This window comes from Niallia sp. FSL W8-1348, from assembly GCF_038006745.1.
GTDB classification, from domain to species: Bacteria; Bacillota; Bacilli; order Bacillales; family Cytobacillaceae; genus Niallia; species Niallia alba.
Genome location: NZ_JBBOVV010000003.1, coordinates 346,030 through 403,700, shown reverse-complemented (window position 1 = coordinate 403,700; position 57,671 = coordinate 346,030). Strand labels below are relative to the sequence as shown.

The following is a 57,671-nucleotide window of genomic DNA, read 5'->3' as shown; positions in this document are numbered from 1 at the left end:
TTTAGCTAATTCATCCGAAGTTTTAACCATACGCAAAGTATTAATTTTTTCTTCAGCAGAAACATATCCTTTGATGTTAGGGAAAGAATTCTGCAATGCCTGATATCTTGTAACGTTCATGTGATCCATTTCAAGGGCAACTTTTACCGTACGGCTTGTACGACTTTGAACCATGCTTTGAATAGTGTCCCATGGGTTGTCTGTATCGCTATAGCCGATAATTTCATAGCTCCAGCCAGCGTTTTTCGCATCATTTTTTTCCATGGCAGGACAAACTAATATTGGATCATTTTCTGGAAATACAATCAATGCTAATAGTCTTTCGTGTGGATCACTGTAAAATCCACTGAAATAGAAGATATTATCTGTTGATGTTAAAAATGTGAAATCAATTTCTTCTTGTTTCATCCAGTTTGCTAGAGAATCTAATTTTTTTTCCATGTTACCAACCTCCAAGTCTTTCTTACCAAGTAATACTTCTTTACTCTTACGCTGTTTCGTAGGACTAGTTGAATATATTTCTTATCCTATAAGATTAACAACATAAGTCGTGCATGTAAATATTTAGCTTTCCTAAATTTTTTGTCATTGTGGATATAATGGCTAACATCTTAATTTAGCAAATTTTCCATACTTTTTTCAGTCTTGTCCGCATAGTATGGAAACAGGGAGGTTTTAATGATTATGAATAAGAATAGATATTTATTATGCATCTTATTATGTGGAGTGCTTTTATATTATGGAGTGCCAAGACTTTCTCCATTTAGTGAAGGGGCTGAAGGAATCTTTTCGATTACTTGGCTTGCCTTTGCTTTAATAGTGGTAGCAGGGAATTTAACGGCGTTACTATATACTCCTAAGAAACCAAGAGCAGTCAAAAGATCCTATAGTAAAGTACAGAAAAAGAAAAAAATATATTATTACCAATAAGATTAAAATAGCTAGTTTGGATGAGTCCATACTAGCTTTCGTTTGTAGAAAAGAATGAGAAGAGATAGGCGAATGGAATTTATGTATTTAGGGAAAGAGAGAAAATGATGGTTCTTCCATTTGTTTATAGTCGAATGTTTTATGACGATTAACAGAGAATTCATTGAATACCCTAGTAGTTCACTCTATAATAAAGATATGTCAGCTTATTTGAAATAAGAAAAAATATTTCTCGGTAAGCTATGAGTAGATAAATGATGAATTTTAGATAAATAGAGAGAAAATACGTATTTAAATGTTTAGTGCAGGCAGTTTTCGCTTTAAGCAAGCTTAAGGAATCAAAACAACATGTTTTTCTAAGTTTGTTTGCGATTTAGCAATGTGCTTTTCTTAAAAGAGGGTGGTAATTTGGCTACAAAACATGAGCAAATATTAAATTATATTGATGAATTACAAGTAGGAGAAAAAATTTCTGTTCGACAAATTGCAAAAGCGTTAAATGTGAGTGAAGGAACAGCCTATAGAGCAATTAAAGAAGCAGAAAATAAAGGATATGTAAGTACGATTGAAAGAGTCGGTACGATTAGAATCGAACGAAAAAAGAAAGAGAATATTGAGAAATTAACATATGCTGAAGTAGTTAATATTGTGGATGGACAAGTTTTAGGAGGAAGAGCCGGGTTACATAAAACATTAAATCGTTTTGTGATTGGTGCGATGAAATTAGATGCAATGATGCGTTATACAGGTGCTGGTAATCTTTTGATAATTGGAAATCGAGTACGAGCCCATGAACATGTCTTAAAAGCTGGAGCAGCCGTTTTAATAACAGGAGGATTTGATACAGAAGAGCATGTGAAACGTTTAGCAGACGAATTGCAGCTTCCTATCATTTCAACAAGTTATGATACATTTACCGTTGCAACGATGATAAACCGGGCGATCTATGATCAACTGATAAAAAAAGAAATTGTCTTAGTAGAAGATATATTAACTCCACTTAAAGACACAATTTATTTAAAAACAACAGATAATGTCGCTTTATGGCATAAATATAATAAAGAAACATTGCATGGTCGCTTTCCCGTAGTAGATCAAAGTTTAAAAGTACAAGGTATGATTACATCCAAGGATGTTATCGGAAAATCGATGGATATGACTATTGAAAAAGTTATGACGAAACAACCGATGACTGTAAGTGGAAAAACAAGTGTTGCTTCTTGTTCTCATATGATGGTATGGGAAGGAATTGAAGTTTTGCCAGTAGTAGATGAGGCAAATAAATTAGAAGGAATTATTAGTAGACAAGATGTATTAAAAGCGCTCCAAATGAACCAAAGGCAACCTCAAATTGGCGAAACTATTGATGATATTGTAACTAAACATCTATTGTTGACAAAAGGGAAAAACAAAGGAGAAACTACTTTTTCCTGTGAAGTAACGCCGCAAATGACCAATCATATAGGTACCATATCTTATGGTGTGTTTACTACGATAGTATCAGAAGCTGCCAACAGAGTATTAAGAGGCTTTAAAAAAGGTGATTTAGTTGTAGAAAATATGACCATATATTTTATAAAGCCAGTGCAAATGGATAGTGTCATTGAAATTGCACCTAAAATTTTAGAGGTAGGACGGAAATTTGGGAAGGTAGACGTTGAAGTATTTAATCAAGGTGTACTCGTAGGAAAAGCAATGATGATGTGTCAATTAATTGATCGTCATTAAAGAAGGGAGAAATAAATGAAACAGCAAATACTAGATGCAATTAAAGCGTTTAATACTATCATCATTCATAGACATGTTCGCCCAGATCCTGATGCATATGGATCGCAAGGAGGACTAGCAGAAATTATTAAGGCTTCTTTTCCAGATAAAAAAGTGTTTACAGTAGGCGAAGAAGAAATATCCTTAAACTTTTTACGCAAACTAGATACCATTGATGACGGTATCTATAAGGATGCTTTGGTTATCGTATGTGATACAGCTAATCAAGAGAGGGTTTGTGATCAACGTTATCAAACAGGTAAAAGGCTAATTAAGATTGATCATCATCCAAATGATGATGCATATGGAGATATAGTTTGGGTGGAAACTACTGCTAGTTCAACTAGTGAATTAATTTATGAATTTTATTTGTTTGGAAGAGATCAAGGATTGAAGATGAGTGATGAAGCAGCAAGGCTGTTATATGCTGGGATTGTTGGAGATACAGGGAGATTTCTTTATCCAAGTACCTCAGAAAAAACATTTCATTATGCAGGAGAATTAATCAAATATTCATTTTCCCGAACAGAAATGTATGACCAAATGTATGAGTTAGATCCTCATATTGTAAAGCTAAGTGGCTATGTCCTTCAGAACTTTGAAGTTCATGCAAATGGTGTTGCAAGCATGAAACTAGATAAGGAAATTCTTGATCAATTTCAGGCAACTCCTGCACAGGCATCTTTACTTGTTAGCAGTTTAGGGACTGTGAAAGGTTTAAAAGCATGGGTCTTTTTTATAGAGGAAGCGGATCAAATTCGTGTGCGTTTACGTTCTAAAGGTCCAGTTATTAATGGAATTGCGAAAAGTTATAATGGTGGAGGACATCCATTTGCTTCTGGTGCAACGATTTATCAATGGGAGGATGCAAGTAAAGTAATTAGGGATTTAGAAGCGGTTTGTAGATAGAGGAGAAAAGGTGTTACTCATTTATCCCACTCTCTTCTCACATTAAGCTGTAGAAAATCAAGGCTAGGTGGGGATAATTTGATAAGTTCAACTAACGATTAGTGGAGCATGAGGAAAACACCAGCTGATCGTTAGTTTTCTTTATCTAATCCCCAAAGGTTACACTTAATTCGACATGAACAGTTGTATAGATAATTAACTCTGTCACCTTAAATTTGTAACGTTTTTTATCGGAGACAACAACCTTGTTTTCGATTGATTTTTTTAGTAGTGCACGACTTTTATATACCATATCAAGGTCTTTAGCAATAATGGTGGATAAGTCTTCTTTAATTGCATCTTCCATTTCGAGTGCATTAAAGGGTTTGATATCGTATTTTTCTTTATCTGTATTGTTTATTTTTACAACGATATTTTCAACTGTCAGCTTTTCTTCTGTTGTTTTATTTTGAGCAGCAAATTCTTCCTGCCAAATCTTCTTCTCTCTTTCTAAATCTTCAATGGTAGCTTTCTGTGTTTTAATTTCTGAACTATATCTTTCCTGCCATACGCCAAAAATAAAGACAAAAATACACCAACTGATTACCCCGCCGATGACCATCCCGGCAAAAAAGCGTTGTACTGCCCGATTTTTATAATATGGTGGAATTCTCATTTAAATGTACTCCTGTGTGATCCATTTAATAATGGTTATTCCAGTATGTGCTCCCCCAAAAGCTGATACAATTAATAAAATCTGTTTGAATAAGTCTTTAGTTCCAGCATCATAGATTCCTTTTTCAATCGTATCAATCGCATCAAAAGTACCACCAATTGCAGTGACAATTGCCCAAATTTTTATGATACCGGAAATACGAATGATTTCTGTGAGGAGGGGTTTTCCTGTTAGGAAAGCAGCGAGCCCTCCTAAAAGTGCACCTCCTAATATAACCCCTAATGCGATAAAGTAGCTTTCGATGAAGGTAGGGAAGAATGGTTGTTGATTCATACGTTAACCTCTCTAACTTTTTTGGTTTGGTTTTTATCCCACTCTTAACGGACTCTAGTAAACTTTCTATTCTTATTACTATGGACAATCTATAGCTTTTATGAATGATTTTAAAGACGATTCTTCATAAGTTTTGAAAAAAGATAATATCTTCTTTCGTAACTAACGACTAATAAAGAGAACATATTTTCTTTTTTTGCGCTGAACATCTATAATGAAAGGAAAAAGGTTTTTTTTAGAAAGGTCAAGGAGAACGGAAAGAATTATTGCTTTCTAAAAAGTAAGTTACCTTTATAGTGGTAACTAAGCTTTATGTAAGAAAGATTGATGAGGATGGGACGAAGCAAAATATATAATAGGTAAAGACGAACAATTTCTCATTTAGTAGCGATAACAATAAGTTTCCTAACTCTTTTCAAAAGAAACTATAATTAGGATGAAAGACGGAGCAGACTGAATACACGTAGATGGGAGTTGCGAGAAAGTCCGAGACCCCGCAGGAATGAGGCTTGACGCTCGCCCCGTGGAAAGCGAAGTGTATTCAGTCTTCGGGTAATAACCACAAATCTTCTTTCTTAAAATTAATAAAAAAACCCAAACCATTATACGGAAGTTTTATCCCACTCTTAACGGACAGTAAGACTCAACCGTAAGCTTATGAGAATACGAGGAAGAGAGGTGGGAGATCAACTGTCCGTAAAGGTCCGATTGGTTCAACTAACCATCAGTGGGGGATGAAGGAAAACCCCACTGATGGAAGTTTTACTTTATCAGCATCTACGTATAATGGTTCGGATTTATATTTAGTTGGAATACTTATGTCCAGCCTCTTTTTACATACTCTCCTGTACATAGGAGAAAATTAAAAAATTTTCATGAAAAGTGGTGAATTTATGTCTTTTGTACATCTTCAGGTTTCTAGTGCATATAGCCTTTTATCTAGTACTCTTTCCATTAAAGAGCTAGTCAGCAATGCCAAAAAGCAGGGCTATCGTTCTATTGCTTTAACGGATCGTAATGTAATGTATGGGGCAGCCTCTTTTTATAAAGAATCGTTGCGGCAAGGAATAAAACCGATTATTGGACTAACAGTAGATGTAATAAGTGAATGGGAAGGGGAAAAAGCCTATCCATTAGTTCTATTAGCTAGAAATACCCTTGGATTTAAAAATTTATTGAAAATAACAAGTGCTATTCAAACGAAAAATCCACAAGGAATTCCCGTAAAATGGTTAAAGCACTATGCAAAAGGCTTGATAGCTATCTCACCTGGATGGGAAGGTGAGATAGAACAATATCTTTTGAATGGTAACAAGGAATCAGCCCAAGATACTTTATTATTATGGAAGTCCATATTTGAACAAGGACACTTCTTCTTATCTATGCAAAGACACGGCCTTTCTTTGGAAGATAGTTTAAATGAACAATTAAGACAATTGGCTATCCAAGAAGAAGTCAAGATGGTAGCAACCAATAATGTTATGTACCTTGAGCAAGAGGATCATTTTGCATATGAATGCTTAATCGCAATAAAAAACGGTGAGAAGCTATCAGATATTGAGCAAAATGAATGGCATTCTGATCAGCATTATTTAAAAAATAGAGAAGAAATGCTCGCGTTATTTAATGATCTGCCAGATATTTTGGAGAATACGTGGCAAGTGGGAGAAGTATGTCAAATCGAAATGGAGGGCATGCTTGCAACATTGCCTAAATATACTGTTCCTGCGGACAAAAATGCACAAAGTTATTTGAAAGAATTATGTATTGCTGGGTTATATGAGAGATATCCTGTCCCTTCTAATGAACATAAAGCGCGTTTAGAATACGAGCTTGAAATCATTGGGAAAATGAATTACAGTGACTATTTCTTAATTGTTTGGGATTTTATGAAGTTCGCACGGGAAAATGGTGTTTTAACTGGTCCTGGAAGAGGATCTGCTGCTGGGTCAATTGTTGCCTATGTTTTACATATTACAGACGTAGACCCTATTAAGTATCAATTGCTTTTTGAAAGATTTTTAAATCCAGAGAGAATTTCAATGCCAGATATCGATATTGATTTTCCGGATAATAAGAGAGACAAAGTTATTTCATATGTGAAAAATAAATATGGGGAGCTTCACGTTGCACAAATTATTACATTTGGTACGCTGGCTGCTAAAGCTGCCTTGCGAGATGTCGGCCGAGCGTTTGGCTTATCTGTAAAAGAGCTAGATGAACTTTCAAGGATGATTCCATCCAAACTAGGAATCAATCTTAAACAAAGCTATCAAGAATCAATACGTTTGCAACAATTTGTTACATCATCTCCTCGTAATAAAAAACTATTTGATACCGCTTGTAAAATTGAAGGCCTTCCAAGGCATACATCAACACATGCTGCTGGCGTAGTTCTAAGTCAACAGCCACTTGTTGACATTATTCCGATTCAAGGTGGTCATGACGACATTTACTTAACACAATATAGTATGGAATACTTAGAGGAACTTGGTTTATTAAAAATGGATTTTCTTGGTTTAAGAAATCTTTCTTTCATTGAATCAATTCTTGATATGCTATACAAAGCGACAAAGAAAAGGATAGATATAAGAAAAATACCGATCGATGATCCAGCTGTATTCAAGCTTTTGAGTAGGGGAGAGACAACAGGGATTTTTCAATTAGAGTCGGAAGGGATGCGCAATGTATTAAAAAGGTTACAGCCTACTGATTTTGAAGATATTGTAGCCGTTAATGCGCTTTACCGTCCAGGACCTATGGAGAATATTCCTCATTACATTAATAGAAAACATGGTAAAGAGTTGATTAACTATTATCATCCTGATTTAGAAGAAATATTAAGCAACACATATGGAGTTATCGTTTATCAAGAGCAAATTATGCAAATTGCTTCGAAAATGGCTGGTTTTTCACTAGGAGAGGCAGATCTTTTGAGAAGAGCTGTGAGCAAGAAACAAAAAGATATTCTAGAAAAAGAAAAAGTTCATTTCGTAAAAGGTGCCAAAAGAAAAGGATATCACGAAAAAACAGCGAATGAAATATATGAGTTAATTGTGCGATTTGCCAACTATGGTTTTAATAGAAGCCATGCAGTGGCATATAGCATGATTGCTTATCAGCTTGCTTATTTAAAGGCAAACTATCCATTGTATTTTATGGCTGCATTATTGACATCGTCCCTTGGAAACACAGGAAAAATACTTCAGTATATTCAAGAATTAAAACAGATGAATATTGAATTGTCTCCGCCTTCTATTAATCAGAGTAATTACTTTTTCCGCGTGGAAAAAAATAAAATTCGTTATAGCTTAGCGGGTATTAAAGGTATTGGCGGAAATGTAATGAGAGAAATTCTAAAGGTAAGAAGTCAGAAAAAATTTGACGATTTATTTGATTTTTGTATTCGTGTTTCTCCAAGAACAATTAACAGAAGAGTAATGGAAATGCTTGTTTATTCAGGAAGTTTTGATGAATTTGGTGTGGATCGTGCTACTTTGCTGGCGTCCATTGATGTAGCAATACAACATGCACAATTAGTCCATCCAGAGGATGAGGAGCAAAATGATTTATTTAGTGAGGATGATTTCTTTTTTAAACCAAAATATGTGGAAGTAGAACCACTCAAAATAGAAGATAAGTTAGCTTTAGAAAAAGAAGCATTGGGATTTTATTTGTCAGATCACCCAGTGTCTATCTATAAGCAGTATCAGACTACTTTACAAACAACTCCAATCATTGAAATGGAGCTAGGGAAGAAACATAAAAGTATTGTGTATATAACAGAATTAAATGTTATTCGGACAAAAAAAGGGGAGCCTATGGCTTTTATCCAGTTAAGTGACCAAAGCGGAGACATTCAAGGGGTTATTTTTCCAACGGTTTTTAAGAAATATCAAAGCTTGCTTATCTCAGGAGAAATGATTTATTTGGAAGGAAAATGTGAAGAAAGAAATGCAAATAAACAATTTGTTATTCAAATAGCTGAATCGATGGAGACAATTGTCCAATCACTTCCTAATAAAGAGCATAAGTTGTTTATTAAAGTTATGAATGAGAAACATATGGTTAATCAGAAAATGGAACTCCTCTCGGTTATGAGAAAATTCCCGGGAACTACTCCGGTTATTATTCATTATGAAGAAACAGGAAAAAGCATCGTTTTAAACGAAGAATATAAAATTTCTCCAAGTAAGGAATGTATGGCTGAATTATCGGCTTTACTAGGTGCTGATCAAGTTATCCTTACTGGATAAAACTTTACAACTTTAAAAAGTTGTTATATTGTTTAATAAGCTAACTGGTCAGACCACTTAGCAGAATGATTGGATTGGATTATTTTGTACTTATACTTTATTTATTTTATCGGCTGTTTTCTAAAAGAATGTTGTTTTTTGAATAGGGAAACTTAATGTATTGAAACACTTAGCAGCCTGAATTCAGGCTGCGGGTTACTAACAACAAACTTTAAGAAGACAACCATTTTTAAAAAACGTTGTCTAAAAAAGGCAAGAAAGAAGTGAGTGAGACATAAGATGAATGAATCATCTTCAAAGGAATCCAAGTTATATGTGGATATCGTGAATCATTTACGAGAAATGATTGATCAAAATGGCCTAAAGCCAGGGGACAAGCTTCCATCTGAACGGGTATTAAGCGAAACCCTTCGAGCAGGAAGATCTTCAATTAGAGAAGCTTTAAGGGCATTAGAGCTTTTAGGGCTTATTGAAACGAGAAAAGGAGAAGGTACCTTTCTTCGCGATTTTCAAGGTCATAAATTAGTAGAATTGATCAGTACGTTTATATTGCAGAATGATAAAGCAAAGCAAGACGTTTTGGAGACGAAGAATTATATTCAATTAAATGCTCTTTATATTGCAATGGAAAAAATAACACAAGATGAAATCGAACATTTAAAACATTGGGTGAAAGAACAAGCAATATCAGAGAGCGAATTTTTTTTTCAACTAATTAAAATCGCTGATAATTTCTTGGTTCATCGTTTATGGACGATTTTGAATGACTATTATCACTCGTTAACAATTCCTGCGAAAGAATGGAAGCGAGAGGATTACCTCCTTCTTTTAGATTCATTAGATCGGAAGGATCAAATGCAATTATGGAGTGTGTTTAGTCATTACAATAACTTTAAATGAATATTGGTGCATGGAAATGACAGGAATCCGATTCAAATTTAAATTGTTACTTATGGGGAGGTTTCCATATTGATTAAGGGAATATTTTCGAAATCAAAAAAGCTTAAATATGCAACACTGCCTTCAGAATTATCAAAAAATGAAGTGCCAGAAGGTATTATGACAAAGTGTTCTAATTGTAAGAAAATAATGTATACACGTGAATTACAGAAGAATCATAAGGTTTGTCTAAACTGTGGTTATCATCTGCCAATGAAAGCTTATGAAAGAATGAATAGTATCCTAGACGAAGCAACCTTTGTTGAGTTAAATGCGGATATGAAAACAGGTAATCCTTTACAATTTCCTGGTTATGAAGATAAAATCGCAGGAGATATTCAGAAAACAAATATGAACGAAGCAGTAGTTACTGGTACGGGCGAAATAAATGGAATGAAAGTAGTAATAGCTGTAATGGATTCTTCTTTCCGAATGGGAAGTATGGGATCAGTGGTTGGGGAAAAAATAACCCTTGCTATAGAAAAAGCAGATGAGCTTTCCGTACCATTTATTATTTTTACGGCTTCTGGTGGAGCAAGAATGCAGGAAGGCGTTCTAAGTCTTATGCAAATGGCTAAAACAAGTACTGCATTAAAACGATTTAGTGATAATGGCGGATTATATATTACGATTATGACCCATCCTACAACAGGGGGAGTCTCTGCAAGCTTCGCTTCACTTGGGGATTACAATTTTGCTGAACCAGGCGCATTAATTGGTTTTGCTGGACGTCGGATTATTGAACAAACAATTGGTGAAGAGCTTCCTAAAGACTTCCAAACGGCAGAGTTTTTGCTAAAACATGGTCAACTAGATGCAGTAATACCTAGGTTAGAATTAAAAGATAAACTTAGCTTAGTCCTTGAAATGCATCAAACTGGTGGTGAATTAGAGTGGTAGGATTAGATTTTGATAAGCCGATTAATGAATTAAAAGATAAAATCCAAGAATTAAAAAACTTCTCTGAAAATGCAAATGTTGATTTGAGTACAGAGATTGAAAAATTGGAAATTCGCTTAAAAAAGCTTGAAAAAGATGTCTATGATAATATGAAACCTTGGGATAGGGTTCAAATTGCTAGACACCCAAATAGACCAACGACACTTGATTACATTTCTCATTTATTCACCGATTTTATCGAATTGCATGGAGATAGAGGTTTTGGAGATGATGAGGCAATCGTAGGTGGTATTGCAAAATATAAAGGTTTGCCAGTAACAATTGTTGGTCACCAAAGAGGGAAAGATACAAAGGAGAATATTCGCAGGAATTTTGGAATGCCACATCCAGAAGGATATCGCAAAGCCCTTCGCTTAATGAAGCAAGCAGACAAGTTTAACCGTCCAATCATATGCTTCATTGATACAAAAGGTGCATACCCTGGTAAAGCTGCAGAAGAAAGAGGACAAAGTGAAGCTATTGCCAAAAATTTATTTGAAATGGCATCTATGCAAGTCCCAATTGTCTGTATCGTAATTGGGGAAGGTGGTAGTGGCGGAGCTTTAGCTCTTGGTGTAGGTAACCATATCCATATGCTTGAGAATTCCACCTATTCAGTAATCACTCCAGAAGGAGCGGCATCTATCTTATGGAAAGATGCTGGTCAGGCGAAACAGGCTGCTGAAAAAATGAAGATTACGGCTCCAGACTTAAGGAAATTGGGTATTATTGATTCGATTATTAGAGAAGTGAAAGGTGGAGCCCACCATGATATAAAAGAACAAGCGGAGCAAATTGACGAAGTTTTATATTCATCCTTAAAAGAATTGACAGGGATGACTAAGGAAGAACTTGTGAATCATCGCTATGCTAAGTTTAAAAATATGGGATCTTATTTAAATCATTAATAATATCTAGCTTAATAAAAGATTTTAAACTGTAGACAATCTCACTTGTCTACAGTTTTTTGAGTGAAATAGGAAAAAATATTTTTTATCTTTGTATATAGACGAGTATAAAAAGCTCTAAGAAGGTAAAAATGTATTTTTGCAGAGGATTTATGGAAATTTACATAAAAAATAGTGTATGGAACATATTATAAAAAGCTTAACTTTCTTCTGTTAAGTATTTCAATTTAATGTTTAAAGTTTTAAATATCGGGAAATAGCTACAAAACGAGAGATTATAAAACGTTTGCAATTTGCTGATTATTCCGTCTTTTATTTTTTTGTCATATTAAGTTGAGATACGCGATTCTTCATGATATGGTAGAATTGTTTAATGGATAATTGGATAAATAGAATTCGAATTAATAGAGAAAAAGCAATTTCTTGATTAATTTACAAAAGTTAGCATTACATAGATTATATATATGTAAATTTTGTGAAATATGTTGCAGACAGCTATTTTGTTATATAATAGTATATGTATGTTGTGCTACATAATTTATTTGTTAATGAAATTATGAGGTGAGGAAATTGACAGTTAAAAGAATTGGTGTATTAACAAGTGGCGGTGACGCACCAGGAATGAATGCGGCCGTTCGAGCGGTAGTACGTAAAGCCATATTTCATGGCGTAGAAGTATATGGTGTTATTGGCGGTTATGCTGGGCTAATTAGTGGTAACTTCAGAAAATTAGAAGTTGGCTCTGTTGGTGATATTATTCATCGTGGCGGAACATTCCTTTTTTCTGCGCGCTGTGAAGAATTTAAAACAAAAGAAGGTCAACAAAAAGGAATTGAGCAATTAAAGAAACATAATATCGATGGTCTTGTTGTCATTGGTGGAGATGGGTCTTATATGGGTGCGAAGGCGCTTACAGAACAAGGCTTTCCTTGTGTTGGCGTTCCAGGTACAATTGACAATGATATTCCAGGAACGGAATTTACTATTGGCTTCGATACGGCACTAAACACAGTTATTGATGCTATTGATAAAATTCGTGATACAGCAACTTCTCATGAAAGAACATTTATTATTGAAGTGATGGGAAGAAATGCAGGAGATATCGCATTATGGGCTGGATTAGCTGGTGGTGCGGAAACAATCCTTATTCCTGAAGAAGGTTTCCATTTAGAAGAGATTGTAAAGAGATTGAAAAAAGGTCAGGAGCGCGGCAAAAAACATAGTATCATCGTCGTAGCTGAAGGAGTAGCAAGTGGTGTTGAAATCGGCAAATTAATTGAAGAAAACACAGACTTTGATACACGTGTATCTGTTTTAGGACATATGCAACGTGGTGGATCACCTACAGCACAAGACCGTGTATTAGCTAGCCGTCTAGGAGCTTATGCAGTTGAGCTACTTGTTGAAGGTAAAGGTGGAAGAGCTGTTGGTATCGAGAAAAATCAATTAGTAGATTATGATATCATTGAAGCGTTAGCACGTAAACATACGATTGACAATAATTTATATCACTTATCAAAAGAATTATCAATTTAATAAAACAGTAGGAATTTATGATTATCTAGTACATGTTATGACAGAGATAACGCATAAATTCCTAAAATGCTGTTAAGTAATTATTTTTTTACTAATATTATCGGAGGTTATTTTGAATGCGTAAAACGAAGATTGTATGTACTATTGGACCTGCAAGTGAAAGTGTAGAAAAATTAACGCAATTAATGGAAGCTGGAATGAATGTTGCTCGCCTTAACTTTTCTCATGGCGATTTCGAAGAGCATGGTGCTAGAATAAAAAATATTCGTGAAGCAGCAGAAATTACTGGTAACAATATTGCGATTCTTTTAGATACAAAAGGTCCTGAAATCAGAACAAACAATATGAAAGATGGTGCTATCGAACTAGTTTCTGGTAATGATATCATCGTTTCTATGACAGAAGTAGAAGGTACAACAGAAAAATTCTCTGTTACTTATGAAGGCTTAATTGATGATGTGGAAGCTGGTAGTAAAATTCTACTTGATGATGGCTTAATTGGTCTTGAAGTAACAAAAGTAGATAAAGCAGCTGGGGAAATACATACAAAAATTTTAAATTCAGGAACATTAAAAAATAAAAAAGGGGTAAACGTTCCTGGAGTAGCTGTAAAGCTTCCTGGTATGACAGAAAAAGATGCAAATGATATCCGTTTTGGTATTGAACAAGGAATTGATTTTATTGCTGCATCTTTCGTACGACGTGCATCTGATGTTTTAGAAATTAAGCAATTATTAGAAGATAATAATGCATCTCATATCCATATTATTCCTAAGATTGAAAACCAAGAAGGTGTGGATAATATTGATGAAATTCTTGAAGTTTCTGATGGATTAATGGTTGCCCGTGGTGATTTAGGGGTTGAAATTCCTGCTGAAGAAGTACCATTAGTACAAAAATTATTAATTAAAAAATGTAATACTTTAGGTAAACCAGTTATTACTGCAACACAAATGCTAGATTCTATGCAACGTAACCCACGTCCTACTCGTGCAGAGGCAAGTGACGTAGCAAATGCGATCTTTGATGGAACGGATGCAATTATGCTTTCAGGAGAAACAGCAGCAGGATCTTATCCAGTAGAAGCTGTACAAACAATGAACAATATTGCTTCAAGAGCAGAAGAAGCTTTAAATTACAAAGAAATTTTATCTAAACGCAGCAGAGATTCTGAGCATTCTATTACTGATTCAATCGGACAATCTGTTGCTCATACAGCATTGAATTTAGAAGTAAAAGCGGTAATTACACCAACTGGTAGTGGCCATACTGCAAGAATGATTTCTAAATATCGTCCAGAAGCTCCAATTGTTGCTGTAACTTATGATGCAAGAATTCAAAGACAATTAGCACTAGTTTGGGGAGTATACCCACGTCTAAGCCAAAAATCAGAATCAACAGATGAAATGCTTGATGTAGCTGTTCAAGAAGGTGTTAACAGCTCTATCGTAACTCATGGAGATTTAGTAGTGATTACAGCTGGCCTTCCTGTTGGTGAAACTGGTACAACAAACATCATGAAAATTCATGTAATTGGAGATGTTCTTGCTAAAGGACAAGGAATTGGCCGTAAAACTGCATTCGGTAAAGCTGTAATTGCGACAAGTGCAAAAGAAGCTTTAGATAAAGTTAATTCTGGTTCAATTCTTGTAACAAATGCAACGGATCGTGATATGGTGCCTGCATTAGAAAAATGTAGTGCATTAATTGTTGAAGAGGGTGGCTTAACAAGCCATGCGGCTGTTGTAGGTTTAAATATTGGAATTCCTGTTATCGTAGGAGTAGAAAATGCAACAAACATCTTAAAAGATGGATTAGATATTACAGTTGATTCTCGTAGCGGCTATGTTTATAGCGGACATGCTAGCGTACTTTAATCTGTGAATCATTAAATAATCCAAAGGAAGAATAGCCTTACCTAAATTAATAGGTAAGGCTATTCTTCTTTTTTTGTAGGCGGCTACTACACTGGGATTGGAATCCATACTAGCAATTGTAGCTATCTAATCAGAATAACAGAATTTTACAATGACATAAAAAGAGAAACGGATGCTGTCTACTATCAGCAAGGAACAAAAAAAGGTATAATAAAAAGAAAGGGAAATTAAATGAGGATGGTGACAACTTGAGAAATTTTATTATCAGCTTGCTGCTATTGCCACTAATCGAGCTTATAATCTTTCTTCTAGCTGGAAATATAATTGGAATAACAGAAACCTTAATTATAGTAATTGGAACAGGAATTTTAGGTGGGGTTTTACTAAAGAAACAAGGATTAAAGGCAATTCGCAATGTCCAAGTTCAGTTAAATCAAGGTATAATGCCAGGAGATGCTATTTTAGATAGCTTTTGTGTGCTTGTAGGCGGACTGTTATTGCTGTTTCCAGGATTTCTAACGGATATTGTAGGTGTTATTATTCTATTCCCTCCTACAAGGAGAATAGGAAAGAACTTATTAATGAGAAGCATACAAAGAAAGCTGCAAAAGAAAAATCGAGTAACCATTATTCATTAGTAGATAAACCTGTTTTTTAAAGATTGTTGTCTTTAATATGAAAAGGAGGTACTGAGCAGACTGAATACACGTAGACCCTAGTATAGCGGGAGAGATGAGATATCGTAAGGCTTGCCGAGCTGAAGTGTATTCAGGCTCTGAGCTAAAGCAATAAACTTTATGAAAACAGCTAAATAAAAAGGGAGTCTGAATTTATTACAAAAGTAATTGGTCAGGCTCTTTTTTGTATTACATATATATCTGAAATTTTCTTTGAATTCAAATTAAATATTATGTTTATTTGTATAATGAATAAACAAAGTGTGCGGAATTTTTGGTATAATAATGTTGCAAATAAAGAGAAAGGCGATAAAATCGATGTTTAATTTATTAAGGAAATGGAATACATTACGGAATCAGATCTTATTTGTATTTTTATCAGTTATGGTAGTCGTTCTTTTATTTGTAAGTACATTGATTTTTAATCAAGTATCGTCATTATTAAAAAATAATGCAGAAAAACAAATTCAACAAGTCGCAGTGGAAGCAAACGGAAGAATCGAGACTTTGTATGAGCAGTTAAATATGGCGTCTAAATTAGCAGCAACTAATGATAAGTTACAAAAGCTTTTAACGAAGGAATATGAACAAAAGAATGTAACTTTTTATGAAAAACAAGAATTGATGGGAACTGTTAATACAATCACGGCCAATTCTGATGGCATCTTTTCTTTTCAGTTATTTACAAGTAATCAAAAACGAATTTTGCCACTTGATGATGCGAATATAATGACTGGTTTGGATGCGAGTTGGGTAGAAAAGGCTGATCAAGCAAAGGGAAGTCTTGTATGGATTGGAGAGGATCCTAATGACAGCAATTATTTTCTCGCAATCAGGAGAGTCAATCTAATTAATCGCAGTTTTACTAATGGTGGATATCTGCTTTTTAGTATTTATGATAATTATTTTCAGTTTGCTAATCAAGCGCTTACCGATGAAACAAATCAATATTTTATCCTTTTAGATCAATTAAATCAACCAATAATCACTAATTTTGAACAGTCAAGTGAGCCAATCGTACAGAGTAATAAAAAAACAATTCAAATAAATGAAAAGGATTACATGATCACGAAAAACTTTTCCTATATGACAGGTTGGACTGTCCTGATTTTGACACCGTACAATACATTAACAGAAGGCATTACGGTGTTACGAACGAGTATCCTTCTTGCTGGTATAATTGGACTGCTAATTTTCTTTGTCTGTTCTTTTTTTCTTTCGAATATTATCACTCGGCCCATTATCCGCTTAACAAATACGATGAGATTCGCTAGTGAAGGTTCATTACCGCTGACACCCAGCATCTCCTCAGTCAATGAAATAAATGAACTAAATAGTACATATAATCAACTCGTAAAAGAAACAAACCATTTGATAACGATGGTTTATCAAAAGGAAATTTTTCGAAGTAGAAGTGAATTAAGAGCTTTGCAGGCACAAATCAATCCTCACTTTTTATTTAATACACTAGATGCCCTTCATTGGTCGCTAGAAGAAAAAGACGAGGAAGAGTTAGCAGAGCTTGTAGTTACTATGTCTAATTTATTTCGATACACTATTTCTCGATCTACAGAAGATGAGTGGGTTCGTATAAAAGACGAGATAGCACATATAGAAGATTATATGGAAATAATGAAAATGCGATTTGGAGAAGAGTTGAAATGGCATATACATCTCCCAAAAGCATTTGAAGAGGTTAAAATTCCAAAATTTTTAATACAGCCATTAGTAGAAAATGCTGTATTACACGGTGCAGAGAATAAGGTAGGACAATGTACTGTTGATGTAGTGGTGAAACAAGCAGAAATAGATAACCACATAAAGGTGATTGTTAGAGATGATGGAATTGGTATAAGTGAGACTAAATTATCAAGAATTAAGGAATCGATGGAAAGAGGAGGCATTACTTCTGCTACAGGCAAAGGAATGGCTATTTCCAATGTATATAAAAGGCTTACACTCTATTATCAGGAAAGGCAGCAAAAGGGACTAATAATTGAAAGTACTGAAAATAAAGGAACATTAATTTCTTTTGAAATTCCAAAAGATGGAGGGATGTAAGATGTATGCGAAAACCATTTTGATTGTTGATGATGAGCCAAGATCAAGGGAAGGCATCAAAAAAACGTTGGAGAGCTGGTCTAACGGGCAATTTCAAATTTTGACGGCAGAAAATGCAGAAACTGCCATTGACATCATGCAAAATCAAAAAGTAAACATCCTCATAACAGATATACGCATGCCAAAAATTACGGGTATAACCATGCTTAAAACAATGAAAGATCAAAAATATTTGCCTGTGGTTATTGTAATCTCCGCCTATTCGGAATTTGAATATGCTCAAGAGGCTCTTCGATTAGGCGTTATTAATTATTTATTAAAGCCAATTAGTAAAAAGAAATTAATTGAAGCTGTTGAAGATGCCATTAAAATTGATAAAGATAAAGAAAGAGCCGATATTATTTCAAGGGTTGTCGATAATAAGTTAATAGATGCAACAGTAACAAATGAATCGGTAAGAGAGCCGATTCAGAAAGCTTTGCTTTATATTGACAAGCATTTAAAAGAAGAATTAACTCAACGTGATGTAGCCGATCATGTTTATTTAAATCCGAGCTATTTTAGTGTGCTATTTAAAGAGGAGATTCGTTTAACGTTTAGTGAATATATCATGAGAAGAAGAATTCAGCATGCCAAAAATCTGCTTATCTCTACAAAGCTCTCCATTACTGATATTGCAGAAGAATCAGGATATAAAACAGCTAAATACTTTATTAAAATCTTTAAAGAGCTAGAAGGAAAGACACCGAGCGCTTACCGAAAAACAAATAATGAAAGGGCTTTCTAAAAATAGTTGAACTTTTTCTAATCATTGTTACCTTTTTTAGAAAATCTAATAATGATAGACTTTATTTGTAAGAAAAAAGTAAATAAATAGGATGGTATAGGGGGTAGTTTTAATGTTTCATAGAAAAGCAATGTCAGCACTATTATCTATTGCTTTATTAATGGTTTTAGTTTTAGCAGGATGTTCTTCATCCACTTCTTCGAACGATGAAAGCGCTTCAAAAGATGGGGATAAAACAGTAATTAAATTTATGCATCTATGGCCAGAGGGGAGCTCGAAAGCACAGTTCACAATTGTAAACGATATCATTAAGCAATATGAAAAAGACCACCCAGATGTAAAAGTTCAAACAGAGATTCTTGGAAACGAGCAATATAAAGATAAAATTAAAGTACTATCAGCGTCTAATGAACTTCCAGATGTTGGGGTAACATGGGCAGCAGGATATATGCAGCCATTTGTTAAAGGTGAAATGTTTGCTCCATTGGATGATGTAATAGATAGCAACTTTAAAGATCAATTTGTTGCAGGTACGACAGAAGCATTTGCCATAGACGGTAAAACATACGGTCTTCCACTCGAATTAAATATAACACCTGTGTATTACAATAAAGAAATCTTTGAAAAATATAATCTAGAAGTTCCTGAAACATATGATGAATTTTTAACTGTTGTTAAAACACTAACTGATAATGGTGTTACACCAATCACATTAGGTAATAAAGATCGCTGGACTGGTTCTATGTGGTATATGTACCTTGCAGATAGAATTGGAGGACCAGAAGTACTAACAAATGCAATTAATCGAAGCGGTAGTTTCGAAGATCCAGCACTTGTTCAAGCAGCTGAAGAAATCAAAAAATTAGTGGACATGGGCGGGTTCGTAAAAGGTTTTAACGGTTTATCCAATGATGAGGCAAAAGGATACTTTATGAATGAGCAAGCAGCTATGTATTTAATGGCTACTTGGGAATTGCCAAACTATACAACTAGCCCAGATGTTACACAAGAATTTAAAGATAAAGTAGGATACTTTAAGTTTCCAACTTACGAAGGCGGTAAAGGTGATATTAACAGTTATGTAGGTGGACCTGGAGTTGGATTGTTTGTTTCTGAGAAATCTAAAGTAAAAGAAGAAGCAAAAGATTTTGTTGCTTATTTAGTACAAGAATGGGGCAAAAACTCTGTTAAAGATGCGGGGGTAATTCCAGCAACTGTTGTTGACACTTCAAACATTGAGCTAGATCAAATGTATATCGATATTTTAAATGATCTTGGTGAGGCATCAAACTTAACATTATATGCAGATGTTCAAATGAGCTCTAGTGTAGCACAAGTACATTTAGATATGATTCAATCACTATTTGGCGGTCAGGCAACACCAAAAGAATTCACAGCAAAACAAGAACAAGCATTAGCTGAAGAAGAATAACAAAAGAACAGGTGGAATCTATCAGAAAAAGCAGGTGGATTCCACTATTTAAAAGATTATCACTTTGAATAAATAGTTATGATAATCACATTATTGATTTTAAGAGAAGGCTCTGTTAAACGATAATATTGGTCTAATGTATGTAACATTACTTCATTAGAATATCCAAACTTATCCTTTAACAAAGCCTTCCTAATCAATAAGGAGGGAGAGCAGAAAATGAAAAACGTGATGTCGAATAAATGGATTATTACCCTTTATGTGCTCCCTGCACTGTTACTCATTTTAATTTTAATCTATATTCCTATTATATTAACAGGATATTATGGCTTAATGGATTGGGACGGTATAGGAGCTAAGACCTTTATAGGGCTAGATAATTATATACAGCTTATGAAAGATAAAATGTTTTGGACGAGTACTTATCATTCGGTTTTATTAGCTGTTTTTTCTGCAATTAGTTTAATTGCCTATTTAGTAATTTCATTAATTTTAGCAAGTAAGATAAAAGGGGCAGGATTACTTCGTAAAATTTACTTAATTCCTATGTTATTGTCTTCTGTAGCGATTGCCCAGTTATGGTTGAAAATTTTTGATCCAACAAATGGAATGCTAAACAAACTATTAGAAATGTTTGGGGTCGTAAATACACCGATATGGCTGGCTGATCCTAATTTAGTACTATACTCCATTTTCATTCCAATTGTATGGCAATATGCTGGATTTTATATCATTATTTATTATGCAGCATTAAAAGGAGTGCCAGACGAAATTATTGAGGCAGCAAAAATTGATGGAGCAACACCATTTCAAATAGCTTATAAGATTAAGCTTCCATTGATTGCTCCCGTAATAAAAGTAACAATCGTATTAGCAATTGTAGGGTCATTAAAATACTTTGATTTAATCTATGTAATGACTGGTGGAGGACCAAACGGAGCTAGTGAAGTAATGGCATCTTATATGTATAAGGAAGCATTCAAAACATATAATTTCGGCTACGGTAGTGCAATTGGGTTTGCGTTACTAGTGATCTGTCTTGTCATGACATGGGTAATACAAAAATTAACAGCATCAAAAGAAGATGCTCAGTACTAAAGGAGAGAGATAATCATGAGTGAAGTAGTGGTTCAAAAAAATAATAAAACTGATTTATCCACATCTCCTAAAATAAAAGGATCTATTGGAAGTAAAATAGGATACGGCTTTTTGTATTTAGTGCTTGGAATAATTGCCATTTTTCAAATATATCCACTCATTTGGTTGTTCTTCTTTTCTTTAAAAACAAATCAAGAAGTGTTTGGCTTATCTCCATTTGCTCTTCCTAAGGATCCGCAATGGGGGAACTATGTAAAAGTATGGACACAAGGGAATATTAGCCAATATTTCTTTAACAGTGTTTGGATTACCGTTATTGCAGTAGTTTTAACAGTCATTTTGGCAAGTTTTGTTACCTTTGCAATTACAAGAATGCATTGGAAACTAAGTAAACTGGTTCTTGGTTTATTTATGGTAGGAATCATGATTCCCTTGCATTCCACATTGATTCCTTTATTTAGTTTCTTTAATCAATTACAACTAATCGATAATCCGCTATCGATTATCTTATCGTATACAGCGTTTAATCTGCCATTAACTATAATGATTTTATTAGGATTCTATCAAGCATTACCGCGTGAATTAGAAGAAGCAGCTGTAATGGATGGTTGTTCGATTCATCGCATATTCTTTCAAATCACGCTACCAATGACAACTCCCGTTATGGCAACCGTTGTTATTATCAATATGATTTATAACTGGAATGAATTTGTGTTCGTTAATACATTCATTAGCTCAGATAAATGGAAAACATTAACCGTTGGTGTGAATAACTTTGTCGGTCAATATTTAACAGATTGGGGAGCTATTGGCGCAACTTTAATGATTAGTATTATTCCAATTTTAATTGCCTTCATCGTATTAAGTAATAAAATTGTAGAAGGATTAGCTGCTGGATCTGTAAAAGGATAAGGAAAGGGAGGAATTAATAACGATGCCAAAAAATTCATTTTTTAATGCTCATCATTCTCCAATAGGAGCGTTTTCCAGCTTCACACTAGGTTTTCCAGGTGCAGGTGGCGGATTAGATTTAGAGCTAGGTCGTTCTCCTAAACAAAATATTTATATTGGTGCTGAAGTCTTAGACAAAAAAGGGACATATCAAGCATTTCCATTCTTTGCGTATCAAGATGATGATGAAAGTAAAAGGTATGATATTGAAAATATGGATCCAGATCCTGATAAGCCTAATATAATTTTTCCTATCTCTAAAGATAAAATAAAACGTAATTTTCAACTTGGAACAGATACATGGGAATCTGAGGATCTATCTTTTACTATTTACTCCCAAGTGGAAGGTGTTCCAGATCCAAAAGCTGCAAATGAAGAAGAATTGAAACGTACTATTTTGCCAGCTGTACTTGCTGAATTGACAGTAGATAATACAAACGGAACAAGAAATAGACGGGCTTTTTTCGGCTATCAGGGGAGTGATCCTTATTCATCGATGCGAAGAGTCGATGATACAATGGATGGCTTTGCAGGTATTGGTCAAGGCAGATTGACTGCTATTGTATCCAATAATCCTGATGTAAAATCAGCAATGCACTTTAGTTTGGAAAATATTCTAACAACTCCTGAAGAAGAGAATTGGACATTTGGATTAGGACCTTTAGGAGCACTTGTTATGGATGTTCCAGCAGGAGAAAAAAGAACATACCAATTTGCCATCTGTTTTTATAGAGGTGGGATTGTAACTGCAGGAATGGATACTTCTTATTACTATACAAACTTCTTTAATAATATCGAGTCTGTTGCTGAATATGCGCTTAAAAACTTTGATCCACTTGCAGACAGAGCGAAAAATGCGAATAAAAAAATAGATAGTACAAATCATTTATCGGAAGATCAAAAATTTATGTTGATTCACTCGATTCGCAGCTATTATGGATCTACACAATTGTTAGATTATAATGGTGAACCCTTCTGGGTGGTAAACGAAGGGGAATATCGAATGATGAATACCTTCGATTTAACAGTGGATCAGATTTTCTATGAACTAAGGATGAATCCATGGACAGTGAAAAATGAATTAGATATGTTTGTACAACGATTTAGTTATGAAGATACCGTTCGGTTTCCAAATGATGATACAGAATATCCAGGCGGCATAAGTTTTACCCATGATATGGGCGTAGCGAATACTATATCTCGTCCTCATTATTCATCCTATGAATTATATGGCTTAGACGGATGCTTCTCACACATGACACATGAACAGCTAGTAAACTGGGTATTATGTGCTGCTCTTTATGTTAGCCATACAGAGGATAAAGAGTGGCTGGATGCGAATTTAGAAATAGTGGAACGATGTTTTGATAGTATGTTAAATCGAGATCATCCAGAACCAGATAAACGTAACGGCTTAATGGGATTAGATTCTTCGAGAGTAATGGGTGGTGCAGAAATTACCACCTATGACAGCCTTGATGTGTCTTTAGGGCAGGCAAGAAACAATATTTATCTCGCAGGAAAAATATGGGCTTCCTATATTGCGCTTGAAAGAATATTTGCAGAGAATGAGCGAACAGAGTTAGCCAAAATTGCTGGAGAACAAGCAGAAAAATGTGCGGCAACGATTGTGGAGCATGTAACGGAAGCTGGTTATATTCCAGCTGTCATCGGTGAAGGCAATGACTCGAAAATTATTCCAGCAATTGAAGGATTAATATTCCCATACTTTACAAACTGTAAGGATGCATTAGATGTGAATGGTCGTTTCGGGGCATACATTCAAGCATTAAAAACACATTTTGAAACAGTTTTAACAGAAGGAATTTGTTTATTTGAAGATGGTGGCTGGAAAATTTCATCGACAAGTAATAATTCTTGGCTAAGTAAAATTTATTTATGCCAATTTATCGCTCGAGAAATTCTGGGCTGGAACTGGGATGAAAAAGGAGCAAAGGCTGATGCTACACATGTAGAATGGCTAACACATCCCGAACTGTCCATTTGGAGTTGGAGTGATCAAATAATAGCAGGAGAAATTGCGGGAAGCAAATACTACCCACGCGGAGTAACAAGCATCTTGTGGTTAGAAGAAAAGCAGTAGAAGCCCCTTTTCAGATAGTGTATTTCCGCTCTTAACGGGTAGTGAAAACCTTCAGATTAAGCTGCGGAAAATGGAGGAAGCCTTTGTGATGAAACTCTCTCTTAAAAGTCTGATAAGTACAACTAACCATCAGTGGGGGATGAGAAAAGATCCCTACTGATGGAAGTTTTCTTTATAGTAATTTAAAAATAAGTCAGAAAATAGGCTAGAAGGAAAGAAGAAAGTAGAGGGGATAAGCATGTCAACAAAACCAATGGGGAAGTTATATACCATTTGTGAATGGATTATGAAGCTAGCTTATATTAATTTACTGTGGATAATGTTCACAGTCAGTGGTCTTATCCTATTGGGCTTTATGCCAGCAACAGCAGCACTATTTACTGTTGTCCGAAAATGGTTTATGAAAGAAACGGAAGTTCCCATCTGGAAAACATTCTTCTCCGTCTATAAAAGTGAATTTATCAAGAGCAATAGTTTTGGTTTAGTATTTGTAATGGCTGGAATAATGTTGTATGTAGATTACTATCTTATTTTAAATTTAGATGGGATAATCCGTATTGTTGCAACAAGTATATTGCTATTGATTTCTTGTTTATACCTTATTACCGTTTTATTCTTCTTTCCTGTTTACGTACATTACGAGCTAAAGTTTTTTGACTACTTTAAATACTCCTTTTTTCTAGGAGTTTTAAATATCCACATATTAATGCTAGCGATCCTTGGATTAGCAGCAGATATGTTTCTATTATTCTATATACCTGGTCTTCTTCCATTTTTTAGTGGCGTTTCTATAGCTTTCATACTAATGTCAAGTAGTATTCTCATTTTTCAGCGTGTGCAGAAACTAAAAACAAATAAAGTGATCACAGAATAAGAGTAGAATCGATAATTAGAAAAAATAATAGTAAAAGTTGTAAAAAAAAATAGTTTGTATATTGAATAAACAAACTTTGGCATGGTATAATTTGATTAACTTGAGGGGGAGATAAAATGACGAGTGTTCAAAGAGTAGTAGAAAAACTAATCGAGCCCGCAAGAAAGTTTGAATCAACAACAGATGTACTAATAAAAGGATCTCCTCATATTGATGTGACAGGAATTGTAATCGCATTCATGCTAACGCAAGAAGTATTAGAAAAGGCAATTTCACTTAAAGCTAATTTGATCATTACCCATGAAGGTCCTTTTTACAGTCATGCAAATTGGAAAGACAAATATGCGAACGATCCTATATGCATGGCAAAGCTCCGATTAATAGAAGAGTCGAATGTCACTATTTTTCGCTTTCATGATTATTTTCATCGCTATGACCCAGACGGAATAATGCTAGGTTTAATCCATAAGCTTGAATGGAGAGAATATATCGAAAAGCATCAACCAACAGCAACAACTTTAACGATACCGCAAAAAACGGTTGGGGAAATAGCAACGTATGTAAAAGCGAAGCTTGGTGCGCCTTTTGTAAGAATTGTAGGCGATTTGTCCATGCAATGTCAAAAGATAGGATTACTTGCAGGCTATCGTGGTGGAGGAGAATTGGTAATTCCTTTATTCCAACAGCACCATTTAGATCTAATTATAGCAGGCGAAGGTCCAGAATGGGAGTCACCTGAGTATGTAAGAGATGCTATTTACCAAGGGAAAAAGAGGGCAATAATTTTGATTGGTCATGCTGTTAGTGAAGAACCAGGCATGGAATATCTAACATCTATAGTGAAAGCTGAATTTCCACATATTCCTGTACATTACTTGAAAGAGGATCCACTGTTTCAGATTCTTTAAACAAGAAAAGTTTTTGTCGATAATCTACCATACTAGTATGGTTAAACTGAATGAACAAAAAATCCGCATTTCACAACCTGATTAACATTTATTCTTTTCATTACCATCACTCCAATTTAAATCGACTTTGCAATCAATCATAAACTTATTTATATTATCTTTTTTTAATTTTGTAATAGAGCTTCTTAGTTTTGTTGGGTAAGCGCTTTAAAGTAGTGTATTTCGCTTCATTCATTTAAGTGAAGCTTTGCTTTATAACAGTCTGCTAGCTGCTATTCAATGAATCAGCAAACGACTGGTGTGTCACTATTAAACAGAAACGGGGGGTTCTCATGGAAACAGAAGTCGTTCAATCACAAGTAAATAAGACAATAAAGACAAAAAGAAGTAGATTTAAAACAACGTTAACTGCTATACGGAAAGATTGGCAGCTATATTCCTTGTTGGTTTTACCACTCATCTATTTATTAATTTTTAAATATGGTCCAATGCTTGGAAATGTTATCGCTTTCAGAAGGTATATGCCAGGCGGAAAAATGTATGGCGAACAATGGGTAGGCTTATATTATTTTGAGATGTTTATTAACGACCCGGTATTTTGGAATGTATTTAAAAACACCCTCATTCTAGGCGGAATAACTTTACTGTTTTGTTTTCCGATGCCAATTATTTTTGCTCTTCTTTTAAATGAAATAAAGTCGAAAAAATTCAAGAAATTTGTACAAACAGCTTCCTATTTACCGCATTTTTTATCTATTGTTATCATAGCTGGAATGATTTTACAATTGACTGCATTAAACGGTTCCATTAATGCGATAGTAGAGTTTTTTACAGGAGAAAAAATAAGCTTTATTCAAAGTCCAGACTGGTTTAGGACAATTTATGTTACATCGGAAGTATGGCAAGGAATGGGATGGGGAGCGATTCTTTACTTGGCTGCCCTAACGACTATTGATGATTCTTTATATGAAGCAGCAAAGATAGATGGTGCTAACCGCTGGAAACAAACCTGGCATATTACCATTCCAGGTATATTGCCGACAATTGTTACACTCCTAATTTTGAATATTGGTAGTTTCCTAGCGATTGGCTTTGAAAAGATCTTATTGATTTACAATCCTTTAACCTATGAAACTTCAGATGTTATTTCAACATATCTATACCGTGTTGGTTTAGAATCAAATAATTTTAGTTATGCGGCTGCTATTGGGTTATTTGAATCCATAATAGGCTTAGTGCTTGTGTTAACAGCGAATAGCATATCGAGAAAACTAACTGAAAGAAGTTTATGGTAGGGGGGAGATTAGATGAAAGAATCGAAGCAATACAAAATCTTTAAAGTCTTTAATGTATGTATTCTATTAATTATTATATTTTGTACGTTATATCCATTTATAAATGTAGTTGCACAGTCTTTTAGTAGTGAGTCTTATATCAATTCAGGACAGGTAAATTTGTTTCCAAAGGGATTTAATGTAGAAACCTATCAGAAGGTTCTTTCTGATACGATGTTTTGGATTAATTATAAAAACACAGTTGTGTATACAGTGGTAGGTACAATCATTTCCATGTTTTTGACGACAATATTTGCCTATGCACTTTCAAAAAGAAGATTAGTAGGACGCAGGTTTTTAACAGTATTTGCTGTATTTACGATGTTCTTTAACGGAGGCTTAATTCCAAACTATGTTTTAATCAACGCATTAGGATTCGCTAATACTATGTGGGCAATTGTTATCCCAGGTGCTATTAGTATTTATAATATGCTGATTATGAAATCTTTTTTTGAAAATATGCCTGAGGAACTTGAAGAGGCAGCAGCTATTGATGGTTTAAACACGTATGGCATTCTATTAAAAATTGTATTGCCATTAAGTAAAGCTGTAATTGCCACGATGGTGTTATTTTATGCAGTGGCATATTGGAATTCTTGGTTCAGTGCTTTCATTTATTTAGATAAAAAAGAATTATTTCCAGTTACTATCTATCTACGAAATATGATTGCGGGAACAACTAGTGGCATGTCAGCTGGTGCAACATCAGCCGACAACTTAACACAAATCTCTGCAAATATTAAGTCGGTAACAATGGTATTAACGATTTTGCCAATATTAACGGTGTATCCATTTGTACAAAAGTACTTTGTTTCTGGCGTAATGTTAGGTTCTATTAAGTAATAAAATAGGACCTTAATAGTAACAGGAGTTCAGCGTAGTTGTTTTTCCTAAGGATTCCTTCTATACGCCTGCTTTTAGTGAAAAACGACTTTACGCTTTTCCTATATATATAAGGGGAGGAAATACTATGAAAGAAAGTTGTAAAAAGGTTGGGCTATTTCTAGGTTTGATGATGTTAGTACTTATTGCTGTAGCTTGTTCGAATGAAGAATCAACAAGTAAAGAGGCAGAAGTATCGACAAAAGGGGCAATGGAATCTTATAATGCAGGGGACACATTTAAAGCAACTGAGCCATTTGATTTATCTATTTTATATATGGATCAGCCAACATATCCATATAAAGAAGATTGGCTATTATGGGATAAGATTAAAGAAATCACAGGTGTTACATTAAAGCCAACTATTGTTCCAATGAGTGATTACACACAAAAAAGAAGTTTGTTAATTAGTTCAGGGGATGCACCAATTGTTATTCCAAAAACATACCCAGGAGAAGAATCTGCTTTTGTAGCATCTGGTGCGGCACTTCCGGTAAGCGATTACATTGATAAAATGCCTCATTTCAAAGAAAAAGTAGAAAAATGGAATATGGATTCTGAATTAGATACTTTACGTCAAAATGATGGGAAATTCTATGTACTTCCAGGTTTACATGAAGAGGTTTGGCCAGATTATACGTTAATTGTAAGAACAGATATCTTTGAAGAAAATAACATTGCTATTCCAACAACATGGGATGAGCTGTATACATCAATGAAGAAATTGAAAGAAGTATATCCAGATTCATTTCCTTTCTCTGACCGCTTTACGTTTAATAGTACACTGAATATTGCAGCAACAGGTTTTGGAACGAAAGCTGGATGGGGATTCGGAAACGGCTTGTCTTATGATCAAGATGCAGATGAATTCGTTTATGCAGCAACAACAGATGGCTATAAAGAAATGCTTACTTACTTTCACAAGTTAGTGGAAGAAGGCTTGTTAGACGAAGAAAGTTTCACACAAAGCGATGATCAAGCTGTACAGAAATTTGTAACTGGTAAATCATTCATTATAAATGGAAACTCTCAGACAATTAACTTACATCGTGTGGATATGGATAAAACATTAGGTAAAGGAAACTACGCTATTTCAAAAATTACTGTTCCTGGTGGTCCTGCTGGCCAATTAATGTCAGGATCTAGGTTAGAAAACGGCGTGATGATTACTTCGAAAATTAAAGAAAGCGAAAACTTCGAAGCAATTCTTCAGTTTATTGACTGGTTATATTACAGTGATGAAGGGCAAGAATTTACTAAATGGGGAGTAGAAGGAACAACGTTCACGAAGGAAGATGGAGAAAGAAAATTAACAGATGATATCAATTACAATGGTTTAAATCCGAATGGAACACAGGATTTACGTGTTGACTATGGTTTCTCTGGCGGGGTTTTTGCTTATGGTGGAACAACAGACTTGCTTCATTCCATGATGAGTGAAGAAGAGATTAAGTTCCAAAATGATATGAAAGCAGTCAAAACACCAATTCCAACAGACCCATTAATTCCTTATTCTATTGAAGATAGAGAAAAAGCAACATTACAAAGTACACCATTAAAAGATTATACAAACCAAAACACATTAAAGTTTATTTTAGGTACTCGTGATTTAAGTGAATTTGATGCTTTTGTAAAAGAGCTACAAAGTCAAGGCTTAGATCAATATGTAGATACAGCAAACAAAACGTATCAAGAATACAAGAAAAATAACTAAGTAATAATGATGGATGAGATATCTTCTAACAATCGGCTCTTGCTAAAAAGCTGGTTTCAAAAGATTATTGTGCTGCAAATAGAAAAATTTTAAAAAGTAATACGGAGCAGCCTGGATACACGTAGACGCCACGGAATTAGCGAGCAGTATGAGTGAAATCCTGAAGACTCTCCGCTCTCCTCACGGGAAGTGATGTGTATTCAGGCTGCAGGTTAATAGAAACAAACTTTAAGAAAAGAACCTTTCTAAAAAGCAGAATGTCTCATCCTCCATTTATATTTTGAAAGAAGGTGAAAAGCATGGAACAAAAAAAAGAGTTTGGCCAAGGGATATTATTTACATTTAGTAATTATGTGTATTGGATTTTATTAACAAATATCTATTTTGTCGCGACCAATGCAGTATTCATTTTTTTCTTCATGACATTAACACCATCATTTTCTAATATTGCACTATATGCTCTTGCCTTAATACCGTCAGGACCAGCTATATCAGGACTGCTTTATTCGATGGAGAAATTAGTGAGAACGAAGGAATTGTCGCCAACTGCTGACTTTTTCTATGGCTATCGATCGAATTTAAAAGGTACGTTTTATATCTGGACCATAATCCTAGCGGTATTCTTTGTCTTACTCATCGACTTACAATACCTCCGTATGACAGTAACTCCAGTCAATCAAATCATTTTTATCGTTGTGCTTATACTTACTCTTATCTGGACAATGCTTAGTATAAATATACTAATAATCAATGCCAAATACACTTTTCGATTAAGAGATTTAGTAAAGTTGTCTGCGTATTATTTGTTCATTAAGTTCAAAGAAACAATAGGCAATATATTAATCTTATTTTTAGTTGGGGTTGCAACGGTAATGACGACTGATTTCCTAGTAATTTTTATTGCCAGTTTAATTGCAATGATCATGTCATTTAATTCAAGAGCGATGTTGAATCATATAGAAAGTAATTTCCTAAAAAAAGCTACATCAAATAGTATGGATGAAACGTATGATGCTCCGCATGTACATGGATCATAAGAGGAATTTAATAATTCCTTTTAGCATAAATTATAATTTTTTTAAAATGATATATGAATACTATAAGGCCCCGGTTGGTCGGAACTAAACTTATTTTCATACAAAAAATTATTTTAAGATTAATGGAGGCATATAGTGTAAAGAGATGAATTGATAGGAGGTTTTGTTAGTGAAGGCAACATTTAGGTGGTTTGGCAGGGAGGATGACAGCGTTTCCTTAGAGCATATTAGACAAATACCTGGAATCGATGGTATTGTGGGTGCTTTATTTGATATTCCTGTAGGAGAAGTGTGGCCTGAAAGTAGGATCATGGAGCTGAAGGAAGAGATTAATAGAAACGGCATGAGCCTAGAAGTGATTGAAAGTGTAAATATTCATGAAGATATAAAGCTTGGTCTTCCATCTCGAGAAAAATACATTGAAAATTATAAAGAAACGATTCGAAATCTGGCAAAAGCTGGTGTCAAGGTAATCTGCTATAATTTTATGCCGATTTTTGATTGGACACGTTCCGATCTAGCAAAGGAGCTTCCTGATGGATCGACTGTTCTTGCATACGAAAAAGCAAAAATAGAGTCGATTGAACCGTTAGAGTTAATCGAACAAATGAAGAATTTATCGAATGGATATTCTCTTCCTGGCTGGGAACCAGAAAGGCTAAATGCGATAAAGCAGTTATTTGAATTATATCAAGATGTAACAGAAGAAGATTTATTTGATCATCTTCAGTATTTCTTAGAGCAAGTAATTCCAGTAGCAGAAGAATGTGATATTAAAATGGCAATCCATCCAGATGATCCACCATGGTCCGTATTTGGTCTACCACGAATTGTTCGATCGAAGGAGAATTTAGAGCGAATTGTAAAGCTTGTGAATAGTCCATCTAATGGTTTAACGATATGCTCAGGTTCTTTAGGGGCAAATCCGAATCATGATATTCCGGATATCTTATGTCATTTTTTAAAAATGAATCGGGTACCCTTTGTTCATATACGAAATATTAAAATAGCGGATAACGGGAATTTTCAGGAAACCTCTCATAGAAGCACGGAAGAAGGTTCTCTTGATTTATATAAAATAGTAAAGGTTCTCCACGATCATGGTTTTAAAGGCTATTTCCGTCCAGATCACGGCAGAATGATTTGGGGAGAAAAAGCAAGACCTGGTTATGGACTTTACGATCGAGCTTTAGGAATTATGTATATTTTAGGAATTTGGGATAGTTTGGAGCAAAACAATAAAGCGGTTAAGAAAGGGGAAATTAACAATGTTACCATTAATTGAAAATCTATCTGGGAAAGTAGCGGTTATTACTGGTGGTGGAGGAGTGCTTTGTAGTTGTATGGCAAAGGAGCTAGGCAGACAAGGGGTAAAAGTAGCTCTTCTTAATCGTACATATGAAAAAGCACAAAAGGTAGCGGAGGAAATAAATAAGGAAGGTGGAACTGCCATTGCTATTGCGTGTGATGTCGTAGATGTGAACAGTGTTAAGGAAGCGGAAAAAATAGTTTCTGATACATTTGGAAGCTGTGACATTCTTATAAATGGGGCAGGAGGAAATCATCCAAAGGGAATTACATCAGAAGAAATCCTACGGATAGAGGATTTGGACAAAGCAGGGCTTACTAGTTTTTTCGATTTAACGATTGAGGGCTTCTCCTTTGTATTTAATCTAAATATAATTGGAACATTGATTCCTACCCAGGTATTTTCTAAGCAAATGCTTGGGAAAAGTGGAACCATCATAAATATATCCTCAATGAGTGCGCCAAGTCCGATGACGAAAGTACCTGCCTACAGTGCAGCTAAAGCAGGTATAGAGAATTTCACAAAATGGTTAGCTGTACATATGGCGGAAACAGGTATAAGAGTAAATGCCATTGCTCCAGGATTTTTCTTAACAAAACAGAACGAAGCTTTGCTTAAAAATTCAGATGGCTCCTATACAGACCGGACGAAGAAAATATTGGCACATACGCCAGTAAAAAGATTAGGAAAACCAGAAGATCTATTAGGAACTCTATTATGGCTAGTTAATGAGGAGGCAAGCGGATTTGTTACGGGAATCAGCGTTCCGGTTGACGGAGGATTTATGGCATATTCAGGAGTTTAAAATTAGCATTTTTCGAAAGGATTGTTTTTTTTTTCAATAGAAAAAATTAATTATTTCGAAAAGGGGAGCAGCCTTAATGCATGTGGCTGTTCAAGAATTAGCAACAAACGTTACGAAAACAGCTTTAAGAAAAAAGAGTAAAGTAGTTAAGTTCTTTTAAAGATAAAAGATTTTACGAGAAAAGGAGTGAAGAGACAATGACATTAGTAGAAACCTTGCAAAAAACGGATGAATATAAATGCTGGCTAAGATATGAGAGAAAGAAAGATTTAGCAAATATAGAAGCATTAAAAAAAATTGTTGTATTAGAAAAAACGGAAATAATTAAGTCAGCTGTAGAAGAATTAAAAAGAGGAATATTATCGATAACAGGAATAGAACCTGAAGTTATAGCAGACATGGAAGGGAACAATTCGGCAATTGTTTTAGCAACAGTAGATAGTTCGAATATGACTACTTTGAATAGATCATTGAATAATGATGGTTATATGTTACAGTCTTTCACTAAACCAAAGGAACGAATTTATTTAACAGGAAAGACCGATAAAGGTGTCTTGTATGCAGCTTTTCATTTTTTACGAATATTACAGACAAATAGAGATTATCAACAGCTAGATATTATAGAAAATCCTAAGACTCAATTAAGAATGATTAATCACTGGGACAATATGGATGGTTCTATTGAACGGGGCTATGCTGGACACTCAATCTTTTTTGAGAATAATCAATTTACACTGGATTATGGACGAATCAAAGATTATGCAAGGTTGATGGCTTCGATTGGAATTAATGGGATCTCTATCAATAATGTTAATGTTCATAAAGCTGAAACTAATCTGATTACAAAGGAATTACTTCCTGACGTGGCAAAAGTGGCAAATATATTCAGACAATATGGTATTAGACTTTTTTTATCTATTAATTATGCTAGTACGATTGAAATTGGCGGTCTTTCTACAGCTGATCCACTAGATCCACAGGTGAGAGAATGGTGGACAAAGAAAACTGCAGAAATTTATCAATATATAGAAGACTTCGGTGGCTTTGTTGTGAAAGCGGATTCTGAACATCGACCTGGACCGTTCACTTATAATCGAAATCATGCAGATGGAGCGAATATGTTAGGGGAGGCTTTGCTACCTTTTGATGGAATCGTCATTTGGCGTTGCTTTGTATATGATTGTCTTCAAGATTGGAGAGATCGAACGACAGATCGAGCGAGAGCAGCGTACGATCATTTTAAACCACTAGATGGTCAATTTTTAGAGAATGTTATTCTGCAAATCAAAAATGGACCAATGGATTTTCAAGTAAGAGAGCCTGTTTCACCACTATTTGGGGCTATGCCAGAGACAAATCAAGTACTAGAATTTCAAATCACACAAGAATATACGGGACAACAGAAACATTTATGTTATTTAATTCCCCAATGGAAAAAAGTACTGGATTTTGATACATATGCAAAAGGGGAAGGTTCTACGGTAAAAAAGGTGGTTGATGGAACTCTATTTCATTATAAATATAGTGGAATTTCAGCTGTTACAAATATTGGGAATGAGTCGAGTTGGACTGGTCACATTCTTGCACAAGCTAATCTATATGGGTATGGGAGATTAATTTGGAATCCAGACTTACCAGAAGCAACGATTACAGATGAATGGGTAACACAAACATTTGGAAAACATCCCAAAATACTAAACACTGTAAAAGAGATGCTTGCAGATTCATGGAGTATTTATGAAAAATATACCGCTCCTTTAGGAGTTGGCTGGATGGTGAATCCTAATCACCATTATGGTCCAAATGTAGACGGTTATGAATATTCCCCTTGGGGTACTTATCATTTCGCAGATTGGAAAGGGATTGGGGTAAATCGAACAAAGAAAGACGGAACTGGATATACGGAACAATATTTCCCGGAAAATTTCGACATGTATGAATCAGTGGAGACTTGTCCAGATGAATTAGTCCTATTTTTTCACCATGTTCCATATACACATGTTTTAAAGTCGGGAACCACAGTAATTCAGCATATTTATAACACTCACTTTGAAGGGGTAGAAGACGTAGAAAATCTACTTGAAAGTTGGATTAGTTTAAATGGTTTTGTAGATGAAAAAAGATATAACGACATTCTACAAAGGTTAACTATCCAATTGGAACATTCTAAGGAATGGAGAGATATAATTAATACTTATTTCTACCGAAAGTCAGGGATAAATGATGAACTGAACCGTGTTATTTATTAAATATTTCTATTATAGCTATTAGTCAATTCATGTGGGCAGTATTCTCGATTTCGTCAACGAGTTAGGGAATCCACTGCCCAATGTTCTTTAGCTTATATAGGCTGTGGGTTACTAACAACAAACTTTACGAAACAATCTTTAACTAACAATATTTTGCTAGATGATTACAGAAATACATTTAAATGGAGAATAGGAGAGGTCGGTAATGGAATCAATTATTATAGCATCAAAAGGAGAGGGGAAGCTGAAGGAAAACTGGAAATATTGCATTGGAACTGGGAGACTTGGTCTGGCACTACAGAAAGAATATCTTGATCATCTCAAAATTATTCAAGAGAAAATTGGATTTAAATATATTAGAGGACATGGTTTACTTTCAGATGACGTCGGTATTTATCGGGAAATGAAGATAGGAGAGGAAGTAAAGCCATTTTATAACTTTACTTACATTGACCGCATCTTTGACTCTTTTCTTGAGCTGAACTTACGACCCTTTATTGAATTTGGTTTTATGCCAGAATTACTTTCTTCTGGTGACCAAACGATTTTTTATTGGAAAGGAAATGTAACTCCACCAAGTGATTATCAAAAATGGAGTAATTTAATTACAGCAGTAGTAAACCATTTTATTGAACGCTATGGAATAGAAGAAGTTAAACAATGGCCATTTGAAGTTTGGAATGAGCCTAACTTAGTAAACTTTTGGAAGGATGCCGATAAAGAAGAATACTTTAGGCTATATAAAGTTACAGCGCTAGCAATTAAAGCGGTAAACCAAGATCTTCAGGTTGGTGGTCCGGCAATTTGTGGTGGTGCTGACGAGTGGATTGTTGATTTCTTGAATTTCTGTCATAGGGAGAATGTGCCTGTAGATTTCGTCAGTCGACATGCCTACACATCGCTAAGCCCTAAAAAAGTTACTCCTGATTATTATTATCAAGATCTAGTAGATAATACAGATATGCTTAAACAGTTTGAGGTAGTTCGTGGTCTAATTAAGGAATCACCTTTTTCTGATTTGCCCTTCCATATTACCGAATATAATACTTCTTATAGTCCGATCAATCCCGTTCATGATACACCGTTAAATGCAACCTATCTTGCACGGATATTAAGTGAGGGTGGAGACTTTGTCGATTCTTTTTCGTATTGGACTTTTAGTGATGTTTTTGAAGAGGCTGATGTGCCAAAGGCTTTATTCCATGGCGGGTTTGGTTTAATGGCGCTTCATTCCATCCCAAAGCCAACTTTTCATTTATTTTCCTTTTTCAATAGACTTGGTGAGGAAGTTCTGTATCGTGATACACAAATGATTATTACGCGAAAAGAAAATGGATCGATTACACTTGTAGCTTGGAATGAGGTAATGGCTAAAGGAGAAGGCTTTGAGAAGGAATTAGTGATTAAAATACCTGTTAGTAGTGGGGAGTACTTTATGAAGAGGCAGAGTGTAGATGAGAATCATGCGAATCCTTGGAAAGTATGGAAAGAATTAGGTAGACCTCGTTTCCCAGACAAGGAATCAGTGGAAACATTAAAAGAAGCAGCTATACCAAAGTTATCTACAGCAAAACAAAAGAAAGAAGCAGATGGCTATTTAAAGCTTTCTATTACCCTAACAAAAAATGAAGTGACACTTATAGAATTAAGGGCAATAGTATATGAAACCCAAACTTATGAAGGATTAGATGATAGTCTTATAACTTCTTATTCTTCTTAATAGAAAGGAGGAGTGTTTAGGTGAAAGGTGCATTTTATACAGGTAATTATCGAAATATTTTTAAAGAGATGGGATACTCGGATACAGCTATTCAATCAAAAATAGAGGATGCATGGGCACAAATTTTTTATGGCGATGATGATACGAGAATTTATTTTCCTTCTATGGATGGAGGATATTTATTAGATACAGGGAATCTTGATGTTAGAACAGAAGGTATGTCCTATGGAATGATGATTGCTGTCCAATTAGATAAGAAAGAGGAATTTGATCGCATATGGAATTGGACAAAGAAACATATGTATATGAATACTGGAGAAAATGCTGGTTACTTTGCCTGGTCTTGTAATCCAGATGGCTCAAAGCAGTCAGATGGACCTGCACCAGATGGTGAAGAATTTTTTGCACTAGCCTTATTTTTTGCAGCCCATCGATGGGGAGATGGAGAACAACCTTTCAACTATAGTCAACAAGCAAGAGATTTATTGCAAACCTGTTTGCATAAGGAGGAAGAGGGAAAAGGACACTCCATGTGGAATCTGGACAACAAGTTAATAAAATTTGTTCCAAACTGTGAATTTACAGATCCCTCTTATCATTTGCCACATTTTTACGAGTTATTTGCTTGCTGGGCAAATCCAGAAGACCAAGCGTTTTGGAAAGAAGCAGCAGAGGCAAGCCGAGAATATTTGAAAACAGCATGTCACTCAGAAACAGGACTTGCTCCCGAATATGCTTATTATGATGGTACTCCAAATAATGATAAGGGCTATGGTCATTTTTATAGCGACTCTTATCGAGTTGCTGCAAATATAGGTCTTGATTATGAATGGTTTGGAGGAAGTGAATCAGAAAGAGAAACGGCTAATAAAATCCAGAATTTTTTTGCTGAAAAAGATCCTGAAGATTATCGGAGATACACGATTGAAGGAGTTCCTTTTACGGAAAAATCACTTCATCCAATTGGATTAATTGCAACGAATGCAATGGCTTCTTTAGCGGCCGACGGACCGAATGCTAAAAGAATGGTTGAATTATTTTGGAATACGCCAATTAGAAAAGGCGAAAGGCGGTATTATGATAATTGCTTATACTTTTTTAGTTTACTTGCTTTAAGCGGTAATTATCGAATTTGGATGCCAAAATAAATGTATGTTGAACGTATGTTTTAAACGACTTAATAATTAATATAGTCTAAACAGCAATTAATCCGGCTGCAACATACATCTTAAAAAATTCTCTGTAGAAAAAGCTGCAGCCCCTAAGGCAGAGGACGCAAAATCAATATCAGAGAAATGGATAGTCAGCTTCGATTGATGAAAGGGTAAAGTATAATTACTTATCATTTTTTTCACACGTGGCTCTATCCATCTTTTTGCTAAGGAGAGGCGATTTCCAATGATGATTTGTTCTGGATTAAATGTATGAATGATATTTATAATTCCAGATCCTAAATGATCCCCCACCTCATGGAATAAATGGATTGCTTGGTTATTTCCTTGGTTAGCAAGCTCAATTAAGTCATTTAAATGAATTTGTTTTTTATCTCCTAGCTTTAATTGTGTAGCTCTAGTTAATAAGTATTGTTCAGAAGCATATAGTTCCCAGCAGCCTTTATTGCCACAGCGGCATTCTAGTCCATCCTTTTGTATGGTCATATGACCGATTTCACCTGAATAACCTAGCGTTCCTTTATATAATTCTCCGTTAATAATAATGCCAGCACCAATTCCAATGCCTGCACTTACATAAATAAGATTTTGAAAAGGTTGCCCTAGGCCGAATTCCTTTTCTCCATAGGCTCCTGCGTTTGCTTCATTTTCGACTAAAACAGGAAGATGAAATTGTGCCTCTAATTGTTTCTTAAGCGATATGTTTTTCCAGCCAAGGTTTGGTGCTAGTAGAATCTCTCCTTCCATGTTTATAATCCCTGGTGCGCCAATTCCAATCCCAATTACACCATAAGGAGATTTAGGAGCATTCTCTATTAAAGTAGTAATAATTTTTTTTATCATTTCTAGTGTATCTTCATACGTTAAATTTACATACTTTTCATTTATCCGATAAATAATATTTCCACGTAAATCGGTTAAAATTCCTAATATGTAATTGACACCTAGGTCAATACCGATTGAATAGCCTGCTTGTTCATTAAATAGCAGCATGACAGGTCGTCTGCCTCCACTCGACTCGCCATGACCAGATTTATAGATTAACTGTTCGTCAATAAGCTCTGATACTAAGGAGGAGACAGTGCCCTTTGTTAATCCTGTTTGTTGCGCAATATCTGCCCGAGAGATTGGAGCATTGTTTTTAATTAAATATAAACATAGTGACTTATTTTCTTTTTTTACCAATTGCTGATTCCAAGTAATATGCATGTTTTTTCTTAGTCTCCTTTTATCCCGTATCTTGCCTTTTGAACTGGAAAAATTTATTTATTATCAGAAGTTGAATTATCTCTTAAAGCATCATTCTTAATTGATTAATTATACTACAGTTTGTCTATTAACCAAACCTAAACAAAAGGGATAAATATTGTTGAAAAACTATTTATCCAAAAGATAAACAAAGGGAATCGTTTTTTATACGTTGGTTTATTTAATATACAAACTTATTAATCCTTGTTATAATTTTGATAGAACAACTTATCTGTATACGCACAGAGTAGAGACTCCTTTAGATTTTTTCTTTTTACAGATACCGTTCAAATTAGCATTAATTTCAATAAAATCGTGTAAGTAGTCTTAGCTAGTGGAGGTGCTTAAAGAGTGAATTACAGAAATTTAGGAAATACAGGCCTAAAAATCAGTGAAGTAAGTTTCGGTACGTGGGCAATTGGTGGTTCATGGGGAAAGGTTGATGACACTGAAGCATTAAAATCCTTAGAACTGGCAATCGAAAAAGGCGTGAATTTTTTTGATACAGCAGATGTATATGGAGATGGACATAGTGAGGAGCTGCTTGCTAAGGCCACGAAAGGGAAAGAGGATCAAATCCATATTGCAACTAAGTTTTGTCGTGGAGGAGATATTTTTGCACAGCAAACATACTCAGACGAAAGTGTTCGTCAGTATTGTGAAAATAGTTTAAAGCGATTAAATAGAGAAGCAATCGATTTATACCAAATTCATTGTCCGCCAACAGAAATATTAAAAGATGGTCAAGTATTTGAGGTACTTGATAAATTACAGCAAGAAGGAAAAATTCGGAATTATGGAGTAAGTGTTGAAACAGTGGAGCAGGGGCTTATATGCTTGCAAAATCCAAACGTAAAGGCGTTGCAAGTTATTTTTAATATTTTTCGCCAAAAACCACTTGAGAAATTAATTCCTGTAGCGGAGAAGCAAGGGGTCGGGATTCTTGTGCGTCTTCCGTTGGCTAGTGGTTTACTTAGTGGGAAATTTACGAAAGATCATACTTTTGATGAAGATGATCATCGCAAATTTAATGAAAATGGGAAAGCCTTTAATGTAGGAGAAACATTTGCAGGGCTTGGTTTTAAAAAGGGTGTAGAATTAGCAGATGAGCTTACTTGGATTGCGAATGGTCGAAAGTCAATGGCTACTGCAGCATTACGATGGATATTGGATCAGCAAGGTATTTCTTGTGTAATTCCAGGATTCAAAAATCGAAAGCAAATTGTTGAAAACTTAAAAGCATTAGAGGAAAAAACATTTAATATGGATGAATTACAAACACTAAGAACATTTTATGAAGATAAAGTGAAAAATTCTATTAGAGGTCCATACTAACATTAGATATAGATGAAAAAGAGCGGTGAATTTCCAATTGGAAATTCACCGCTCCTTTTTTGATGGTTTCGAAAACCCCTGGCTATGCCGGGGGTTCCGGAGAGCTTATAGCGAGGTAACAAAAAAAACCTCCTTTCATGGTAGGATAAAGTTGGTTTCCCGACCAGTTTATCTCACGCAAGAAGGAGGTATTCCCTTATGAAGGACATGAACAGTTTAGCACATACAACATGGAATTGTAAGTACCACATAGTCTTTGCCCCAAAATACAGAAGGCAAATTATTTATGGCAAATACAAAAAGAGTATTGGACAAATCATAAGAGAGCTATGTGAAAGAAAAGGTGTCATCATACATGAAGCAAATGCCTGTCCGGATCATATCCATATGTTGGTTAGTATCCCACCAAAATTAAGTGTATCGCAGTTCATGGGTTACTTAAAAGGAAAAAGTAGCCTGATGATATTTGATCGACATGCGAATTTGAAATATCGCTATGGGAATCGGAAATTTTGGTGTCGTGGTTTCTACGTTGATACCGTGGGGAGAAATAAGAAACAAATACAAGAATATATAAGAAATCAGCTGAAAGAAGATTATATGGCTGATCAGCTAACGTTGTTCGAAGAATTCGATCCGTTCACGGGTGAGAAAAATCGGAAGTAAATAAAGAAATTCTTTAGAATTGGTGAGTGAATGTGGTGCAGAAGGGAAACCTTTTCAGTGGGCCTTTAAGGCCGAGGCCGGTAAGAGAGGCTTTTAGCCGCAGAGCAAACCACCAGTTCACACTGGTGGTTTTGATTCAAACTTTGCTCTCAAAGAGATTAATAAATACATCTTTATCCCACATTTAACGGACAGTAAGACCCAACCGTAAGTTTAGGAGAATTCAAGGAAGATAGGTGGGAGATGAAGGGAAACCCTCACTTTATTTCGGTATCTCACTTTCTCCTTTAATAAATTTCCAAATGTCCTGAAAAACATTTGCTCTATGTAAGGTAGTGACAATGACTAGGGAAACAGGACCAATAATTAGCCCGATAAATCCAAAAAGCTTAAATCCAACAAATAGAGCAATTAAGGTTGCTAAGGGATCTAGCCCAATATTAGAAGAGAGAATTTTTGGTTCCATTATTTGCCGTTGAACTAAAACGACGATATAGAGCACCGATAACCCTATTGCCAGCACGATTTGTCCAGTAATAATCTCATAAATTATCCAAGGAACGAATATTAGACCTGTACCCAAATACGGAATAATATCAACTATTCCAGTTAAGAGTGCAATCGTAATCGCATAATCAACTCGAAGTATTAAAAGGCCAATTAAAATAATGACTGTTGTAATCGAAACAAGCGTTAACTGTGCTTTAATAAATCCAAGTAAAGCTTTCTTTAATTCAAAGAAAACTGTTTTTCCACTATTTAACCATTTAGATGGAAAAAATTTTCCGAACTTCAATGATAACCGAACCCAGTCTTTACTAATAAAAAACGTGGCTAATAAAGAGAATATTAGAACACTCGCTGCATTAGGAAACCAGGATAGTATGATGGGAATGTTAAGGAAAAAGGATTGCAAAAAATCTCCCATAACATTTCCAACCTGTTCGCCAACTTTATTTATATTTGTCATAATCGTATCTTGTTGACCTGTTCCAAGATTATTGAAGGTTTGTGATATTTTATTATATAATGGGATAATTTGCGCTGCGAACAAATCCTCAATATATCGAATAATGATATCAATATGTTTCGGTACTACCTCACCCAGATAAGCCGCCCCTGCTACAATCTCGGCAATTAGTAAAGAAACTAACCCAGCAAATACAGATAATATGAGCAAAATACTTAAAATTACAGCAAAGGCTCTAGGCAGTTTACATTTAAATTGCAAAAAATTAACAAGTGGATTCATTAAAAAAGCAATTAGAAATCCTATAATAAAGGGATAGGTTACTTTGGATAAATAAAAGAAGCTAACAAATAATAGGATGGTAGCTACAATAACTACAATAAACCGAATCGTACGGTTAAGATATGTATAATTCAATGTTAATCCTCCCATTTTTAGTATAATAAATAATAGACCATTATCAATTGCAAAATAGAATAGAAGTAAATTCCTTTTTCATCTATATTTTCTATACTTATGCATTTTTAATCGGAATTCCTGCTTTTTATAAATAATTTAATAAGTAGGAAGAGATTTTTTGGTTAATGTTTTTTAAAGGAGAGTCATTTATGTTTTTATTTAGTCAATCTTATTTATTTTTATATTTGCTTTTGGCAATTGCTCTTGTAGCTAAAAACAATTCTTTAATAATTGCGGTTATTTTCTTATTAATAATGAAACTGATTGGGATAGATAGTAAATTATTTGCCTTGATTCAATCAAAAGGAATTAATTGGGGGGTAACAATTATTACAATTGCTGTGCTTGTACCTATTGCAACAGGCGATATTGGATTTAAAGATTTGTCCGCTACCTTTAAATCACCGTATGCGTGGATTGCTTTAATTTCTGGAATTATGGTTGCGTTGCTCGCAAAGGGTGGGGTTAGTTTATTGGCTGATTCCCCTGAAATTACAACTGCTCTTGTTTTGGGAACCATTTTGTCAGTATCTGTCTTTAACGGGGTAGCTGTAGGTCCGTTAATTGGAGCTGGAATTGCTTATGCTGCAATAAAAGTAGTAGAGTGGATAACCTGATCCACTCTCTGTTATGCATAAGGAAGACAGGAGCTGTGAATTTATGGTATAATTAAAAAAAGAAAGAATATAGTGTAAAGGAGAATCAGAAAAAATTTTTTTTACTATATCTACAGTTTTTAAGTATAAAATATGAGACATTTTGAAGATTTTTGTTTATAATGAAAGGGTAGTTACATTTTATCTCATCTATAAGTACCAAATGGTTTATTTTTTTATTTGAAAATGTAAGCATTTACAAATGATTGATGCTCACTTTATTTTTTATGAAAAACTCCCCCATCTTTTTTATAAATAAATCCGGATTACATTATTAATTGATTTTTTGGTACATATTCAGTTAATCTAACAAAATAGTAAACATTTATTTAAGGTGTATTCCATCGCTTTGTTTTTACAGATTTTCACAATATTGGTAACTACAGCAGGGACAATATGGGAGTTCGAAAGATTTGTACTAAAGAAAAGGTGTAAAGGAGAGATATGTATGGCTGTTACAAAAGGGCTTGAGGGGGTTATTGCAACAACATCTTCTATCAGTTCCATTATAGATGATTCACTTGCTTATGTGGGTTATGATATTGATGTGTTAGCAGAGCAATCTAGTTTTGAAGAAGTAATCTATTTATTATGGCATCAAAAACTTCCAAATGATACGGAGCTGGCAAAACTAAAACAAGAATTGGCAGATAATGCTGAATTACCAGTCTCTTTGATTGAGCAAATGAAGCTAATGCCATTAAATAAAGTACATCCAATGGCTGTACTTCGTTCAACTGTCTCTTTATTAGGAGCATATGATGAAAGCGCAGATGTAATGGATTCGGAAACCAATTATTTAAAAGCTGTAAGGCTTCAAGCAAAAATGCCAACTATCGTAACAGCTTTTTCTAGATTAAGAAAAGGTCTCGATCCAATTTCTCCAAGAAAAGATTTAGGATTTGCTGCTAACTTCTTATATATGCTGAATGGGCAAGAACCAGAAGACATTGCGATTGAGGCTTTTAATAAAGCGCTCGTTCTTCATGCAGATCATGAGCTAAATGCATCTACCTTTACTGCTAGAGTTTGTGTTGCAACATTGTCTGATGTATATTCAGGGATTACATCAGCTATAGGAGCATTAAAAGGGCCATTACATGGTGGAGCAAACGAAGCAGTTATGAAAATGCTGACGGAAATTGGAAGCATTGACAATGTGGAACCATATATTAGAGAAAAGATAGCGAACAAAGAAAAAATAATGGGATTTGGTCATCGCGTTTATCGAAAGGGCGATCCTCGTGCCAAACATCTAAAGGAAATGGCAAGAAAATTAACACAATTAACTGGTGAACCTCAGTTGTATGAGATGAGTATTAAGATTGAGACAATGTTAAAGGAAGAGAAAAATTTAGTACCAAACGTAGACTTTTTCTCTGCCTCTGTTTATCATAGTCTAGGTATTGACCATGATTTATTTACCCCGATTTTTGCGGTAAGCAGGGTTTCTGGCTGGCTGGCTCATATTCTCGAGCAGTACGAGAATAATCGTCTTATTCGCCCTAGAGCAGATTATGTTGGTCCTGAACGTTTGGAATATGTACCAGTTAACAAACGCTAAAAAGGATATGATTTCCCATAGAGTTAAAGAATGATATATACTTAATGTGGGAGAATTTAGTTTGTATATTGGCATTTTCCTTTTTTTATTCGTCAGAATAGTAAATATAATTAGCTTCTCAAAGCTTGTTATAATAAATTTATTTCATTCTTTTTCCAATGGAGTTTGTAGCATTGGAAAAAGAAACTATTTTTTTACGGAGGGATAGAAACATGCAAGGAGAAAAAATTACAGTAGTAGATGGAGTATTAAATGTACCAGCGAATCCAATTGTTCCTTATATTGAGGGAGATGGAATTGGACCAGATATTTGGGCAGCATCATCAAGAGTATTAGATGCCGCTGTTGAAAAAGCATACAATGGGGAAAAGAAAATTGTTTGGAAAGAAGTATTGGCTGGGGAAAAGGCATTTAATGAAACGGGAGAATGGTTACCTACTGAAACATTAGATGTTATTAAAGAATATTTAATTGCTATAAAAGGACCATTAACTACACCAGTTGGTGGCGGTATTCGTTCTTTAAACGTTTCCCTACGCCAAGAATTAGATCTTTTTGTTTGTTTACGTCCAGTAAGATGGTTTGAAGGAGTACCATCTCCTGTAAAAAGACCACAAGATACAGATATGGTTATCTTCCGTGAAAATACAGAAGATATCTATGCCGGAATTGAGTATGAAAAAGGCTCAGAGGCTGTTTCTAAATTGATTAACTTTTTACAAGAAGAGATGGGAGTTAATAAAATTAGATTTCCTGAAACATCTGGAATTGGAATTAAACCAGTATCAGAAGAAGGAACAAGTCGTTTAGTAAGAGCTGCGATTAATTATGCGATTAAAGAAGGTCGTAAATCGGTAACTCTAGTACATAAAGGTAACATTATGAAATATACAGAAGGTGCATTTAAAAATTGGGGTTATGAATTAGCTGAAAAAGAATTTGGAGATAAAGTATTTACATGGGCTCAGTATGATCGCATTAAAGAGGAACAAGGTTCTGATGCAGCAAATAAAGCACAAGCTCAGGCAGAAGCAGAAGGGAAGATTATCATTAAAGATTCTATTGCTGATATTTTCCTTCAACAAATTCTTACTCGTCCGAAAGAGTTTGATGTAGTTGCAACAATGAATCTAAATGGAGATTATATTTCTGATGCATTAGCAGCACAGGTTGGTGGGATCGGTATCGCACCAGGAGCAAATATAAATTATGAAACTGGCCATGCTATTTTTGAAGCAACACATGGAACTGCTCCGAAATATGCTGGCTTAGATAAAGTAAATCCATCTTCTGTTATTCTTTCAGGTGTTCTATTGCTTGAACATTTAGGCTGGACAGAAGCAGCACAATTAGTGATTCAATCCGTAGAAAACACGATTGCTTCTAAAGTTGTGACTTATGACTTCGCTCGTCTAATGGAAGGTGCAACAGAAGTGAAATGCTCAGAGTTCGGTGATGAATTAATTAAGAACATGGGTTAAGAAACAATATGAAGAAGAGATTGGTCTCATCTCTTCTTCCTTTTTGCCTAAAACAGAAGTTTTGCGGTATTGGATTAGAATGGGATAAGCTAAAAAAAGTATTTCTAGATGGAGTAAAAGGGGACTCTAACTAGTAAAGTGCTTATTGGTGGGCTATGCATTCTCGGTCTAATAAGGGGGAAATTATATGGTTAAGCGCAAGAAAATTTCCATCATTGGTGGGGGATTTACTGGAGCAACAACGGCTTTTTTACTTGCTCAAAAAGAACTAGGGGATATCGTATTATTAGATGTTCCACGAAATGAAAATTCAACTAAAGGAAAAGCTTTGGATATGTTTGAAGCTAGTCCTGTACAGGGATTCGATGCAAATATAATTGGAACTTCTAATTATAAAGATACTGCTGATTCTGATATTGTCGTGATAACTGCTGGTATGGCAAGAAAGCCAGGCATGAGTAGAGATGATCTCGTACAGACAAATCAGTCTATTATGAAATCGGTAACGAAGGAAATTGTTCAGTATTCACCTAATTGTGTAATTATCGTGCTTACTAATCCTGTGGATGCTATGACTTATACTGTTTATAAAGAATCTGGTTTCCCAAAAAATAGAGTAATCGGCCAGTCTGGTATTCTAGATACAGCGCGCTTTCGCAGCTTTGTTGCAATGGAGTTAAACCTTTCTGTTAAAGATATCACAGGATTTGTATTAGGTGGCCATGGTGATGATATGGTACCGCTTATTCGTTATTCTTATGCAGGAGGAATTCCATTAGAATCGCTCATTCCAAAACATAGATTAGAAGAAATTATCGAGAGAACGAGAAATGGCGGAGCGGAAATTGTAAATCTGCTTGGCAATGGAAGCGCCTATTATGCTCCAGCAGCTTCATTAGTTGATATGTGTGAGGCAATTATTAAAAATCAAAGACGAGTCCTTCCAACTATCGCTTATTTGGAAGGCGAGTATGGCTATAACGATCTTTATCTAGGCGTACCAACTATTCTAGGTGGTAACGGAATCGAACAAATTATTGAACTTGATTTAACAGAGGAAGAAAAAGCGGCACTAGACAAATCCGTCCATTCGGTTCGTAACGTCTTGACAGTATTAAATTAAATACATGAAAAATCGGTTGCTCTATAAAAAGAGTTAGCCGATTTTTTTTAGGAATTAATTTTGTTAATCTGTTCTTTACGGGAGAGTTTCAACATTTAGCTTCCTTAATTTCTGTAGCTTGCAGTTGCGTCTAACTGTCTGTTTAGAGTGGAATAAAGCGGCCATCTTATTTACAAATACGAAGAAATTAAAAAAATTATTTCGCATTTGTAAACAGCAAATAAATGTTTTTTCCATTTTTATCGAACAATATATTATAATGTAAATAGGTATAAGGGGACTTTAGGGGAATTAACATATTTGGAGGCTGTATATGAAAAAAAAGGTATTGGTTGTAGATGATGAACAATCTATCGTAACTTTACTGAAGTATAATTTGCAACAGGCAGGCTATGATGTATTAACTGCCATGGATGGAGAAGAAGGATTGAATCTAGCATTAACTGCTAATCCGGATGTCATCTTACTTGATTTAATGTTGCCAAAAAAAGATGGGATGGATGTTTGTAAAGAATTACGCCAACAGAAAGTGTTAACTCCTATATTAATGTTAACGGCAAAAGATGATGAGTTTGATAAAGTTTTAGGACTAGAGCTTGGAGCAGATGATTATATGACGAAACCATTTAGTCCAAGGGAAGTCATCGCTCGAATTAAAGCCGTTTTGAGACGAATACAAATGCAAGTACCTGCAGCTTCTGATGAAATAGATGAAGATGAGGATGACGGTATTAAAATCGCTGAGTTAAGAGTACTTCCTAATTATTATGAAGCGTACTTCAAAGAAGAATTATTAGAATTAACTCCGAAAGAGTTTGAGTTATTATTATATCTTGTTAAAAATAAGGGGAGAGTTCTAACAAGAGATCAGTTATTAAGTGCAGTATGGAACTATGATTTTGTAGGCGATACAAGAATTGTAGATGTCCATATTAGTCATTTGCGTGAAAAAATTGAAGAAAATACAAAAAAACCTATATATATTAAAACAATACGTGGTTTAGGATATAAATTAGAGGAACCAAAATAAATGAAGAGCTTTAAATCTCGATTAATGGCGAGCGTTTTATTTACTATATTTATCGTGTTTGTATTTGTCGCTATTTTCATTGAATCATACAATAAGAAGACTTTTATGGATTCTTTTGATAATCGATTGAAACGCGAAAGTACATTAATTGCAAATCAAATCATGAATAATGGTGGGATTTTAGAAATTAATAATCGCTTAGTGAAAGAATATAGTGAAGCGTTAGATGTACAGATTACTATTATTGATGATTCTGGAGAAATGTTGTTCAATGAGGGAGAACTGCAGACAGAAACAGAATATGAAAATCAAGTGCAAACCTTACTTTCAAATGAAAAGGTGAATGCTGTATCTATTAACGGGAATCCTAACTTCCATTTTTATCAACAGGAGCTTACGGATGAAGAAGGAAGACAAGGATATTTACTAATAGGGGCTAAAGTGGAAGAAATAGAGAATGCGTATCAACATATTAATTGGATTATTTTTTCTTCGTTTCTATTCTCATTTTTAGTGATTTATCTAATCGGTTATAAATTAATCTATCGTTATACAAGACCGATAGAATCGGCTACCAAAGTAGCTATCGATTTAGCAAATGGTAATTATCATGCTAGAACGTATGAAGATCGAGTAGATGAAACTGGAGTTCTAAGTTCTTCTCTTAATAAAGTAGCTAAAGATATGCAAGAAATGGTAAAAGCGCAAGAAATACAAGAAGATCGTTTAGGAACCTTGATAGAGAGTATTAGCAGTGGATTACTTTTAATAGATAGCAGAGGTTATATAAATTTAATTAATAAATCCTATAAGGACATTTTCTTTGTCCGGTCTGCTGACTATCTCTATAAACAATATTATAAAGTTATTCCATATAGACAAGTTACCGATCTTGCAGAAGAAATTTTTATGACAGAGCATAAGGTAATTCGCGAAATGGCGCTGGAAATCCAAAATGAAAAGAAAAGTTTTCAAGTATATGGAGTTCCCATTATTGGGACAAACGATAGATGGATGGGGATTTTGCTTGTTTTTAATGATATAACGGAGTTGAAGAAGCTTGAACAAATTCGTAAAGATTTTGTTGCCAATGTATCCCATGAATTAAAAACGCCTATTACATCTATTAAGGGCTTTTCTGAAACACTTCTCGATGGGGCGATGGAAGACAGAGAGACGCTAGAAGAATTTTTACGAATTATTTTAAAAGAGAGCCATCGACTACAAACATTAATTCAAGATCTTCTTGACCTATCTAAATTAGAACAACACCATTTTGCTCTAAATAAAGAGGAGTTTAATCTGGTGGAAATTTTAAATAAAGCGACTAAAATGCTGGAAGGTCGAGCAGAAGCGAAAAATATTAAATTAAAATTTCCTCAATCAAATGAAGTGATTCAAATGGAAGGAGATAGAAGTAGATTAACCCAGGTTTTTCTAAATTTAATAACAAATGCTGTGATCTATACCCCAAACGATGGGGAAATCAATGTTTATGTGGTGGAAAAGAAAAAGAAAATTGAAGTGAAAATTCAAGATACCGGCATAGGCATAGAACAGGATGAAATTCCAAGAATTTTCGAGCGTTTTTATCGTGTTGATAAAGCGAGAAGTAGAAATTCTGGGGGTACAGGTTTAGGTCTAGCAATTGTAAAGCATTTAGTGGAATTACATAGAGGAACAATTCAGGTGGAAAGTGAAATGGGAGTAGGAACAACTTTCACCGTGATTTTGCATAAGGAATTTCCTTTTTAAGGGCAAGAGGGCACATTAAAATTTGTTGCCCTCTTTTTTTGTCCAATGCTAGCCAAGATGAACTTCCCGATTGTCTCTACGATAAGTCAACATCAATTCACTAACGTTCATTGTGTTTCCTTTATCTCAAGAAAATCGCTCCAGTTCACAAGGCGCTAAACGGTACCTTCCGCTTTTCTATTGTCTAGCTCCGGTGCCTATCGGTTAGCAAACTTCCAACAATCTCCCTACGATAAGTCAACATCGATTCACTAACGTTCATCGTGTTTCCTTTATCTCAGTCGATAGTTTCCAGTTTGTACACCGATAAACAGGCCCTTCCGCTTTTCTATTTGTCTAGCTCCAGGCACCAGCGCCAGATGAACTTCCCGATTGTCTCTACGATAAGTCAACATCAATTCACTAACGTTCATTGTGTTTCCTTTATCTCAAGAAAATCGCTCCAGTTCACAAGGCGCTAAACGGTACCTTCCGCTTTTCTATTTACATTGTTTTTACATTTGGTTTATGGTGGGTTTACACTTTGTTGGTACAATTACTTATGAAGTCCCCCTTATCCATTTGGTTAAGGACTTAAGCTGAAAGCTACCCCGCTTTTAGCTTCCCCTGTATAATAGTGGGCTTGGTAGGAAATAGTTCGTTTGAAATTATTGGTAGGATTATCTAATTTCCAACCTTTGCCTGTGTCGATATACCTGAATTGATGCTGTTAAAGTTATGAAAAAAGCAGAGATTGTTGCAAAAAGGTGTGTGTTACACGCTTATTTCGTTGTAGGTTGAAATAAGAATGTGTATACTGGGCCTCTTTTTCAACCATCTCTGCTTTTTTACATTTATGAATATGTCATGTAAAATAGGTAGTATTGAGTTGTGTAGTAATCATCGTTTATTTACGAGAAAATATACATTATAAAAAGGATGGAGGAGGATTTCTTGAAAAAGAAATTAATCTTAATTGACGGTAATAGTATTGCGTATCGAGCGTTTTTTGCTTTACCTCTACTAAACAATGATAAAGGTGTACATACAAATGCGGTTTACGGTTTTACTATGATGCTAATGAAAATTTTAGAAGAGGAAAAGCCGACACATGCCTTAGTTGCATTTGATGCGGGAAAAACCACTTTCCGTCACAAAACCTTCAGTGAATATAAGGGAGGACGTCAAAAAACACCACCAGAATTGTCTGAGCAATTTCCTTATATAAGAGAGTTATTAAAATCTTATGGTATCCATCATTACGAGCTTGAGAACTATGAAGCAGATGATATTATCGGAACACTTTCTCTTCAAGGGGAAAAAGATGGATTTGAAGTAGTTGTTATCTCGGGAGATAAAGATTTAACCCAATTAAGTTCGGATAATACAACGGTCTATATTACTAGAAAAGGAATAACAGATATGGAGTCCTATACCCCGAGCCATATTCAAGAGAAATATGGACTGACTCCTGAACGAATTATTGATATGAAAGGTCTAATGGGCGATAGTTCAGATAATATTCCAGGTGTTCCAGGTGTGGGAGAAAAAACAGCAATTAAATTGCTAAAGGAATTTGATTCCTTAGAAAATTTAGTACAATCTATCGACAAAGTAAGCGGTAAGAAGCTGAAAGAAAAGTTAGAAGAGTTTAAGGATCAGGCTTTGATGAGTAAAGAGCTAGCTACTATTTTCAGGGAAGCCCCTTTAACGATAACATTAGAGGATACTGAATTTCCTGGGATGCAAATAGAGAAGTTAAAAGAAATCTTCAAGGAGCTTGGCTTTAATTCTTTACTTGAAAAATTAGGAGAAGCACCAGAAAAAGAAGAACTAGTATTAGAAGACATCGAATTTAAAACAGTTGAAAATATTACAGATACAATTTTTTCAGATAGAAATATAATGTATGTCGAAGTATTAGAAGATAATTATCATTATGCACCAATCTTAGGAATTTCTCTTTTAAATGAAAAAGGAGCATATTTTCTTCCGATTGAACAAGCTTTGAAATCACCTGCTTTTAAAGTTTGGGCAGAAGATGAAAAGAAAGAAAAAATTGTTTATGATGCTAAAAGATCAGAAGTGTCATTACGTCATCAAGATATTCATTTAAAAGGGATTACGTTTGATATCCTTATTGCAGCATATTTAGCAGATCCTTCGGCAACTATTGAAGATGTTGCCTCTGTTGCTAAAAAGTATGGATACACTAATTTACAATCAGATGAAGCATTCTATGGAAAAGGGGCAAAGAGAAAGGTTCCAGAACAAGATTTATTAGCTGATCATCTCGTGAGAAAAGCGTTCGCTCTTCAGGCAGTACTGGAGGAAATGGAAGATGAATTAAGAAAGAATGATCAAGAAGCGTTATTTTATGATTTGGAAATGCCATTAAGCTTGGTACTTGCTGATATGGAGTCAACAGGTGTAAAAGTTGATGTTGCTCGCTTGAAAGCAATGGGAGAAGAGCTTTCCGAAAGATTGAAAGAAATCGAAGGTCGAATTTATGAGTTAGCTGGCGAAACCTTTAATATTAATTCTCCCAAACAGCTTGGCGTGATATTATTTGAAAAACTTGGATTGCCGGTTGTGAAGAAAACAAAGACAGGCTATTCTACTTCAGCCGATGTATTGGAGCAACTTGCTAGTTCACATGAAGTAATCAGAGAAATTTTAGAATATAGACAGCTAGGCAAATTACAGTCAACCTATATAGAAGGATTGCAAAAAGTAGTCCATAACGGAAGAATTCATACAAGATTTAACCAAGTACTAACACAAACGGGCCGATTAAGCTCGATTGATCCTAACCTCCAAAATATCCCGATTCGTTTAGAAGAAGGAAGAAAAATAAGACAAGCGTTTGTACCAACAGAAGAGAATTGGGTTATATTTGCTGCTGACTATAGCCAAATTGAACTGCGTGTCCTTGCACATATTGCTAATGATGAGAAATTAATCGAAGCATTTAGAGAAGATCATGATATTCATACCGAAACAGCAATGTCCGTTTTCCACGTAGAAGCTGATGAAGTGACCTCTAATATGCGCAGACATGCGAAAGCAGTTAACTTTGGAATTGTATATGGTATTAGTGACTACGGACTATCACAAAGTCTCCATATTACGAGAAAAGAAGCAGCTAAATTTATTGAACGCTATTTAGAAAGTTATCCTGGAGTAAAAAATTATATGGAAGAAATTGTGGCAGACGCAAAGCAAAAAGGCTATGTCTCGACTTTGCTTCATAGAAGAAGATATTTAGCTGATATTACTAGCAGAAACTTTAATCTTCGTAGCTTCGCTGAGAGAACAGCGATGAATACACCAATCCAAGGAAGTGCAGCAGATATCATTAAAAAAGCGATGATTGATATGGCTAAACGTTTGGAAGAAGAAGGCTTAAAAGCTAAATTATTATTACAGGTTCACGATGAATTGATTTTCGAGGCTCCAAAAGAAGAAATTGAAAAGTTAAAGGAAATTGTACCAGATGTAATGGAGCATGCAGTTGAATTAAGCGTGCCATTAAAAGTGGATTATTCTTATGGACCAACTTGGTATGACGCAAAATAATAAGGGAAACTTCTATGAGTGGGGGTTTTTACTCCTCCTCCACTTCATGGTTAGTTGCACTTATCGGACCTTTACGAGAGATAGCTCCCTTAACTGGGGGGCTTACTGTTCGTTATGCGTGGGTTAAATGATAATGGTAGTTATTCTAAACATATGAGCAATTATTCAGGAAAGGAGGAGATGAAGATGCCAGAATTGCCAGAAGTTGAAACGGTTCGAAAAACGTTGAAACAGTTGACGCAAAATAAAGTCATAAAAGAAGTTGTGGTTTCATGGGCAAAAATGATAAAAAAACCAGAAAATGCAGAGGAATTTTCTGATGCATTAATTGGTCAAAGCATACTTGATGTTAAAAGACGGGGGAAATTCATTTTAATCGAAACAAATGATTTTACAATCGTCTCTCATTTGCGAATGGAAGGGAAATATGGTGTGTTTCAAGTTAATGATCCGGTTGATAAGCATACACATGTTATTTTCTTTTTTGAAGATGGCTCTCAGCTAAGATATAAAGATGTCCGGAAATTCGGTACGATGCATTTATTTAAAAAAGGGGAAGAACTAGACGCCCTGCCCCTTTCTCAATTAGGACCTGAACCGTTTGCTGAAGATTTTACGATTGCTAATTTTACCGAGCGGTTATCAAAAACGAATCGTAGTATCAAAACAGCACTATTAGATCAAAAGATTGTGGTTGGATTAGGTAATATTTATGTAGATGAAGCATTATTCCGAAGTAGTATTCATCCGGAGAGAATGGCAAGTTCTCTTAAGTCAAAGGAAATAGAGAAATTATATAAAGAAATCATTGCTACGCTATCCGAAGCGGTTGAAAAAGGTGGAAGCACAATCCGATCCTATGTAAACACCCAAGGGCAAATTGGAATGTTCCAGCTTGAACTATATGTTTATGGTCGAAAAGGGCAGGAATGCAAAGTATGTGGACATACATTAGAAAGAATTATAGTCGGCGGAAGAGGAACTGTTTTTTGTCCTAATTGCCAAAAGAAATAAGCAAAAGATAAAATCAATAAACCTAAATTAACATTGGATGGGCTCTTTCCATATAGTATATTACTATTGATTTGGAAGGAGCTTATCTTTATGGCCCAGGTGTTTTCTCTTTTATTATTAGCAATCGCTGTCAGCATCGATAGCTTTAGTGTTGGTTTTACTTATGGACTGCGAAAAATGAAAATGCCCTTAAATTCTATCCTGATTATCGCCTGTTGTTCTGGTCTGACACTTCTAACAGCAATGTTGGTAGGTCATGTTATTTCAAGGATATTCTCCCCATCGTTTGCAGAAAGTATAGGTGGTATTATATTAATCATATTAGGTGGATGGATTCTTTACCAATATTTTAAGCCGAGTAAAGAAAAGGAAGTTCTAACAGAAGAGAAGAATATTATAAATTTTGAAATAAAATCTTTAGGAATTGTCATCAATATTTTAAAGAAACCTTTATCAGCGGATTTTGATAAATCAGGAACGATTACAGGGCTAGAAGCGGTTGTGTTAGGTTTTGCTCTGTCTTTAGATGCCTTTGGAGCAGGAATTGGTGCTTCTATGCTCGGGTTTTCGCCACTATTTTTAACTCTTGCTGTTATTTTTATGAGTACATCCTTTGTGTCTTTAGGCATTTATCTAGGTAAGTTTTTGTCAGAGAAAAGTTATATGGATAAATTCTCTTTTATTCCCGGGATTATCTTAATCATTATTGGGATTTTAAAACTTTAATTCTTTACCAAATTTGCGAAATAGGTTGGTTCCTTCTAAGGCGGTGCCCCTCCTTGGCGAATCGCCTTTGGAATTTCACCTATCTCTCTCCTTTATATAAATTTGTTACATACTAAATACCACTAGTGTTGCATAAATGTTGTTAGAATATTCAGTTTAAATATGTCCCCTGTTAAGAGCCAAAAAAGTAAATACCCAACTAAAGGTGGATCCATCCATTTGGAAATTTTTTACAATTAGACTTAAGAGACGACGACAATTTGTTTATTAAGGAATGGTTTTTCCTTCAATCTTTCGAAGCCAAATATGTGCTGGTTTCCACAAAGCTGCCCGTAAATATCGGCTAATTTGTAGGGTTTTTCGTTTACTTTTTGTCTCGATTTGTGCGAGAACATGCAGGCAAAAAACAATAAGTGCGATAAACACTTGATTCTGAATTGCCCATTCGCTTTGGCCGTAAAACTTTTTGATATGGAGATGTTGTTTAATCCATTTGAAAAATAACTCAATCGCCCAGCGTGATTTATACATCTTTGAGATTTCTTCAGCACTTAAATCAAAACGATTTGTGATTAAATGAAGCTCATTTCCTTTTGAATCAATCACTTTTAGAAGACGAAAGTAATTTTCGGCACGGTTTTGCGTCGTACCAATCAACACCATTTGATCCGACAAAACAGATGTATTCTCGGGTAGTTTAAAATCGTAAACCTCCCGTATGACTGCGTTTTTTCGCAGCCTAGAAAGGAAAAAGTAGCCGTCATCTGTCATCCGATCAAAGCGTTCGTAGTCTAAGTAACCACGGTCAAACACATACATACATTCCTTGTCATCAACCATTACTTCAAGCTGACCGCGGTCATGTTCTTTGGCCGTTGTCATAATGGCCTTTTCGGGATAGGATATACCTTTTTCCATAAACACAAGGCGTAAGTGCAATTTAACACCCGCTTTTGTTTTGCGGAATTTTGCCCATTTATGATTAGTCAAATTGAGAGGCAATGTGCTTGAATCAATGATTTTTAATGGCATCACAAGTTTCGTGTTGTGCGTTTTGGCATGAATTTGTGAAACTAAATCAAGGAAAAGCTTTTGGAATAAGTCTGGATTCATGCCATTTAAACGGCGTGAGAGTTGGGAAATACTGATAGAATCAAGATCAATGCCCTTTTGCAGTTGATCATCGAAAAGACAATCGCTCAGCGCATGCAGACTTTCGACTTCTTCTAGCTGCGCAAAAAGTAATAATTTTAGAAATGACTCTGTCGTTAGTTTTTTCGTATAGAAATCTAATTTCAACGTTTTCACGTTTTCTTCAAATAATTGAAGATTTATTGGTGAAAACCATTGTCCAAATGAAGTTTTTCGTGTAATCTTGTCCATGAGATTGGTCCTTTTTTAGTGGATTTGGACGGGTTACCACCTGACTTATCCATTATAAAGGACTTTTTCTATGCATAAAATAATAAAAGTGAACATTTCGAGTATTTTTAATAATGAAATTAAATTAATGCAACACTAGTGACTAAATACTAAATACTAAATTCAATAAGGTAGGTATTGTTATGACGATAATAGTAGGATTAACTGGAGGGATTGCGAGTGGAAAATCGACGATTTCTTCCTATTTTCAATCACTAAACATCCCGATTATTGACGCAGACATCGAATCGAGACTTGCTGTAGAAAAAGGAGAACCAGCATATGTAGAAATAGTGTCCCATTTTGGTAAGGAGATTTTACATCAAGATGGTACCTTAAATAGACAAAAGCTTGGGGAAATTATCTTTTCAAATGAAGAAGAACGGAATGTACTTAATGGCATTGTACATCCTGATGTAAGAAGAAGAATGGATGTTAAGCAGAGACAAGCAGTTGAATCAGGAGAGAAAATAGCGATTTTAGATATTCCGTTGCTTTTTG

45 protein-coding genes (2 of these 45 only partly in view) are annotated in these 57,671 nt (G+C 34.9%); 39 read left to right on the top strand and 6 right to left on the bottom strand.

Translation table 11 applies throughout. The annotated features are described in order from the left end of the window. Nucleotides 1-441, bottom strand: partial view of a M24 family metallopeptidase gene (locus NST60_RS24650; protein WP_016202793.1) — the 5' end (the start) only. Its footprint begins 660 nt before the window's first position; only the first 441 of its 1,101 coding nucleotides appear in the window; its start codon is at nt 439-441; its stop codon lies beyond the left edge, outside the window. A 243-nt stretch (nt 442-684) separates the two neighbouring features. Here NST60_RS24650 and NST60_RS24645 point away from each other — a divergent pair, with 243 nt between their 5' ends. From NST60_RS24645 to NST60_RS24635, 3 genes are all read left to right on the top strand, one after another. Then, nucleotides 685-930: a hypothetical protein gene (locus NST60_RS24645; protein WP_040343196.1), complete on the top strand. Its 246-nt coding sequence runs from the start codon at nt 685-687 to the stop codon at nt 928-930. 408 nt (nt 931-1,338) lie between these two features. Further along, the gene (locus NST60_RS24640) at nt 1,339-2,658 is read left to right on the top strand and encodes a CBS domain-containing protein (RefSeq protein WP_016202791.1); all 1,320 of its coding nucleotides are present in this window, start codon (nt 1,339-1,341) and stop codon (nt 2,656-2,658) included. Between the two features lie 15 nt (nt 2,659-2,673). Continuing rightward, the gene (locus tag NST60_RS24635) at nt 2,674-3,606 is read left to right on the top strand and encodes a DHH family phosphoesterase (RefSeq protein WP_016202790.1); all 933 of its coding nucleotides are present in this window, start codon (nt 2,674-2,676) and stop codon (nt 3,604-3,606) included. Nucleotides 3,607-3,751: 145 nt separating this feature from the next. On the opposite strand, the gene ytrI is transcribed toward NST60_RS24635, so the two are convergent. Together ytrI and NST60_RS24625 are read right to left on the bottom strand one after the other, a co-directional pair. After that, nucleotides 3,752-4,261, bottom strand: a complete 510-nt coding sequence (ytrI, locus tag NST60_RS24630; protein WP_101730643.1) for a sporulation membrane protein YtrI — start codon at nt 4,259-4,261, stop codon at nt 3,752-3,754. Continuing rightward, on the bottom strand, nt 4,262-4,594 hold the full coding sequence (locus NST60_RS24625; RefSeq protein ID WP_016202788.1) for a YtrH family sporulation protein: 333 nt from the start codon (nt 4,592-4,594) through the stop codon (nt 4,262-4,264). Between the two features lie 893 nt (nt 4,595-5,487). Between NST60_RS24625 and dnaE the strand changes: the two genes are divergently transcribed. From dnaE to NST60_RS24505, 24 genes are all read left to right on the top strand, one after another. Next, the gene (dnaE, locus tag NST60_RS24620) at nt 5,488-8,850 is read left to right on the top strand and encodes a DNA polymerase III subunit alpha (RefSeq protein ID WP_169188966.1); all 3,363 of its coding nucleotides are present in this window, start codon (nt 5,488-5,490) and stop codon (nt 8,848-8,850) included. 279 nt (nt 8,851-9,129) lie between these two features. Beyond that, a complete protein-coding gene (locus tag NST60_RS24615; protein WP_016202786.1) occupies nt 9,130-9,750 on the top strand; it encodes a FadR/GntR family transcriptional regulator in 621 nt (206 codons plus the stop codon). 69 nt (nt 9,751-9,819) lie between these two features. After that, nucleotides 9,820-10,689, top strand: coding sequence for an acetyl-CoA carboxylase, carboxyltransferase subunit beta (gene accD / locus NST60_RS24610; RefSeq protein WP_169188965.1), 870 nt, complete (start codon nt 9,820-9,822; stop codon nt 10,687-10,689). Continuing rightward, nucleotides 10,683-11,636, top strand: coding sequence for an acetyl-CoA carboxylase carboxyl transferase subunit alpha (gene accA, locus NST60_RS24605; RefSeq protein WP_016202784.1), 954 nt, complete (start codon nt 10,683-10,685; stop codon nt 11,634-11,636). Before accD ends, accA begins: the two co-directional genes overlap by 7 nt. 570 nt (nt 11,637-12,206) lie before the next feature. Beyond that, nucleotides 12,207-13,172, top strand: coding sequence for a 6-phosphofructokinase (pfkA, locus tag NST60_RS24600; protein ID WP_040343181.1), 966 nt, complete (start codon nt 12,207-12,209; stop codon nt 13,170-13,172). Nucleotides 13,173-13,288: 116 nt separating this feature from the next. After that, entirely contained in the window at nt 13,289-15,049 is a 1,761-nt protein-coding gene (pyk, locus tag NST60_RS24595; protein ID WP_016202782.1) for a pyruvate kinase, read from the top strand. A gap of 248 nt (nt 15,050-15,297) precedes the next feature. Beyond that, a complete protein-coding gene (locus tag NST60_RS24590; RefSeq protein WP_016202781.1) occupies nt 15,298-15,687 on the top strand; it encodes an FxsA family protein in 390 nt (129 codons plus the stop codon). Between the two features lie 357 nt (nt 15,688-16,044). Then, a complete protein-coding gene (locus tag NST60_RS24585; protein ID WP_169188964.1) occupies nt 16,045-17,787 on the top strand; it encodes a sensor histidine kinase in 1,743 nt (580 codons plus the stop codon). Between the two features lies 1 nt (nt 17,788). Continuing rightward, complete coding sequence (locus tag NST60_RS24580; RefSeq protein WP_169188963.1) at nt 17,789-18,574, top strand: response regulator transcription factor; 786 nt, start codon at nt 17,789-17,791, stop codon at nt 18,572-18,574. A 112-nt stretch (nt 18,575-18,686) separates the two neighbouring features. Beyond that, complete coding sequence (locus NST60_RS24575; protein WP_169188962.1) at nt 18,687-20,006, top strand: extracellular solute-binding protein; 1,320 nt, start codon at nt 18,687-18,689, stop codon at nt 20,004-20,006. 219 nt (nt 20,007-20,225) lie between these two features. Continuing rightward, entirely contained in the window at nt 20,226-21,104 is an 879-nt protein-coding gene (locus tag NST60_RS24570; RefSeq protein ID WP_016201835.1) for a carbohydrate ABC transporter permease, read from the top strand. Nucleotides 21,105-21,119: 15 nt separating this feature from the next. Then, nucleotides 21,120-22,016 carry a carbohydrate ABC transporter permease gene (locus NST60_RS24565; RefSeq protein ID WP_016201834.1) on the top strand — a complete coding sequence of 299 codons (897 nt, stop codon included), beginning with the start codon at nt 21,120-21,122 and terminating at the stop codon, nt 22,014-22,016. 22 nt (nt 22,017-22,038) lie between these two features. Further along, entirely contained in the window at nt 22,039-24,159 is a 2,121-nt protein-coding gene (locus NST60_RS24560) for a glycoside hydrolase family 52 protein (protein WP_341100653.1), read from the top strand. A gap of 238 nt (nt 24,160-24,397) precedes the next feature. Continuing rightward, nucleotides 24,398-25,033 carry a YesL family protein gene (locus NST60_RS24555; RefSeq protein WP_101730647.1) on the top strand — a complete coding sequence of 212 codons (636 nt, stop codon included), beginning with the start codon at nt 24,398-24,400 and terminating at the stop codon, nt 25,031-25,033. Between the two features lie 116 nt (nt 25,034-25,149). Then, the gene (locus NST60_RS24550) at nt 25,150-25,941 is read left to right on the top strand and encodes a Nif3-like dinuclear metal center hexameric protein (protein WP_016201831.1); all 792 of its coding nucleotides are present in this window, start codon (nt 25,150-25,152) and stop codon (nt 25,939-25,941) included. 332 nt (nt 25,942-26,273) lie between these two features. Beyond that, nucleotides 26,274-27,236, top strand: coding sequence for an ABC transporter permease (locus NST60_RS24545; protein WP_016201830.1), 963 nt, complete (start codon nt 26,274-26,276; stop codon nt 27,234-27,236). A 12-nt stretch (nt 27,237-27,248) separates the two neighbouring features. After that, a complete protein-coding gene (locus NST60_RS24540) occupies nt 27,249-28,118 on the top strand; it encodes a carbohydrate ABC transporter permease (protein WP_016201829.1) in 870 nt (289 codons plus the stop codon). A 127-nt stretch (nt 28,119-28,245) separates the two neighbouring features. Further along, the gene (locus NST60_RS24535) at nt 28,246-29,871 is read left to right on the top strand and encodes an ABC transporter substrate-binding protein (RefSeq protein WP_101730648.1); all 1,626 of its coding nucleotides are present in this window, start codon (nt 28,246-28,248) and stop codon (nt 29,869-29,871) included. Nucleotides 29,872-30,170: 299 nt separating this feature from the next. After that, entirely contained in the window at nt 30,171-30,908 is a 738-nt protein-coding gene (locus NST60_RS24530) for a DUF624 domain-containing protein (RefSeq protein ID WP_101730649.1), read from the top strand. A 169-nt stretch (nt 30,909-31,077) separates the two neighbouring features. After that, nucleotides 31,078-32,193 (top strand): mannonate dehydratase, encoded by a 1,116-nt coding sequence (gene uxuA / locus NST60_RS24525; RefSeq protein WP_341100648.1) that lies wholly within the window; start codon nt 31,078-31,080, stop codon nt 32,191-32,193. Continuing rightward, nucleotides 32,177-33,022, top strand: a complete 846-nt coding sequence (locus NST60_RS24520) for an SDR family oxidoreductase (RefSeq protein ID WP_016201826.1) — start codon at nt 32,177-32,179, stop codon at nt 33,020-33,022. Before uxuA ends, NST60_RS24520 begins: the two co-directional genes overlap by 17 nt. Nucleotides 33,023-33,219: 197 nt before the next feature. Next, nucleotides 33,220-35,271 carry an alpha-glucuronidase family glycosyl hydrolase gene (locus tag NST60_RS24515; protein WP_341100645.1) on the top strand — a complete coding sequence of 684 codons (2,052 nt, stop codon included), beginning with the start codon at nt 33,220-33,222 and terminating at the stop codon, nt 35,269-35,271. 205 nt (nt 35,272-35,476) lie between these two features. Further along, a complete protein-coding gene (locus tag NST60_RS24510) occupies nt 35,477-36,991 on the top strand; it encodes a GH39 family glycosyl hydrolase (RefSeq protein ID WP_101730651.1) in 1,515 nt (504 codons plus the stop codon). Nucleotides 36,992-37,059: 68 nt separating this feature from the next. Next, nucleotides 37,060-38,139, top strand: coding sequence for a glycosyl hydrolase family 8 (locus NST60_RS24505; protein ID WP_205835829.1), 1,080 nt, complete (start codon nt 37,060-37,062; stop codon nt 38,137-38,139). Between the two features lie 57 nt (nt 38,140-38,196). Here the strand turns inward: NST60_RS24505 and NST60_RS24500 are convergent, their stop codons facing one another. Further along, nucleotides 38,197-39,372: an ROK family transcriptional regulator gene (locus NST60_RS24500; protein ID WP_169188955.1), complete on the bottom strand. Its 1,176-nt coding sequence runs from the start codon at nt 39,370-39,372 to the stop codon at nt 38,197-38,199. A gap of 390 nt (nt 39,373-39,762) precedes the next feature. On the opposite strand from NST60_RS24500, the gene NST60_RS24495 reads away from it, so the two are divergent. Both NST60_RS24495 and tnpA read left to right on the top strand, forming a co-directional pair. Beyond that, nucleotides 39,763-40,746: an aldo/keto reductase gene (locus tag NST60_RS24495; protein ID WP_341100642.1), complete on the top strand. Its 984-nt coding sequence runs from the start codon at nt 39,763-39,765 to the stop codon at nt 40,744-40,746. Nucleotides 40,747-40,944: 198 nt separating this feature from the next. Further along, nucleotides 40,945-41,412: an IS200/IS605 family transposase gene (gene tnpA / locus NST60_RS24490; protein ID WP_100525941.1), complete on the top strand. Its 468-nt coding sequence runs from the start codon at nt 40,945-40,947 to the stop codon at nt 41,410-41,412. A 262-nt stretch (nt 41,413-41,674) separates the two neighbouring features. Here the strand turns inward: tnpA and ytvI are convergent, their stop codons facing one another. Then, nucleotides 41,675-42,799: a sporulation integral membrane protein YtvI gene (ytvI, locus tag NST60_RS24485; protein ID WP_016201821.1), complete on the bottom strand. Its 1,125-nt coding sequence runs from the start codon at nt 42,797-42,799 to the stop codon at nt 41,675-41,677. A gap of 191 nt (nt 42,800-42,990) precedes the next feature. Between ytvI and NST60_RS24480 the strand changes: the two genes are divergently transcribed. The 9 genes from NST60_RS24480 (at nt 42,991) to ytaF (ending at nt 55,748) form a co-directional block, all read left to right on the top strand. Further along, a complete protein-coding gene (locus NST60_RS24480) occupies nt 42,991-43,458 on the top strand; it encodes a DUF441 domain-containing protein (protein ID WP_016201820.1) in 468 nt (155 codons plus the stop codon). Nucleotides 43,459-43,945: 487 nt separating this feature from the next. Continuing rightward, nucleotides 43,946-45,061, top strand: coding sequence for a citrate synthase (gene citZ, locus NST60_RS24475; protein ID WP_016201819.1), 1,116 nt, complete (start codon nt 43,946-43,948; stop codon nt 45,059-45,061). A 212-nt stretch (nt 45,062-45,273) separates the two neighbouring features. Then, nucleotides 45,274-46,542: an NADP-dependent isocitrate dehydrogenase gene (gene icd, locus NST60_RS24470; protein WP_341100639.1), complete on the top strand. Its 1,269-nt coding sequence runs from the start codon at nt 45,274-45,276 to the stop codon at nt 46,540-46,542. Nucleotides 46,543-46,729: 187 nt separating this feature from the next. Further along, the gene (gene mdh / locus NST60_RS24465) at nt 46,730-47,665 is read left to right on the top strand and encodes a malate dehydrogenase (RefSeq protein ID WP_169188953.1); all 936 of its coding nucleotides are present in this window, start codon (nt 46,730-46,732) and stop codon (nt 47,663-47,665) included. 313 nt (nt 47,666-47,978) lie between these two features. Beyond that, entirely contained in the window at nt 47,979-48,695 is a 717-nt protein-coding gene (locus NST60_RS24460) for a response regulator transcription factor (protein ID WP_016201815.1), read from the top strand. Beyond that, nucleotides 48,696-50,450, top strand: a complete 1,755-nt coding sequence (gene pnpS, locus NST60_RS24455) for a two-component system histidine kinase PnpS (protein WP_016201814.1) — start codon at nt 48,696-48,698, stop codon at nt 50,448-50,450. A 933-nt stretch (nt 50,451-51,383) separates the two neighbouring features. Further along, entirely contained in the window at nt 51,384-54,008 is a 2,625-nt protein-coding gene (polA, locus tag NST60_RS24450) for a DNA polymerase I (protein WP_341100635.1), read from the top strand. A 186-nt stretch (nt 54,009-54,194) separates the two neighbouring features. Beyond that, nucleotides 54,195-55,022: a DNA-formamidopyrimidine glycosylase gene (gene mutM / locus NST60_RS24445; RefSeq protein WP_016201813.1), complete on the top strand. Its 828-nt coding sequence runs from the start codon at nt 54,195-54,197 to the stop codon at nt 55,020-55,022. Between the two features lie 90 nt (nt 55,023-55,112). Then, nucleotides 55,113-55,748 (top strand): sporulation membrane protein YtaF, encoded by a 636-nt coding sequence (gene ytaF, locus NST60_RS24440; protein WP_016201812.1) that lies wholly within the window; start codon nt 55,113-55,115, stop codon nt 55,746-55,748. A 267-nt stretch (nt 55,749-56,015) separates the two neighbouring features. Here the strand turns inward: ytaF and NST60_RS24435 are convergent, their stop codons facing one another. Continuing rightward, nucleotides 56,016-57,131, bottom strand: a complete 1,116-nt coding sequence (locus NST60_RS24435; protein ID WP_100525938.1) for an IS4 family transposase — start codon at nt 57,129-57,131, stop codon at nt 56,016-56,018. A 182-nt stretch (nt 57,132-57,313) separates the two neighbouring features. Between NST60_RS24435 and coaE the strand changes: the two genes are divergently transcribed. Further along, nucleotides 57,314-57,671, top strand: the 5' portion of a protein-coding gene (gene coaE / locus NST60_RS24430) for a dephospho-CoA kinase (protein ID WP_016201811.1). Its footprint extends 248 nt past the window's final position; 358 of the gene's 606 nt are visible here — the first part of the coding sequence; it begins with the start codon at nt 57,314-57,316; the stop codon falls past the right edge of the window.

Excerpts from the sequence above, each read along its gene's own strand:
- NST60_RS24570 (WP_016201835.1), top strand. The coding sequence starts at position 20,226 with ATGAAAAACGTGATGTCGAATAAATGGATTATTACCCTTTATGTGCTC.
- NST60_RS24460 (WP_016201815.1), top strand. The coding sequence starts at position 47,979 with ATGAAAAAAAAGGTATTGGTTGTAGATGATGAACAATCTATCGTAACT.
- NST60_RS24575 (WP_169188962.1), top strand. The coding sequence starts at position 18,687 with ATGTTTCATAGAAAAGCAATGTCAGCACTATTATCTATTGCTTTATTA.
- NST60_RS24535 (WP_101730648.1), top strand. The coding sequence starts at position 28,246 with ATGAAAGAAAGTTGTAAAAAGGTTGGGCTATTTCTAGGTTTGATGATG.
- NST60_RS24480 (WP_016201820.1), top strand. The coding sequence starts at position 42,991 with ATGTTTTTATTTAGTCAATCTTATTTATTTTTATATTTGCTTTTGGCA.
- NST60_RS24545 (WP_016201830.1), top strand. The coding sequence starts at position 26,274 with ATGGAAACAGAAGTCGTTCAATCACAAGTAAATAAGACAATAAAGACA.
- pnpS (WP_016201814.1), top strand. The coding sequence starts at position 48,696 with ATGAAGAGCTTTAAATCTCGATTAATGGCGAGCGTTTTATTTACTATA.
- NST60_RS24555 (WP_101730647.1), top strand. The coding sequence starts at position 24,398 with ATGTCAACAAAACCAATGGGGAAGTTATATACCATTTGTGAATGGATT.
- NST60_RS24550 (WP_016201831.1), top strand. The coding sequence starts at position 25,150 with ATGACGAGTGTTCAAAGAGTAGTAGAAAAACTAATCGAGCCCGCAAGA.
- citZ (WP_016201819.1), top strand. The coding sequence starts at position 43,946 with ATGGCTGTTACAAAAGGGCTTGAGGGGGTTATTGCAACAACATCTTCT.
- ytaF (WP_016201812.1), top strand. The coding sequence starts at position 55,113 with ATGGCCCAGGTGTTTTCTCTTTTATTATTAGCAATCGCTGTCAGCATC.
- mdh (WP_169188953.1), top strand. The coding sequence starts at position 46,730 with ATGGTTAAGCGCAAGAAAATTTCCATCATTGGTGGGGGATTTACTGGA.
- NST60_RS24435 (WP_100525938.1), bottom strand. The coding sequence starts at position 57,131 with ATGGACAAGATTACACGAAAAACTTCATTTGGACAATGGTTTTCACCA.
- icd (WP_341100639.1), top strand. The coding sequence starts at position 45,274 with ATGCAAGGAGAAAAAATTACAGTAGTAGATGGAGTATTAAATGTACCA.
- NST60_RS24510 (WP_101730651.1), top strand. The coding sequence starts at position 35,477 with ATGGAATCAATTATTATAGCATCAAAAGGAGAGGGGAAGCTGAAGGAA.
- NST60_RS24560 (WP_341100653.1), top strand. The coding sequence starts at position 22,039 with ATGCCAAAAAATTCATTTTTTAATGCTCATCATTCTCCAATAGGAGCG.
- NST60_RS24635 (WP_016202790.1), top strand. The coding sequence starts at position 2,674 with ATGAAACAGCAAATACTAGATGCAATTAAAGCGTTTAATACTATCATC.
- NST60_RS24520 (WP_016201826.1), top strand. The coding sequence starts at position 32,177 with ATGTTACCATTAATTGAAAATCTATCTGGGAAAGTAGCGGTTATTACT.
- NST60_RS24625 (WP_016202788.1), bottom strand. The coding sequence starts at position 4,594 with ATGAATCAACAACCATTCTTCCCTACCTTCATCGAAAGCTACTTTATC.
- pyk (WP_016202782.1), top strand. The coding sequence starts at position 13,289 with ATGCGTAAAACGAAGATTGTATGTACTATTGGACCTGCAAGTGAAAGT.
- NST60_RS24580 (WP_169188963.1), top strand. The coding sequence starts at position 17,789 with ATGTATGCGAAAACCATTTTGATTGTTGATGATGAGCCAAGATCAAGG.
- tnpA (WP_100525941.1), top strand. The coding sequence starts at position 40,945 with ATGAAGGACATGAACAGTTTAGCACATACAACATGGAATTGTAAGTAC.
- NST60_RS24515 (WP_341100645.1), top strand. The coding sequence starts at position 33,220 with ATGACATTAGTAGAAACCTTGCAAAAAACGGATGAATATAAATGCTGG.
- dnaE (WP_169188966.1), top strand. The coding sequence starts at position 5,488 with ATGTCTTTTGTACATCTTCAGGTTTCTAGTGCATATAGCCTTTTATCT.
- NST60_RS24565 (WP_016201834.1), top strand. The coding sequence starts at position 21,120 with ATGAGTGAAGTAGTGGTTCAAAAAAATAATAAAACTGATTTATCCACA.
- NST60_RS24615 (WP_016202786.1), top strand. The coding sequence starts at position 9,130 with ATGAATGAATCATCTTCAAAGGAATCCAAGTTATATGTGGATATCGTG.
- NST60_RS24505 (WP_205835829.1), top strand. The coding sequence starts at position 37,060 with ATGGGATACTCGGATACAGCTATTCAATCAAAAATAGAGGATGCATGG.
- mutM (WP_016201813.1), top strand. The coding sequence starts at position 54,195 with ATGCCAGAATTGCCAGAAGTTGAAACGGTTCGAAAAACGTTGAAACAG.
- NST60_RS24540 (WP_016201829.1), top strand. The coding sequence starts at position 27,249 with ATGAAAGAATCGAAGCAATACAAAATCTTTAAAGTCTTTAATGTATGT.
- ytrI (WP_101730643.1), bottom strand. The coding sequence starts at position 4,261 with ATGAGAATTCCACCATATTATAAAAATCGGGCAGTACAACGCTTTTTT.
- NST60_RS24530 (WP_101730649.1), top strand. The coding sequence starts at position 30,171 with ATGGAACAAAAAAAAGAGTTTGGCCAAGGGATATTATTTACATTTAGT.
- NST60_RS24500 (WP_169188955.1), bottom strand. The coding sequence starts at position 39,372 with ATGCATATTACTTGGAATCAGCAATTGGTAAAAAAAGAAAATAAGTCA.
- NST60_RS24645 (WP_040343196.1), top strand. The coding sequence starts at position 685 with ATGAATAAGAATAGATATTTATTATGCATCTTATTATGTGGAGTGCTT.
- NST60_RS24585 (WP_169188964.1), top strand. The coding sequence starts at position 16,045 with ATGTTTAATTTATTAAGGAAATGGAATACATTACGGAATCAGATCTTA.